At 73.4% G+C, this 57671-nt stretch carries 9 protein-coding genes (2 of these 9 only partly in view); 6 read left to right on the top strand and 3 right to left on the bottom strand.

Features of this window, described 5'->3' with window-relative positions:
* The 3 genes in view from AB0K12_RS27635 to AB0K12_RS27625 are tightly spaced (each overlapping or abutting the next) and all read left to right on the top strand, a layout consistent with a single transcriptional unit that may run on beyond the window.
* Positions 1-15375, top strand: partial view of a non-ribosomal peptide synthase/polyketide synthase gene (locus tag AB0K12_RS27635; RefSeq protein ID WP_364567111.1) — the 3' portion only. The gene continues 6663 nt to the left of window position 1, outside the view; only the last 15375 of its 22038 coding nucleotides appear in the window; the start codon falls outside the window, past its left edge; the stop codon is at positions 15373-15375.
* Positions 15372-37487 carry a non-ribosomal peptide synthase/polyketide synthase gene (locus tag AB0K12_RS27630; RefSeq protein WP_364567108.1) on the top strand — a complete coding sequence of 7372 codons (22116 nt, stop codon included), beginning with the start codon at positions 15372-15374 and terminating at the stop codon, positions 37485-37487. Before AB0K12_RS27635 ends, AB0K12_RS27630 begins: the two co-directional genes overlap by 4 nt.
* Positions 37484-50920, top strand: coding sequence for an amino acid adenylation domain-containing protein (locus AB0K12_RS27625; RefSeq protein ID WP_364567105.1), 13437 nt, complete (start codon positions 37484-37486; stop codon positions 50918-50920). Before AB0K12_RS27630 ends, AB0K12_RS27625 begins: the two co-directional genes overlap by 4 nt.
* Before the next feature lie 107 nt (positions 50921-51027).
* Here the strand turns inward: AB0K12_RS27625 and gntD are convergent, their stop codons facing one another.
* Genes gntD through vioC form a run of 3 tightly spaced genes read right to left on the bottom strand, consistent with a single transcriptional unit; the run spans position 51028 to position 54194 of the window.
* The gene (gntD, locus tag AB0K12_RS27620) at positions 51028-52056 is read right to left on the bottom strand and encodes a guanitoxin biosynthesis L-enduracididine beta-hydroxylase GntD (protein WP_364567102.1); all 1029 of its coding nucleotides are present in this window, start codon (positions 52054-52056) and stop codon (positions 51028-51030) included.
* Positions 52049-53155: a capreomycidine synthase gene (gene vioD, locus AB0K12_RS27615; protein WP_364567099.1), complete on the bottom strand. Its 1107-nt coding sequence runs from the start codon at positions 53153-53155 to the stop codon at positions 52049-52051. Before vioD ends, gntD begins: the two co-directional genes overlap by 8 nt.
* A 19-nt stretch (positions 53156-53174) precedes the next feature.
* Positions 53175-54194, bottom strand: coding sequence for an arginine beta-hydroxylase, Fe(II)/alpha-ketoglutarate-dependent (gene vioC / locus AB0K12_RS27610; protein WP_364567096.1), 1020 nt, complete (start codon positions 54192-54194; stop codon positions 53175-53177).
* A gap of 344 nt (positions 54195-54538) precedes the next feature.
* On the opposite strand from vioC, the gene AB0K12_RS27605 reads away from it, so the two are divergent.
* The 3 genes in view from AB0K12_RS27605 to dpgA are tightly spaced (at most 52 nt apart) and all read left to right on the top strand, a layout consistent with a single transcriptional unit that may run on beyond the window.
* Complete coding sequence (locus AB0K12_RS27605) at positions 54539-56125, top strand: MBL fold metallo-hydrolase (RefSeq protein WP_364567093.1); 1587 nt, start codon at positions 54539-54541, stop codon at positions 56123-56125.
* Complete coding sequence (locus tag AB0K12_RS27600; protein ID WP_364567090.1) at positions 56113-57456, top strand: PLP-dependent aminotransferase family protein; 1344 nt, start codon at positions 56113-56115, stop codon at positions 57454-57456. Before AB0K12_RS27605 ends, AB0K12_RS27600 begins: the two co-directional genes overlap by 13 nt.
* Positions 57457-57508: 52 nt before the next feature.
* Positions 57509-57671, top strand: partial view of a 3,5-dihydroxyphenylacetyl-CoA synthase DpgA gene (gene dpgA, locus AB0K12_RS27595; protein ID WP_364567087.1) — the 5' portion only. Its footprint extends 980 nt past the window's final position; only the first 163 of its 1143 coding nucleotides appear in the window; the start codon lies at positions 57509-57511; its stop codon lies beyond the right edge, outside the window.

Raw genomic sequence — 57671 nt, 5'->3', positions numbered from 1 at the left:
AGCACCGCGCCCGGCAGGCAGGTGCTCGTCGTCGTCGCCCACCACATCGCCGTGGACGGCTGGTCGATGGCGCCGCTGGCCAGGGACCTGTCGGCGGCCTACGAAGCCCGCCAGGCGGGACGGGCCCCGGCCTGGGAGCCGCTGCCGGTCCAGTACGCCGACTATGCCCTGTGGCAGCGCGACCTGCTGGGCGCCGAGGACGACCCGGGCAGCCTGCTGTCCCGCCAGGTCGCCTACTGGCGGGAGACGCTCGCCGGTGCACCGGAGGAGCTGACGCTGCCCTTCGACCGCGCACGCCCCGGCCTGCCCGGCCACCAGGGCCATCTCGCGCCCTTCGAGGTGCCCGCCGACGTGCACGCCCGGCTGGCGCGGGTGGCGCGGGCCGAGGGCGCGACCACCTTCATGGTGTTGCAGGCGGCGCTCGCGGTGCTGCTGGCCAAGCTGGGCGGGGGCCGGGACGTCCCGATCGGCGCGGCGCACGCCGGGCGCACGGACGAGGCGCTGGACGACCTGGTCGGGTTCTTCGTCAACACGCTGGTGCTGCGCGCGGACCTGTCGGGGGATCCGACGTTCCGCGAGGTGCTGGGCCGGGTGCGGGCGGCGAGCGTGGCCGGTCTCGCCCACCAGGACGTGCCGTTCGAACGCCTGGTGGAGGAGCTGGCGCCGTCGCGGTCGCTCTCCCGCCACCCCCTCTTCCAGGTCATGCTCACCCTGCAGAACAACGCCGACGCCGTGCTCGACCTGCCGGGCGTGCGCGCGGCGGGGCTGCCGGCGACCGGCGCGGCGGCCAAGGTCGATCTGGACGTGCTGGTGGCGGAGTCGTTCGACGAGCACGGCGACCCCGCAGGACTGCGCGGCGCCGTGACTGCCGCCGCCGACGTCTTCGAACCCGGCACCACCACGCGGCTCGCCGGGCATTGGGCCCTCGTGCTCGCCGCGCTGGCAGAGGACCCCGACCGGCCGCTGTCGGCGATCGAGGCCATCAGCGCGGACGAGCGCCGCCGCACGCTGACCGACTGGAACGACTCCGCCGTGGACGTGGACCCCGCGCTGGTCGTCGAACGGTTCGAGACCAGGGCCGCGACCCGGCCCGGCGACGTGGCCGTGGTGTGGGACGGGCGCGAGGTGACGTACGGCGACCTGGACGCGCGGGCGAACCGGCTGGCCCGGCTGCTGCTCGCCCGCGGCGTCGGCCCCGAGGCCCTGGTGGCGGTCGTGCTCGGCAGGGGCGTGGACGTGCTGATCGCCGTGCTCGGCGTGCTGAAGGCGAGCGGCGCGTACCTGCTGGTCGACCCCGACCACCCGGCGGCGCGGGTGGAGTGGATGCTGCGCGACGCGGCGCCGGTCGTCACCGTGGTGAACGCCGAGACGGCGGCGCTCGTCGCCGAGGACGTCCCCGTGCTGCGGCTCGACGGTCCCGACGTGGCGGCGCACTCCGGCGCGCCCCTACCCGCGGAAGCGCGCGCCGCCCTGTCGCCGGAGCACCTGGCGTACGTCATCTACACCTCGGGCTCGACCGGCCGCCCGAAGGGCGTGGCCGTCACCCACGGCGGCCTGGCCAACACCGCGACCGCGCTGGCCAGGCGATACCCGGAGCCCATCGGGCCGGGGTCGCGGATCCTGCAGTTCGCGTCGGTGGGCTTCGACCAGTTCGGCCTGGAATGGGTGCTGGCGCTGCTGACCGGCGCGACCCTCGTCGTGGTGCCCGCCGACCGGCGCGCCGGATCCGCGCTGTCGAGCTTCCTGGCGGAGCACGCGGTCACCCACGCCGTGCTGTCGCCCGCGGTGCTGGCCGGCATGGAGGAGGGCTCCGTCGCGCCCGGCGTCGTGCTGGACGTCGGCGGCGAGGCCCTCACCCCCGCCCTGGTGGACCGGTGGAGCCCAGGACGCGCCATGTACAACGGCTACGGGCCGGTGGAGACCACCATCGACGCGGTCGCCTGGCGCTGCCGGCCCGGCGTGACCGAGGTGCCGATCGGCCGCCCCATCGCGAACACGCGGGTCTACGTCCTGGACGAATGGCTGGCCCCGGCCCCGGTGGGCGTGGCGGGCGAGCTGTATCTCGCGGGCGCCGGCCTCGCCCGCGGCTACGCGGGACGTCACGGGCTGACCGCCGAGCGGTTCGTCGCCTGCCCCTTCGGCGGCCCCGGCGAGCGCATGTACCGCACCGGCGACGTGGCCAAGTGGAACGCGGACGGTGAGCTGGTGTTCGTCGGCCGCTCCGACGACCAGGTGAAGATCCGCGGCATGCGCATCGAGCCGGGCGAGATCCAGGCCGTGGTGCTGGAGCATCCTGACGTCGCGCAGGCGGCGGTGGTCGTCCGCGAGGACCGGCCCGGGGACAAGCGGCTGGTCGCGTACGTCGTCCCGGCCGTCGCCCCGGCCGGCCTCGCCGCGTCGGTACGGCGCTTCGTCGCCGTCCGGCTGCCCGCCCACATGGTGCCCGCCGCCGTGGTCCCGCTCGACGCGCTGCCCCTCAACGCCAACGACAAACTGGACCGCAAAGCCCTGCCGGCACCCGAGTACACGGTCGGCAGCCGCGGCCCGGCGAACCCGCGCGAGGAGCTGCTGTGCGAGGGGTTCGCGCACGTGCTCGGCCTCGAGCGGGTCGGGGTCGACGATGACTTCTTCGCTTTGGGGGGCCACTCGCTGCTGGTCGTCTCCCTGGTGGAGTGGCTTCGGGCGCGGGGTGTGGCGGTGTCGGTGCGGGCGCTGTTCCAGACGCCGACGGTGGCGGGGCTCGCCGCGGTGGCCGGGGTCGAGCAGGTCGTGGTGCCGCCGAACGCGATCCCCGACGACGCCACGGGGATCACCCCGGACATGCTGCCGCTGGTGGAGCTGTCCCAGGCGGACATCGACCGGATCGTGGCCGGGGTGCCGGGGGGTGCGGCGAACGTAGCCGACATCTACCCGTTGGCCCCGCTTCAGGAAGGTCTGCTCTTCCACCATCTGCTCGCCGAGGGTGGCGAGGACGCGTATGTGACGCCGACCGTGCTGGCCTTCGAGTCCCGGGCGCGGCTGGACGCTTTCACGGAGGCGTTGCAGCGGGTGATCGACCGGCACGACATCTTCCGTACGGCGGTGATGTGGGAGGGGCTGCCGGAGCCGGTCCAGGTGGTGTGGCGACGTGCGGTGCTGCCCGTGTCCGAGGTGACGGGTGATCTGGTGGCCACGGTGGGTTTGTCGATGGACGTGGGCCGCGCGCCGCTCCTGGATGTGCACGTCAGGCAGGACGATGACCGCTGGTTCGCTCTGGTGCGGGTGCATCACCTGGTGCAGGACCACCTGGGTTTGGAGGTGGTGTTGGGCGAGGTGGCGGCCTTCCTGGACGGGCGCGGTGACGAGCTGCCCGAGCCGCTGCCGTTCCGCGACTTCGTGGCCCAGGCCCGTAACAGCGCGAGCACCGAAGAGCACGAGCGCTTCTTCGCCGGCCTGCTCGGTGACGTCGAGGAGACGACCGCGCCGTTCGGTGTGGTGGACGTGCGGGGAAGCGGGGCCGACGTCAGGGAGGTTCAGGTCCCGATCGCCGGTGAGGTGGCGGCCGGGGTGCGGCGGGTGGCGCGCGGGCTGGGGGTGAGCCCGGCGACGGTGCTGCATGTGGCGTGGGCTCGGGTCCTGGCGGCGGTGTCGGGCCGGGACGACGTGGTGTTCGGGACGGTGTTGTTCGGCCGCATGAACGCGGGCGCCGGCGCGGACCGCGTTCCCGGGCCTTACATCAACACGCTGCCGGTCCGGGTGCGGGTCGGTGAGACCGGGGTCGCGCAGGCGGTCATTGGGATGCGGGGGCAGCTGGCGGAGCTGCTGGCGCACGAGCACGCCTCGCTGGCGGTGGCGCAGCGGGCGAGCGGGGTGCCAGGAGATGCGCCGCTGTTCACCTCGCTGTTCAACTACCGGCACAACGGCGGTGACGACCAGGCCCCGGACGCCTTCGACGGCATCGAGGTCGCCTACTCGCAGGAACACACGAACTACCCCCTGCTGGTCTCCGTGAACGACGACGGCGACCGGCTCCGGGTGGTGGTCGGCGCGGTGGCGCCCATCGACCCCGTGCTGGTCGCCGAGGTGCTGTGCACGACGGTCGGCAACCTGGTGCACGCCTTGGAGGCCGACACGGGGACGCCGCTGGCGGTGGTCGGGGTGCTGGATGAGCGCGAACGGCGCGTGCTGGAGGAGTGGAACGACACCGCCGCGACCGTGCTGGACGCGACTGTGGTGGATTTGTTCGAGGCGCAGGTCGCGCGGACGCCGGATGCGGTGGCCGTGGTGTGTGAGGGCGTCGGGGTGAGCTATGCGGAGCTGGACGCTCGGTCGGATCGGCTCGCGAACGCGCTCGTCGGGCGTGGGGTGGGGCCGGAGTCGATCGTGGGGGTGGCGCTCGAACGCGGCATCGACCTGATCGTGGCCGTGTTCGGCGTGTTGAAGGCGGGCGGCGCCTATCTTCCGATCGACGTCAGTTACCCCGCCGAACGCATCGCCTACCTGGTGGAGGATGCCCGCCCTGTGACGGTGCTCGTCTCTGCGGCGACAGCGGCCGTGGTGCCGGGTCCGGTGCTGGTCGTGGACGACGCGGTTGGCGCCGAGGGGCCGGTCCGCAGGGTGGGGCTGCGGCCGGAGCATCCGGCTTATGTGATCTACACGTCGGGCTCCACCGGGCGTCCGAAGGGCGTGCTGGTCGAGCACCGGTCGCTGGCCAATCTGCTGCACTGGGCCGCGTGCACGTTCAGCGAGTTGTCGCGGGTGCTGGCGGCGACGTCGCTGAGTTTCGATGTGTCGGTCTTCGAGATCTTCGCGCCGCTGGTGTCGGGTGGCTCGATCGAGATCGTCGACGACCTGCTGGCGTTGGCTGATCGTGGCCGGTCGTGGGAGGTGTCGCTGGTCAGCGCGGTGCCCTCGGCGCTGTCGCAGGTCCTGGCCGAGACGACGGCGCGGCCCGGCCGCGTGGTGCTGGCCGGTGAGGCGCTGAGCGCGCCGGTCATGCGCGCGGTGAGGGAGGCGCTGCCGGGTGCGCGGGTGGACAACATCTACGGCCCGACCGAGGCCACGGTGTATGCGGCGGCCTGGCACGGCACCACCTCGGGCGCGCCGCCGATCGGCCGGCCGCTGACCAACACGCGCCTGTATGTCCTCGATCAGGGGTTGCGGCCGGTCCCGGTGGGCGCGGCGGGCGAGCTCTACATCGCCGGTGCCGGGTTGGCGCGGGGGTATGTGAGGCGGCCTGGGTTGACGGCGGAGCGGTTCGTGGCGTGCCCCTATGGCGGTCGCATGTATCGCACCGGTGACTTGGCGCGGTGGAACGCCGACGGTGAGGTGGAGTACCTCGGCCGGGTCGATGAGCAGGTCAAGGTGCGTGGGTTCCGGGTGGAGCCGGGCGAGATCGAAACCGTGCTGGCGGCGCATCCTTCGGTGGCCCAGGCCGTGGTGGTGGCCCGGGAGGACACGCTGGTCGCCTACATCGTCCCGGATGAGCCCGGCGTGGCGGAGGGAGTGCGGCGGTTCACCGCCGACCGCCTGCCCGGCCACATGGTGCCGGCGGCGGTGGTGGAGCTGGAGGCCCTGCCGTTGAACGCCAACGGCAAGCTGGACCGCCGCGCCCTGCCCGCGCCCGAGATCCCTGTGTCGGCGGCCGGTCGGGGGCCCGCCGACGCGCGCGAAGAGATCCTGTGCGGCCTGTTCGCCGACGTCCTCGGCCTGGACCGGGTGGGCGTGGACGACGACTTCTTCGACCTGGGCGGCCACTCGCTGCTGGCCGTACGGCTGATCAGCCGGATCAGGTCCGTGCTCGGCACGGAGGTGGCCGTCCGCACCCTGTTCGAGTGCCCGACGGTCGCCGGCCTCGCCGCCCGCCTCACCGACGGCGACCGGGCCAGGACACCCCTGACCGCGCGGCCACGTCCGGAACGGGTGCCGCTCTCGTACGCACAGCGCCGCCTCTGGTTCATCCAGCAGCTGGAGGGCCCGAGCGCCACGTACAACGTGCCCGTCATGCTGAAGCTGACCGGCCACCTCGACCGCGAGGCCCTGGCCGCCGCCATGCGGGACGTGCTCGACCGGCACGAGTCCCTGCGCACGATCTTCCCCGCCCACGACGGCGAGCCGTACCAGCACGTGCTCGGCATGGACGAGACCGGCTGGACGCTGCACATCATGGACGCGGGCGCCGACCGCGACGCGGCCGTGGACGCCGTCGTCGGCCACGCCTTCGACGTGTCATCGGAGATCCCGGTACGCGCCGCGCTCCTGTCCGCGAGCCCCGACGAGCACGTCCTCGTCATGGCCGTGCACCACATCGCCGGTGACGGCTGGTCGATGGGCCCGCTCGCGCAGGACGTCTCCACCGCGTACGCGGCCCGCAGGGAAGGCCGCGCCCCCGCCTGGCGGGAACTGCCCGTCCAGTACGCCGACTACGCGCTCTGGCAGCGCGACCTGCTCGGCGACGAGGACGACCCCGGCAGCGTCATCTCCCGCCAGGTCGCCTACTGGCGGGACACGCTGGACGGCGCGCCTCAGGAGCTGCCGCTGCCGTTCGACCGTCCACGCCCGGCCGTCGCCAGCCACCGCGGCCACCAGGCGGGCGCGCGGGTGGGCGCCGAGGTGCACGCCCGGCTGAGGGAGGTGGCGCGGGCCGAGGGCGTCACGCCGTTCATGGTGCTGGAGGGCGCGCTCGCCGTCCTGCTGTCCCGCCTCGGCGCCGGTGACGACATCGTGGTCGGGTCGGCCAGCGCGGGACGTACGGACGAGGCGCTGGACGGGCTGGTCGGCTGCTTCGTCAACGCGCTGGTGCTGCGCACGGACCTGTCGGGGAACCCGACGTTCCGCGAGGTGCTGGCCAGGGTGCGGGCGGCGAACCTGGGCGCCTTCGCCCACCAGGACGTGCCGTTCGAACGCCTGGTGGAGGAGCTCGCACCGTCCAGGTCGCTGGCGCGGCACCCGCTCTTCCAGGTCGTCTTCACCAAGCAGGACACCGTCGAAGCGGTGCTCGACCTGCCGGGCGTCGAGGCGAGCGGCATGCCGGCGGGGCTGTCGTCCGCCAAGTTCGACCTCGACGTGCTGGTGGGGGAGTCGTTCTGCGAGGACGGCACCCCGGCCGGCGTGTCCTGCTCGGTGACCGTCGCGGCCGACCTGTTCGAGGCGGGGACGGCGCGGCGCATCGCCGAGCGGTGGGTCCGCGTGCTGGAGGCGCTGACCGCCGACCCGGGGCTGCGGGTGGGCGCGGTGGACGTGGCGGGACCCGCCGAGCGGGAGCTGATGCTGCGGGAGTGGAACGGCCAGGCCGTGGACGTGCCGGCCGCGTCCGTGGCGGAGCTGTTCGCCGCGCAGGCCGCCCGTACGCCGGGCGCGGTGGCCGTGACCTGCGCGGGCACCGACCTCACGTACGCCGATCTGGACGCCGAGGCGAACCGGCTCGCCCGGTACCTCGCGGCCCAGGGCGTCGGCCCCGAGTCGGTGGTCGGGCTGTGCCTGCCGCGCGGCGTGGACGCCGTGGCCGCGATGCTCGCCGTGTGGAAGGCCGGTGGCGCCTACCTGCCCATCGACCCGGGGCAGCCCGTGGAGCGGACCGCGTACATGCTGGCCGACAGCAGGGCGATGCTGCTGCTGACCGTCGAGGAGATCCTGGAGGAGCTGCCCGCGGGACGCCTGCGCATGGTCGCCCTCGACGACCCCATGACCGCCGCCCACCTCGCTGCCGTGCCGGAGAGCGCGCCTGACACGGTGACGAGGGCCGGCGGGACCGCGTACGTGATCTACACCTCGGGCTCGACGGGCCGCCCCAAGGGCGTGGCCGTCACCCACGGCGCGCTGGCCAACTACGTGACCTGCGTGCCGCCGCAGGTCGGGCTCGGCGCGCCGGGCGCCGCCCACGCGCTGCTGCAGGCGCCGACCACCGACCTCGGCAACACCGTGCTGTTCGCCAGCCTGGCCACCGGCGGACGCCTGCACATCCTCGACGCCGACCAGGTCACCGACCCGGCCGCGGTCGCGTCCTACCTGGCCGAGCACCGCATCGACCACCTCAAGGCGGTGCCCTCGCACCTCGCGGCGCTGGGGACGCGGGACCTGGAAGGGGTGCTGCCCGGCCGGTCGCTGGTGCTGGGCGGCGAGGCCGCGCCGCCGGAATGGGTGGCCGACCTGCTCGCCGCCGCCGGCGAGCGCGCGGTGTTCAACCACTACGGGCCCACCGAGACCACGATCGGCGTCGTCACGGGACGCCTCACCCCCGGCCTGGTCGCCGGCGGGGTCGTGCCGCTCGGCCGGCCCATCGGCAACACGCGCGTGCTGGTGCTGGACGGCAACCTCGCGCCGGTGCCCGTGGGCGTCGCGGGCGAGCTGTACGTCGCAGGCCCCGCCCTGGCCCGCGGCTACGTCGGCCGTCCCGGGCTGACCGCAGAACGGTTCGTGGCCTGCCCCTTCGGCGGGCGCATGTACCGGACCGGCGACCTCGCCAAGTGGACCGCCGACGGGCAACTCGTGTTCGCCGGCCGGGTCGACGACCAGGTCAAGGTACGCGGCTTCCGCGTCGAACCCGGCGAGATCCAGGCCGTCATCGCCGCGAGCCCGCTGGTGGCGCAGGCCGCCGTGATCGCCCGCGAGGACACGCCGGGGGAGGTGCGGCTCGTCGCGTACGTCGTCCCGCACGACGACGGCCCCGACCTGCCGGACGAGGTGCGCCGCCACGCCGCCGCCCGCCTGCCCGAGCACATGGTGCCGTCGGCGGTGGTCACGCTGGCGGAGCTGCCGCTGACCTCGAACGGCAAGGTGGACCGCAAGGCCCTGCCCGCGCCCGAGTACTCCGGTGGCGGCGGCCGGCCGCCCGCGAATGCCCGCGAGGAGCTGCTGTGCGCGGCGTTCGCCGAGGTGCTGGGCCTGGAGCGGGTGGGCGTGGAGGACGACTTCTTCGCGCTGGGCGGTCACTCGCTGCTGGTGGTGTCGCTGGTCGAGCGGTTGCGGGCGCGCGGGGTGTCGGTGTCGGTGCGTGCGTTGTTCGAGACGCCGACCGTGGCCGGGCTCGCGGAGGCCGTCGCCGAGGAGGCCCGCGTGGAGGCGCCGCCCAGCGCCGTCCCCGAAGGCGCCCATGAGATCACGCCCGAGATGGTGCCGCTCGTCAGCCTGTCGCAGGCGGAGCTCGACCGGATCGCCTCTGGGGTGCCGGGCGGCGCGGCCAACGTCGCCGACATCTACCCGCTGGCGCCGCTGCAGGAAGGTCTGCTGTTCCACCACCTGCTCGCGGGTGGTGGCGGCGACGTCTACATGCGGCCGGTCGTCCTCGAGTTCGAGTCAAGGGAACGGCTGGACGAGCTGGTGACGGCGTTGCAGCGGGTCATCGACCGGCACGACATCTTCCGGACGTCGCTGGCCTGGGAAGGGCTGCGGGAGCCTGTCCAGGTGGTGTGGCGGCGGGCCGTGCTGCCGGTCGAGACGGTGGAGCTGGACGCCTCCGGCGGCGACCTCGTCGATCAGCTCATCGCCACCGCAGGACTGTCCATGGACCTCGGCCGCGCGCCCCTGCTGGATCTGTGCACCGCCCGCGTGCCCGGCTCCGAGCGGTGGCTGGCCATGGTCCGCATGCACCACATGGTCCAGGACCGCACCGGCACCGACGTGCTGCTCACCGAAGTGGCCGCGTTCCTCGGCGGGCGCGGTGGTGAGCTGGCCGAGCCGGTGCCGTTCCGCAACTTCGTGGCTCAGGCCAGGAGCGGGGTCCGTGAGGAGGAGCACGAGCGCTTCTTCGCAGGGCTCCTGGGTGACGTGGAAGAACCTACGGCGCCGTTCGGGCTCCTGGACGTACGCGGCGACGGCACCGACGTGCGGCGCGCCGTCGCGCAGATCGACGCCGGCCTGACCACCCGCGTACGGGACGTTGCCAGACGCCTGGCCGTCAGCCCTGCCACCGTGATGCACGTGGTGTGGGCCCGGGTGCTGGGGGCGGTGTCGGGGCGTGTGGACGTGGTGTTCGGGACGGTGCTGTTCGGGCGGATGAACGCGGGGGTGGGGGCTGATCGGGTTCCTGGTCCGTTCATCAACACGCTGCCGGTGCGGGTGCGGCTGGGTGCCGGGGTCGGTGAGGTGGTGTCCGGGATGCGCGGGCAGCTGGCGGGGCTGCTGGTGCACGAGCACGCGCCGCTGGCCGTGGCCCAGCGTTCGAGCGGGGTGCCCGCCGACGCGCCGCTGTTCACCTCGATCCTCAACTACCAGCGCAGCACCGCCGACGAGACGGACGAGGCGCCGGAGCTCGACGGCGTCCGGGTGGTGCGGGTGATCGACCGCACCAACTATCCGCTGTCGGTGGCGGTGGATGACCGGGGCGACGCGATGTCGGTCGTGGTGGATGCGGTCGCCGGGGTGGACGCGGAGGTCGTGGCCGGGCTGGTCCGCACGGTCGTGGAGAACGTGGTCGAGGCGTTGGAGTCGGCTCCGGACACCTCATTGGCAGAGGTGGGGGTGCTGGACGCGGCGGATCTTGAGCGGCTGGCTTCCTGGGGGACTGGTCCTGAGGGGTCGTTGGCGGGGACGGTGGCGGAGCTGTTCGAGGCGCAGGTGGATCGGGATCCGGCTGCGGTGGCGGTGGTGAGTGAGCAGGGAGAGGTGTCGTTCGGCGAGCTGGAGGTGCGCGCGAACCGGCTGGCCCGGGCGCTGCTGAGCCGGGGAGTGGGGCCGGAGTCTGTGGTCGCGGTGGCGCTGGAACGTGGCGTGGACCTGATGGTGGCGCTGCTGGGGGTGCTGAAGGCGGGCGCGGCTTATCTGCCGGTGGACGTCACTTACCCGGAAGCGCGCATCGAGTCCATGCTCGCGCAGGCTGGGGTGCGGGTGGCGGTCGCGTCGCCGGGGCTGTTGCCGGACGCTGTGGACATCGATGCTGTGGCGGATCTGGCGGGCGGCCGGTTGTCAGTCGATGAGCGGGGTGTGCTGTGTGTCGATCAGGCGGCGTATGTGATGTTCACGTCCGGTTCGACGGGGGCGCCGAAGGGTGTGGTGGTCTCGCATGCCGGGATCGGCGCGTTGGTCGAGGGGCAGCGACGCTGGCTGGGTATCGGGCAGGGCTCGCGGGTGGCGCAGTTCGCGTCGCCGGGCTTCGACACCTTCGGCTGGGAGTGGCTGGGGCTGCTTTCGGGGGCGTCGCTGGCGATCGTGCCGGAGGGAGCGCGGTTGGGTGAGGCGCTTTTGCGGGCGCTTACCGTCTTCGGGGTGTCGCATGTGACGTTGCCGCCGGCGGTGCTGGCGGGGCTGGACCCGGTGGGGCTGGATGCGAGCGTGACGGTGACGGCGGCGGGTGAGGCGTTGACGGCGGCCGTGCTGGAGGGCTGGAGCACCGGCCGGCGGATGTTCAATTCCTATGGGCCGTGCGAGACGACGGTGGATGCCACCTTGTGGCAGTGCGGCTCGCAGCGGGTGGCGATCGGGCGGCCGGTCATCGATACCCGGGTTTGGGTTCTGGACGAGCGGTTGGTGCCGGTTCCGGTTGGAGTCGCCGGCGAGGTCTATGTGGCGGGGCCGGGGGTGGCGCGCGGGTATGTGGGCCGGCCGGGGTTGACGGCCGAGCGGTTCGTGGCGTGTCCGTTCGGGGGTGGGCGGATGTATCGCACGGGCGATGTGGCGCGCTGGGATGACGGTGAGCTGGTCTACGTCGGGCGGGCGGATGAGCAGGTGAAGATCCGCGGCATGCGGATCGAGCCGGGCGAGGTGCGCGCGGTGCTGGCCGCGCACCCGGACGTGGCGCAGGCCGCGGTGATAGTGCGTGACGACTCGGGGGACAAGCGGCTGGTCGGTTACGTGGTGCCCGCCGCACAGGCCGTCGATGTGGAGGAGGTGCGGCGGTTCGCGGGCGAGCGGTTGCCGGAGTTCATGGTGCCGTCGGGGCTGGTGGTGCTGGATGAGCTGCCGCTGACGGTGAACGGCAAGCTCGACCGCGGCGCGCTGCCGGCGCCGGAGGTGACGCGGGCGAGCAGGGGACCGGCGGATGCGCGGGAGGAACTGCTGTGTGCGGCCTTCGCCGAGGTGCTCGGGCTGCCCGACGTGGGGGTGGACGACGACTTCTTCGCGCTGGGCGGGCATTCGCTGCTGGCGGTGCGGCTGGTGAGCCGGATCCGGGCGCAGGGCATCGAGGTGCCGGTGCAGGCGCTGTTCGAGGCGCCCACGGTGGCCCGGCTGGCCAGGTACTCGGGCCGTGAACGCGTCCCGGTGCCGCCGAACGCGATCCCCGCAGGCGCCCGCGTGATCACCCCGGACATGCTGCCGCTGGTCGAGCTGACCCAGGCGGAGATCGACCGGATCGTGGCCGGGGTGCCGGGCGGCGCGGCCAACGTCGAGGACGTCTACCCGCTGGCCCCCCTCCAGGAAGGCATGCTCTTCCACCACCTGCTCGCCGGCGACGGCGTGGACGCGTACGTGATGCCGACCGTGCTCGAGTTCGACTCGCGGGCCCGGCTGGACGGGTTCGTGGCCGCGCTCCAGGCCGTGGTGGACCGGCACGACGTGTTCCGCGCCTCCGTGGCGTGGGAGGGCCTGGCGGAGCCGGTGCAGGCGATCTGGCGGCAGGCCACCCTGTCCGTGACACCCGTACGGCTGCCCGAAGACGGCTCCGACCCCGCCCAGCAGCTGCTCGCGGCGGCCGGCGCGGCGATGGACATCGGGCGGGCGCCCCTCCTGGACGTGCACATCGCGCAGTCGCCCGGCACCGGCCGCTGGCTGGCGCTGATCAGGATGCACCACATGATCCGCGACCACCTGGGACTCGACGTCGTGCTCGGCGAGGTCGCCGCCTTCGCCGCCGGTCGGGGACACGAGCTGCCCGACCCCGTGCCGTTCCGCTCCTTCGTGGCCCAGGCCCGCGCCCGGGGGGACGCCGAGGAGCACGAGCGCTACTTCGCCGAGCTGCTCGGCGACGTGGACGAGCCCACGGCCCCGTACGGGCTGCTGGACGTGCGCCGGGACGGCGTGCGGACCGCCGCCGCGTGGGCCCCGCTGACGCCGGAGCTGGCCGCCCGCGTGCGCGAGGTCGCCCGGCGGCTCGGCACCAGCCCGGCGACCGTGTTCCACGTGGCGTGGGCCCGCCTGCTCGCCGTGCTCGCCGGCCGCGACGACGTCGTCTTCGGCACCGTCCTGCTCGGCCGGATGAACGCCGCCGACGGCGCCGACCGCGTGGTGGGCCCGCTGCTCAACACCCTCCCGGTACGCGTACCGGTGAACGGCCTCGGCGCCGGAGCGGCCGTGGCCATGATGCGCACCCAGCTGGCCCGGCTGTTCGACCACGAGCACGCGTCGCTGACGACGGCGCAGCGGGCGAGCCGGGTCGGAGCCGACGCCCCGCTGTTCACGTCCCTGTTCAACTACCGCCACGGCGGCGCGCAGGGCGACGGCGGCCCTGCGTTCGAAGGCGTCAGGACGCTTTTCACCCGCGAGCGCACCAACTACCCCCTGACGGTCGCGGTGGACGACGACGGCGACGAGCTGGGCCTGGGCGTCGAGGCCGCCGCGCCCATCGACCCCGGCTCCGTGGTCGCCCTCCTGCGCACCACGGTCGAGCACCTCGTCCGCTCGCTGGAGACGGTGGCCGACGGAGGCCAGGACACGCCGCTGTCGGAGGTGCCGGTGCTCGACGACGGGGAGCGCCGCCAGGCCGTGCGCGACTGGCAGGGCGAGCACGTGGCACGGGACCGGACCTCGGTGGTGGAGCTGTTCGAGGCGCGGGCGGAGGCAGCGCCGGATGCGGTCGCGGTGGTGTGCGGCGGGGTCGAGGTGACGTACGCGGAGCTGGAGGCGCGGGCGAACCGGCTGGCCCGGCTTCTGATGGTGAAGGGTGTGGGCCCGGAGCCGCCGGTGGGGGTCGTGCTGGAGCGCGGGGTCGATGTGGTGGTGGCGATGCTGGCCGTCTGGAAGGCGGGCGGCGTGTACGTGCCGATCGACGTCGAGTACCCCGCCGAGCGGATCGCGTGGATGCTGGCCGACGCCGGTGCGCGGGTCGTGGTGACCGAACGCGCGGTGGCGGGGCTGCCGTCGGCAGAGGTGGTGACGCTGGACGACTCGGCGGGGCTGCCGGACGAGCGGCCGGGTGTCGCGATCGACGGTTCGAGCCTGGCCTATGTCATCTACACGTCCGGTTCGACCGGGGTCCCGAAGGGCGTCGGGGTCGCGCATGCCGGGCTGGTGAACCTGGTCGAGGTGTTCGGCCCGGTCATGGGGGTCGAGCCGGGCGTGGGGGTGCTGCAGTTCGCCTCGTTCGGGTTCGACGCCTCCGTACTGGACGTCGTGGTGACGCTGGCACGCGGCGGACGGCTGGTGGTCGCGCTGCCTCCGGAACGGACCGACGCCGGATTGCTGCGAGACCTGCTCTCCTCCACCGGCGTTCAGGCGGCGAGTGTGGTGCCGTCGCTGCTGGAGGTCGTGGACCCGGCCGACTGGGCCGGGGTGGAGACGGTGCTGGTCGGCGCGGAGCCGATCGCGAGTGGGACGGCACGGGAGTGGGCGCGGGATCGGCGGCTGGTCAACACCTACGGGCCCACGGAGGCGACGGTGATGGTGACCGCCGGCCCGGTGGAACACGTCAACGGCGTCGTCCCCTTCGGCCGGCCCGTCGACAACACCCGCTTGTACGTCCTGGACGACCACCTGGCCCCGGTGCCCGTCGGAGTGCCCGGCGAGGTGTACGTCGCCGGCCCCCAGCTCGCACGCGGCTACGTCGGCCGGCCTGACCTGACCGCCGAGCGCTTCGTGGCGTGCCCGTTCGAGGACGGCCGGATGTACCGGACGGGCGACGTGGCCCGCTGGACCCCTGAGGGCGAACTGGTCTTCGTCGGCCGGGCCGACGACCAGGTCAAGATCCGCGGCATGCGGGTCGAGCCGGGCGAGGTAAGGGCGGTGCTGGCCACGCACCCGGACGTGGCGCAGGCGGCGGTGATCGTACGCGACGACGCGGGCGAGAAACGCCTGGTCGCCTACGTCGTCGGCGGAGAGGCCGACGACGTCAGGCGCTACGCCGCCGACCGGCTGCCCGCCCACCTGGTGCCCTCAGCGGTCGTGGTGCTCGACGAGCTGCCGCTGACCGTGAACGGCAAGCTCGACCGCAACGCGCTGCCCGTCGATACGCCGGCCGTGGCAAGCCGGGCGCCGGCCACGCCGCAGGAAGAGGCCCTGTGCGGGGTGTTCGCGCAGGTGCTCGGCAGACAGCAGGTCGGCGTGGACGACGACTTCTTCGCGCTCGGCGGCCACTCCCTGCTGGCGATCCGGCTCGTCAGCAGGATCCGCACCGTCCTGGGAGCCGACGTGTCCATCAGAACCCTGTTCGAGGCGCCCACCGTGTCCGGGGTGGCGAGTCGTCTCGGAAACCAACGGTCGACACGACCGACGTTGCGACCGATGCGGCGTGACCAGGAGGAGTCATGAGAGTTCCCTTGTCGTTCGCCCAGCGCCGGCTGTGGTTCATCCACCGGCTCGACGGCCCGAGCGCGGCGTACAACATCCCCATCGCGCTCAGGCTCACCGGCGAGGTGGACCGGGCGGCGCTGAACGCGGCGCTGCTCGACGTCATCGGCCGTCATGAGGTGCTGCGGACGGTGTTCCCCGTCGAGGGCGGTGAGCCGTACCAGCGGGTTCTGAGCGTGGCGGAGCTGGACTGGGCGCTGTCGGTCGTCGAGGTGGACGCCGCCGGGCTGGCCGAGGCGGTGGGACGGGCCAGGGAGCACGCGTTCGACCTGGCGTCCGAGGTGCCGATCAGGGCGACGCTGTTCGTGACGGGGCCGGATGACCAGGTCCTGGTGGTGGTGACGCATCACATCGCGGCCGACGGGTGGTCGATGGGGCCGCTGGCACGCGATGTGTCGATCGCCTATGAGGCCCGCTCCCGTGGCGGGGCGCCGGTGTGGGAGGCGTTGCCGGTCCAGTACGCGGACTACACGTTGTGGCAGCGGGAGTTGCTGGGTGAGGAGGACGATCCGGACAGCGTCCTGTCCCGCCAGATCGGGTACTGGCGGGAGGCGCTCGCGGGCATCCCGGAGGAACTGGATCTCCCGTACGACCGCCCACGTCCCGAAATTTCCGGCCATGTCGGGCATGTCGTGCCGCTCGACGTCCCCGCCGACGTGCACGCGCGGCTGCTGGAGGTGGCGCGGGCTGAAGGCGCGACCACCTTCATGGTGGTGCAGGCCGCGCTCGCGGTACTGCTGGCCAAGCTCGGTGCGGGCCGGGACATCCCCATCGGCGCCGCCGTGGCGGGCCGTACCGACGAGGCGCTGGACGATCTGGTCGGCTTCTTCGTCAACACGCTCGTCATCCGTACCGACCTGTCCGGCGACCCGACGTTCCGCGAAGTGCTCGGCCGCGTCAAAGAGAGCAGCCTGGACGCCTACGCCCACCAGGACGTCCCCTTCGAACGCCTGGTGGAGGAGCTGGCCCCGTCCAGGTCGCTGTCCCGCCACCCCCTCTTCCAGGTCGTGCTCACGCTCCAGAACGTGGAGGAAGCGGCCCTGGACCTGGAAGGTCTGCAGGCGGGTGGGGTGGCCGCCGAGTGGGGCGCTTCGGCCAGGTTCGACCTGGAGTTCAGCGTCCACGAGGCGTTCGGTGCGGACGGCGCTCCCGCCGGGCTGCGGGGCTCCCTGACCGCTGCGGCGGACCTGTTCGAGAGGGAGTCCGCCGGTCTGCTGGTGGCGCGGTGGGTCCGGGTCCTCGCGGCGGTGGCGGCCGACCCGCGGACGCGGCTGTCCGCGGTCCCGGCGGCCGACGCCGCGGAGCGGGACCGCGCGCTGGTCGCGTGGCAGGAGCCCCCGGCAGGCGGTGCGGCGGGCGGCGCGGCGGGCAGTGCGGCGCTGTCGCTGGTGGAGCTGTTCGAGACGCAGGCCGCCAGGACGCCCGAGGCGACGGCCGTGGTCTGCGACGGCGCCGAGGTCACCTACGCCGACCTGGACGCCAGGGCCGAGCGCCTGGCCCGGCTGCTGGCCGCGCGCGGCGTCGCCCCGGAGACGGTGGTGCCCGTCGTCCTGGAACGCGGCGTGGACGTGATCGTCGCCATGATCGCCGTGCTGAAGGCGGGCGGCGCCTACCTGCCCGTCGACCCCGGCTACCCGGCGGCGCGGGTGCGGCAGCTCGTGGCGGGCAGCGCTCTGGTCGTGGCCTCGGCGGAGACCGCAGGGCTGCTCCCCGACGGCGCCGGCCTGCTCATGGTGGACGACCCGGCCGAGGCGGAGCCGGCCCGGCGCGCCGTGCCGCACCCCGACCAGCCGGCGTACGTCATCCACACCTCAGGCTCGACCGGGCAGCCCAAGGGCGTCGTGGTGACGCACCGCAACGTCGCCGAGCTGTTCGCCGCGACCCGCGACCACTTCCGCCCGGGGCCGCGGGACGCGTGGAGCTGGTTCCACTCCTTCGCCTTCGACTTCTCGGTGTGGGAGGTGTGGGGCGCGCTGCTGTCCGGGGGCCGCGTGGTGGTCGTGCCGTACGCGGTCTCCCGCTCGCCGGAGGAGTTCCTGTCCCTGGTGGAGGAGAGCGGCGTCAGCATCCTCAGCCAGACGCCGTCCGCGTTCTACCCGCTCATGACGGCGGCGGCCAGACGCCCGCACGCCATGGCGGGCGTGCGGGCGATCGTGTTCGGCGGCGAGGCGCTGGAGGTCGGCAGGCTCGCCGGATGGTGGCCGTACCAGGGCGCCGCGGGACCGCGCCTGATCAACATGTACGGCATCACCGAGACCACCGTCCACGTCACCTTCCACGAGGTGACGCCCGGCACCGTCACCGGCGGCAGCGTGATCGGCCGCGGGCTGCCCGGACTCCGGGTGCTGGTGCTCGACGAATGGCTCGCCCCGGTGCCCCCCGGCGTCGCCGGCGAGGTGTACGTGACGGGCGGCCAGCTCGCCCGCGGCTACCGGCACCGGCCAGGCGCCACCGCGGAACGGTTCGTGGCCTGCCCCTACGGCGCGCCCGGCGAGCGCATGTACCGCTCGGGCGACCGGGCCCGCTGGACGAGCGACGGCCGGCTGGAGTACGTCGGCCGCGCCGACGCCCAGGTCAAGATCCGCGGCTTCCGCATCGAGCCGGGCGAGATCGAGAGCGTGCTGGCCGGGCACCCGGACGTGGCGCAGGCGGCGGTCGTCGTCCGCGAGGACACCCCCGGCGACCGGCGGCTGGTCGCCTACGCCGTCCCGGCCGGCGAGGAGACCGGCCTCGCCGAGCGCATCCGCCGTGAGGAGACCGGCTCCGCCGGGCCCCTTCGCGGCGGCGAGATCGGCCTCGCCGACCGGATCCGCGGCCACGCCGCCGAACGCCTGCCCGCCCACATGGTGCCGTCGGCCGTCATGCTGCTCGACGCCCTGCCGCTCACGGTCAACGGCAAGCTCGACCGCAAGGCGCTGCCCGCCCCCGAGTACGCCGTGGGCGGCCGCGCCCCGCTCGGCCCGCGCGAGGAACTGCTGTGCGAGGGCTTCGCGCACGTACTCGGGCTGGAGCGGGTCGGCGTGGACGACGACTTCTTCGCGCTGGGCGGCCACTCGCTGCTGGTGGTCTCGCTGGTGGAGTGGCTGCGCGAGCGCGGCGTCACCGTCTCCGTACGGGCGTTCTTCCAGACCCCCACCGTCGAGGGACTGGCGGCCACGGCCGGCGACCACCAGGTGACCGTGCCGCCCAACGCGATCCCCGACCACCCCGCCGCGATCACCCCGGACATGCTGCCGCTCGTCGAGCTGACCCAGGCCGAGATCGACCAGGTCGTGGCCGGCGTGCCCGGCGGCGCGGCCAACGTCGCCGACGTCTACCCGCTCGCGCCCCTGCAGGAGGGCATGCTCTTCCACCACCTGCTCGCGGGCGGCGGCGTGGACGCGTACGTGCTGGTGACCGTCCTGGAGTTCGGCTCCCGCGCCCGCCTGGACGCCTTCACCGACGCGTTGCAGCAGGTCATCGACCGGCACGACATCTTCCGCACCAGCATGGCGTGGGAGGGGCTGCCGTCGCCCGTGCAGGTGGTCTGGCGCACGGCGACGCTCCCCGTCGAGACCGTCGTGCTCGGCGGTGACCCAGACGACCCAGACGACCCGGTGAACCGGCTGGTGACGACCGTCGGGCTGTCCATGGACGTCGGCCGGGCACCCCTGCTCGACCTGCACGTCACCCAGACGGGCGACCGGTGGCTCGGCATGGTGCGCGTGCACCACATGGTGCAGGACCACCTCGGCCTGGACGTGCTGCTCGGCGAGGTCGAGGCGTTCCTGGCCGGACGCGGCGACGAGCTGCCCGAGCCGATGCCGTTCCGCGCCTTCGTCGCCCAGGCCAGGACCGGCGGCAGCGAGAGCGAGCACGAGCGCTTCTTCGCCGCGCTGCTCGGCGACGTGGATGAGCCGACCGCGCCGTTCGGCCTGCTCGACGCCCGTGGCGACGGCGTCGACATGGTCAGGACGTCCGTGGACGTGGACCCCGCACTCGAACGGCGGCTGCGCGAACGCTCCAGGCAGCTCGGCGTCAGCCCCGCCACGGTGCTGCACGTCGCCTGGGCCCGCGTGGTGGCCGCGGTGTCCGGGCGCGACGACGTGGTGTTCGGGACAGTGCTGTTCGGCCGCATGAACGCGGGCGCCGGCTCGGACCGCGTGCCCGGCCCCTTCATCAACACCCTCCCCGTACGCCTCCAGGTGAACGGCATCGGCGCGGCCGAGGCCGTCACGGTCATGCGCCGCCACCTCGCCGACCTGCTCGCCCACGAGCACGCCCCCCTGGCGCTGGCCCAGCGCGCCAGCGGCGTCACCCCCGACACGCCCCTGTTCACCTCGATACTCAACTACCGGCACAACGTCGGCGGCGGCCGCGACCGCGCCGCGCAGGACCCGTTCGAGGGCATCAGGACCGTCTTCACCAGGGAGCGCAACAGCTACCCGCTGTCGGTGTCGGTCGACGACGACGGCGCCTCACTGCGGCTCGTGGTGGACGCCGTGGCGCCGATCGACCCGCGGACGGTGTGCGGGTTGTTCGCCACGGCGGTGGAGGGTCTGGTGGCGGCGCTGGAATCGGAGGCGCCGCTGGCGGCGGTGCGAGTGCTCGACGCCGAGGCGCGGCGGCAGGTCGTGGAGGAGTGGAGCGGCACCGAGGCCGCTTCGGTGGAGGGGTCGGTGGTGGGGTGGTTCGGGGCGCGGGCTGGTGAGATGCCGGATGCGGTGGCGGTGGTGTGTGGGGGCGAGGTGTTGTCGTTCGGTGAGGTGGAGTCGCGGGCGAATCGGTTGGGGCGCTTTTTGGTGGCGCAGGGTGTTGGGCGTGAGTCGGTGGTGGGGTTGTGTCTGCCGCGCGGGGTGGATGCCGTGGTGGCGATGCTGGCGGTGTGGAAGGCGGGGGGTGCTTTTCTGCCGGTTGATCCGGCTCAGCCTGCTGAGCGGATCGGGTTCATGCTGGGCGACAGTCGTGCGGTGCTGGTGCTGGGTCTGAGCGAGGTGCTGGATGAGCTGCCCGCCGGTCGGGTGCGGATGGTCGCGCTGGACGATCCGCTGGTGCAGGTGCAACTGTCGATGCTGGAGGAGTCTGCTCCCGCTCTGAGCCTGTCGGTGCAGGGCCTGGCGTATGTGATGTACACGTCCGGCTCGTCGGGCAAGCCGAAGGGTGTGGCGGTCACGCATGGGGGGCTGGCCACTTATGTGGGCTGGGCGGTGCGGGCGTATCAGACGGATGGCGGGGCTCCGGTGCATTCGTCGTTGGGGTTCGACTTGACGGTGACCAGTGTGTGGGTGCCGCTGGTGGCTGGGGCGCCGGTGCGGATGAGCGTCGAGGGCGGCGCGGAAGGCTTGGCGGCCCTGCTGAGCGAGAACTCCTTCGGCCTGGTCAAGGTGGTGCCCGGGCATCTGGCGCTGCTGAGCGAGCTTGTGCCGGCGGAGGTTCTCGCCGGTGCCGCCAGGACCTGGGTCGTGGGTGGCGAGGCGCTGAGCGGGGCGGATGTCCGTCACGTCGGCCCCGTCGTGGTGAACGAATACGGCCCGACGGAGACGGTGGTGGGCTGCTGCACCTTTGAGGTGCGGGCGGGCGACGAGGTCGAGGATCGGGTGCCGGTGGGGCGTCCGACGCCGGGGACGCGGCTGTTCGTGCTGGATGGCAGGTTGGAGCCGGTGCCGGCGGGCGTGGCGGGGGAGCTTTATGTCGCCGGTGATCAGGTGGCGCGCGGCTATGTGGGCCGTCCTGGGTTGACGGCGGAGCGGTTCGTGGCGTGTCCGTTCGGAGGCGGGCGGATGTATCGCACGGGGGACGTCGCCCGGTGGCGTGCCGGCGGGGTGCTGGAGTTCCTTGGGCGGGCCGATGAGCAGGTGAAGATCCTCGGCTACCGCATCGAACCCGGTGAGGTTCAGGCGGTCGTGGCCGTACATCCGTGGGTGGCACAGGCTGCGGTGATCGCGCGGGACTCCCGCCTGGTCGCTTACGTGGTCGCCGAGGAGGAGACGGACGATCTACCAGAATCGGTGCGGGCCTTCGTGGCCGCCAGGCTGCCGGAGTACATGGTGCCCTCGGCCGTCGTGGTGCTGCCCGCGCTGCCGCTGACCGCCAACGGGAAGCTGGACCGGCGGGCGTTGCCCGCCCCCGAGCATGTGGCCGTCGCCGGTCGTGAGCCCGCCACCGAGCAGGAGGCGGTGTTGTGCGGGTTGTTCGCCGAGGTGCTGGGCGTGTCCGGCGTCGGGGTGGATGACGACTTCTTCGCGCTGGGCGGGCACTCGCTGCTGGCCGTGCGGCTGGTCAGCAGGATCAGAGCGGTCCTGGACGTAGAAGTGGAGATTCGCGTCCTGTTCGACGCGCCGACGGTCAGAGGTCTGGCCGAGCGGTTGGCGGAGGCGGACGTGGCGCGGCCTGCGTTGACGGCGTGGGAGCGGCCTGAGCGGGTGCCGTTGTCGTTCGCGCAGCGCCGGTTGTGGTTCATCCAGCAGTTGGAGGGGCCGAGTGCGACGTACAACATTCCGACGTCGCTGCGTCTGAGCGGTGAGGTGGATCGTGCGGCGCTGGGTGCGGCGTTGCGGGATGTGATCGGTCGTCATGAGGCGCTGCGCACGGTGTTCCCGACCGCGAACGGTGAGCCGTACCAGCGCGTTCTGAGCATGGGCGAGCTGGAGTGGGAGCTGCAGGTCGTCGAGGTCGCGCCGGAGGAGGTTCAGGGTGAGGTGGCGCGGGTGTTCGCGCACACCTTCGACCTGGCGTCCGAGGTGCCGATCGCGGCGTGGCTGTTCGTCACCGGCCCGGACGAGCACGTGCTGGCGGTCGTCATGCACCACATCGCCGGCGACGGCTGGTCCCTGGCGCCGCTGGCGCGGGACGTGTCGATCGCCTACGAGGCCCGCTCCCATGGCCGCGCACCTCGATGGGACTCGCTGCCGGTCCAGTACGCCGACTACGCCTTGTGGCAGCGGGAACTGCTGGGAGCCGAGGACGACCCGGGCAGTGTGCTGTCGCGGCAGATCGGGTTCTGGCGGGAGGCGCTTGAGGGCGTCCCGGAGGAGCTGGCGTTGCCGGTGGACCGGCCGCGTCCGGCGGTCCCGGGTTACCGGGGGCATGGGGTGCCGGTCGAGGTGCCGGCCGAGGTGCACGCGCGGCTGGTCGAGGTGGCCAGGGCCGAGGGCGCGACCACGTTCATGGTTTTGCAGGCCGCGCTCGCGGTGCTGCTGGCCAAGCTCGGTGCGGGCCGGGACATCCCGATCGGGGCCGCGGTGGCGGGCCGTACCGATCAGGCGCTGGACGATCTGGTCGGGTTCTTCGTCAACACGCTGGTCATCCGGACCGACCTCGCGGGCGACCCGACGTTCCGCGAGGTGCTGGGGCGCGTCAAGGACGCGAGCCTGGACGCCTACGCCCACCAGGACGTGCCCTTCGAGCGCCTGGTGGAGGAGCTGGCCCCGTCCAGGTCGCTGTCCCGCCACCCCCTCTTCCAGGTGGCGCTCACGCTGCAGAACACCATCGACGCCGAGCTGGACCTGCCCGGCATGCGGTCGTCCGGCCCGACCCCCGGAGAGGTGGCCGCGAAGTTCGACCTCGACCTGACCATGACGGAGCTCCTGGATCAGGACGGCGCACCGGCCGCCCTGCACGGCACGATCGTCGCCGCCGCGGACCTGTTCGAGAGGGGGTCGGCCGAGCAGCTCGGGGAGCGGTGGGTACGGGTGCTGGCGGCGGTGGCGGCGGATCCGCTCACCCGGCTGTCGGCCGTGGACGTCCTCGGCTCCGGCGAGCGGGACCGGGTGCTGGCCGAATGGAGCGAGCCCGGCACGCGGGCCAGGCCGCGGCCGGTGACCGAGCTGTTCGAGGCGCACGCCGCGCGGGATCCAGAAGCGACGGCGGTCGTGTGCGGCACCCAGCAGCTCGGCTTCGGCGAGCTGGACGCGCGGGCGAACCGGCTCGCCAGGCGGCTCGCCGACCAGGGCGTGGGGCCGGAAATCCCGGTCGGCGTCCTGCTGGAACGCGGAGTGGAGCTGGCCGTCGCCTTCCTGGCCGTGCTCAAGACCGGCGGCGTCTACGTGCCGCTGAACACCGGCTACCCGTCTGCCCGGCTGGCCCACATGCTGCGCGACAGCGGCGCGGCCGTGCTGGTCACCGACGCCGGTCTCGAGGACACGGCGGCGGAGCTCATAAACCACGGGTGCCGGCTCGTCGTGGTCGACGACGGGCAGGAGGAGACGTACCGGTGTCCGGTGGAGGCGGGGAACGCGGCCTACGTGGCGTACACGTCCGGCTCGACCGGCGTCCCCAAGGGCGTCGCGGTGCCGTACGGCGCGCTCGCCGCGTACGTGGCGGCCTGGGAGCACGCGCTGGCCGGCGTCGGCGGCCCGGGACCCGTGCTGTCGATGGCCGCCGCCGGGTTCGACGTCTCCATCGGCGACATGGCGCGCAGCCTCTTCCTGGGCCGGCCCGTGGTCTTCCTGCCGCCCGGCGACCTGTCGGCCGAGCTGCTGCACCACGCACTCGCGGCGGGCGGCGTGGAGATCGCCGAGATCGTGCCGGGCAGCCTGCTGCGCGAGCTGGCCGTCCACTGCCGCACGGCCGGCCGGCTCGACCGGCTCCGGCTGCTCATCTCCGGCACCGACCTGTGGACGTACGAGGCGCTGACCGGCACGGTGGCCCAGGTGAGCGCGACCGCCGCGCCCGCGAACGTCTTCGGCGTCACCGAGGCCGCGATCGACTCCCTGCTCATGACGCTGCCTCCCGGCTCCGCCCCGGCCGGTGACGACCTGGTGCCGGTCGGCCGCCCGCTCGCCGACGTCGGCGTGCTGGTGCTGGACGAGTGGCTCGCCCCCGTCCCGGCCGGCGTCCCAGGCGACCTGTACGTCCGAGGCGCGGGCCTGGCCCGCGGCTACGTCGGCCGTCCCGGGCTGACCGCAGAACGGTTCGTGGCCTGCCCCTTCGGCGGGCGCATGTACCGGACCGGCGACCTGGCCAAGTGGACCGAGGACGGGCTGCTGGTGTTCCTCGGCCGTACCGACGACCAGGTGAAGATCCGCGGGTTCCGCATCGAGCCCGGCGAGATCGAGAACGTCATCGCCGGCCACCCGGGCGTCCGCCACGTTGTTGTCACCGCCCGCGAGGACGTCCCCGGCGACGCCCGCCTCGTCGCCTACGTCGTGCCGGACGGTGAAGGCGTCGAAGCCGGCGCCATACGCGCCTTCGTCGCCGAGCGGCTGCCCGGCCACATGGTGCCGTCGGCGGTGGTCGTCCTCGACGCGCTGCCGCTGACCGTCCACGGCAAGGTGGACCGCAAGGCCCTGCCCGCGCCCGAGTACGCCGGCGGCTCCGGCCGCCCGCCGGCCAACGCTCGCGAGGAACTGCTGTGCGCGGCGTTCGCCGAGGTGCTGGGGCTCGACCAGGTGGGCGTGGACGACGACTTCTTCGCCTTGGGCGGTCACTCCCTGCTCGCGGTGTCACTGGTCGAGCGGCTGCGGACGCGGGGCGTGTCGGTGTCGGTACGCGCGCTGTTCGAGACGCCGACGGTGGCCGGGCTGGCCACCGCCGCCGAGACGGAGCAGGCGCCCGTCCCGCCGAACCTGATCCCGGCCAGGGCGGAGACCATCACGCCGGAGATGCTGCCGCTTGTCAGCCTGTCGCAGGCGGAGATCGACCAGGTCGTGGCGGGGGTCGAGGGCGGGGCGGCGAACGTCGCGGACGTCTATCCCCTCGCGCCGCTGCAGGAAGGGCTGCTGTTCCACCACCTGCTCGCGGGTGGTGGCGGGGACGTCTACATGCGGCCGGTCGTCCTGGAGTTCCCGTCGCGGGAGCGGCTGGACGAGCTGGTCGGTGCCTTGCAGCGGGTGATCGACCGGCATGACGTCTTCCGTACGTCGCTGGCCTGGGAGGGGGTGCGGGAGCCGGTCCAGGTGGTGTGGCGGCGGGCCGCGCTACCGGTGGTGCCGGTGGAGCTGGACGGCTCGGACGATCCCGTCGCGGAGCTGGTGGCGGCGGTGGGGATGTCGATGGACCTCGGGCGGGCGCCGTTGCTCGACGTGCACGTGGCGCAGGCCGGGGATCGGTGGCTGGCGCTGGTACGGGTGCATCACCTCGTGCAGGACCACCTGGGCCTGGAGATCCTGCTGGACGAGGTGGGGGCGTTCCTGGCGGGGCGTGGTGGTGAGCTGGGCGAGCCGGTGCCGTTCCGCAACTTCGTCGCGCAGGCGCGGGGCGGGGTGAGCGAGGAGGAGCACGAGCGCTTCTTCACGGGGCTCCTGGGTGACGTGGAAGAACCTACGGCGCCCTTCGGGGTGCTGGACGTACGCGGCGACGGGGCCGACGTGCGGCGCGCGGCGGCGGACCTCCCGGGCGAGACGATCGGACGGCTGCGCGAGGTGTCGCGGCGGCTCGGGGTGAGCCCGGCGACCGTGATGCACGTGGTGTGGGCCCGGGTGCTGGGGGCGGTGTCGGGGCGTGTGGACGTGGTGTTCGGGACGGTGCTGTTCGGGCGGATGAACGCGGGGGTGGGGGCTGATCGGGTTCCTGGTCCTTTCATCAACACGCTGCCGGTGCGGGTGCGGCTGGGTGCCGGGGTCGGTGAGGTGGTGTCCGGGATGCGCGGGCAGCTGGCCGGGCTGCTGGTGCACGAGCACGCGCCGCTGGCTGTCGCGCAGCGTTCGAGCGGGGTGCCCGCCGACGCGCCGCTGTTCACCTCGATCCTCAACTACCAGGGGAACGTGAGCGACGGCAGCCCGCCGGCCGCCTCCCCGCTCGACGACATCAAGATCGTTTATTCGCGGGACCTCACCAACTATCCGCTGTCGGTGGCGGTGGACGACCGGGGCGACGCGATGTCGGTGGTGGTGGATGCGGTCGCCGGGGTGGACGCGGAGGTCGTGGCCGGGCTGGTGTGCACGGTCGTGGAGAACGTGGTCGAGGCGTTGGAGTCGGCTCCGGACACCTCATTGGCAGAGGTGGGGGTGCTGGACGCGGCGGATCTTGAGCGTTTGGCTTCCTGGGGCACGGGTCCTGAGGGTTCGCTTGCGGGGACGGTGGCGGAGCTGTTCGAGGCGCAGGTGGATCGGGATCCGGCTGCGGTGGCGGTGGTGAGCGACGGCGTGGAGGTGTCGTTCGCCGAGGTGGAGGTCCGCGCGAACCGGCTGGCTCGCGCGCTGCTGGGCCGCGGGGCAGGCGCGGAGTCGGTCGTGGCGGTGGCGCTGGAACGCGGGGTCGATCTGATCGTCTCGCTGCTGGGGGTGCTGAAGGCGGGCGCGGCTTATCTGCCGGTGGATGTCACTTACCCGGAAGCGCGTATCGAGTCGGTGATCAGCCAGGCTGGGGTGCGGGTGGCGGTCGCGTCGCCGGGGACGATGGACTGCCTGCCCGACGGCGTCGACGTGGTGCTTTCTGATGACCCTGAGCTCGCGCAGCTGGCGGGCGGCCGGTTGTCAGCGGACGAGCGGGGTGTGCTGCGTGTCGATCAGGCGGCGTATGTGATGTTCACGTCCGGTTCGACGGGGGCGCCGAAGGGTGTGGTCGTATCCCACGCCGGGATCGGTGCGCTGATCGAGGGGCAGCAACGCTGGCTGGGTATCGGGCAGGGCTCGCGGGTGGCGCAGTTCGCGTCGCCGGGCTTCGACACCTTCGGCTGGGAGTGGCTGGGGTTGTTGTCGGGGGCGTCGTTGGTGATCGTGCCGGAGGGGGCGCGGTTGGGTGAGGCGCTTTTGCGGGCGCTTACCGTCTTCGGGGTGTCGCATGTGACGTTGCCGCCGGCGGTGCTGGCGGGGCTGGACCCGGTGGGGCTGGATGCGAGCGTGACGGTGACGGCGGCGGGTGAGGCGTTGACGGCGGCTGTGCTGGAGGGTTGGGGTGCGGGCCGGCGGATGTTCAATTCCTATGGGCCGTGCGAGACGACGGTGGATGCCACCTTGTGGCAGTGCGGCTCGCAGCGGGTGGCGATCGGGCGGCCGGTCATCGACACCCGGGTTTGGGTTCTGGACGAGCGGTTGGTGCCGGTTCCGGTTGGAGTCGCCGGCGAGGTCTATGTGGCGGGGCCGGGGGTGGCGCGCGGGTATGTGGGCCGGCCGGGGTTGACGGCCGAGCGGTTCGTGGCGTGTCCGTTCGGGGGTGGGCGTATGTATCGCACGGGCGATGTGGCGCGCTGGGATGACGGTGAGCTGGTCTACGTCGGGCGGGCGGATGAGCAGGTGAAGATCCGCGGGATGCGGATCGAGCCCGGTGAGGTCCAGGCGGTGATCGCTGCCTGCGAGCTGGTCACCGAGGCGGCGGTGGTGGCGCGTGAGGACAGCCCAGGGGACAAGCGGCTGGTCGCTTACCTGGTGCCCGCCACACGACCCATCGACGTGGAGGAGGTGCGGCGGTTCGCGGGCGAGCGGTTGCCGGAGTTCATGGTGCCGTCGGCGCTGGTGGTGCTGGATGAGCTGCCGCTGACGGTGAACGGCAAGCTCGACCGAGGCGCGCTGCCCGCCCCCGAGTACGCCGCCGGCCAGGGCCGCAAGCCGGCCACCCCGCAGGAAGAGGTCCTGTGCTCGGTGTTCGCCCAGGTCCTCGGCCTGGAGCGCGTCGGCGTGGACGACGACTTCTTCGCGCTGGGCGGGCACTCGCTGCTGGCGGTGCGGCTGGTCAGCAGGATCAGGGCGGTCCTGGGGGTGGAGGTGGAGATCCGGGTCCTGTTCGAGGCGCCGACGGTCAGGGGGCTGGCGGAGCGGTTGGCGGAGGCGGATGAGGCTCGGCCTGCGCTGACGGCGCGGGTGCGGCCTGAACGGGTGCCGTTGTCGTTCGCGCAGCGCCGCCTGTGGTTCATCCAGCAGTTGGAGGGGCCGACCGCGACGTACAACATTCCCGTGACGCTCCGTCTCGCCGGTGAGGTGGATCGCGACGCACTCGGCACGGCGCTGCGCGACGTCATCGACCGGCACGAGGTGCTGCGGACGGTGTTCCCGGCCGCCGACGGCGAGCCGTACCAGCGGATCCTCAGCATGGACGAGCTGGACTGGGAGCTCTCCGTCGTCGAGGTGGCCCCCGACGAGCTGCAGGAGGCGGTCCGGCGCGTGGAGACGTACGCGTTCGACCTCGCCTGTGAGGTGCCGATCCGGGCGTGGTTGTTTGTGGCCGGTTCGGAGCAGGCATTGGTGGTGGTGACGCATCACATCGCGGCGGACGGGTGGTCGATGGGGCCGCTGGCGCGGGACGTGTCGGTGGCGTACGAGGCACGCCGCGCGGGACGGGCCCCGGCCTGGCAGCCGTTGCCGGTCCAGTACGCCGATTACGCCTTGTGGCAGCGGGAGTTGCTGGGGGAGCGGGACGATCCGGGCGGTGTGCTGGCGAAGCAGGTCGGCTTCTGGCGGGAGGCGCTGGACGGGATCCCGGAGGAGCTGGCGTTGCCGGTGGATCGGTCGCGTCCGGCTGTCGCGTCGCATCGAGGCGTGGAGGTTCCGCTGTGGGTGCCGGCGGAGGTGCACGCGCGGCTGGGTGAGGTGGCGCGGGCTGAGGGCGTGACGATGTTCATGCTGTTGCAGGCGGTGCTGGCGGTGATGCTGGCGAAGCTGGGGGCGGGGCGGGACGTGCCGATCGGGTCGGCGCATGCGGGCCGGTTGGATGAGGCGCTGGATGATCTGGCGGGCTTCTTCGTCAACACGCTGGTGATCCGGGCGGATGTGTCAGGTGACCCGTCGCTTCGGGAAGTGCTGGGGCGGGTGCGGGAGGCGGCGCTGGGGGCGCTGGCGCATCAGGACGTGCCGTTCGAGCGGTTGGTGGAGGAGCTGGCCCCGTCCCGGTCGCTGGCCCGGCATCCGCTGTTCCAGGTGATGCTCACCGTCCAGAACAACACCGACGCCACCCTGGACCTGTCCGAGGTGGCGGCGTCCGGCATGGTCGCCGGAGAGGTGTCCGCCCGCTTCGACCTCGACTTCAACGTCGGTGAGGTCTTCGACGAGCAAGGAGCCCCGGCCGGACTCAGGGGGTCGCTGATCGCGGCGACCGACCTGTTCGACGAGAGCACCGCCCACGGGTTGGTGCGGCGATGGGTGCGGCTGCTTGAAAGGTTCGCGGAGGACGCCTCCGTCCGGCTGTCCGAGATCGACGTGCTCGACGCGACCGAGCGCCGGCAGGTCGTACGCGACTGGCAGGGCGAGCTCACCCCGCGCACGCCCACGTCCGTGGTGGAGCTGTTCGAGGCGCGGGCGGAGGCAGCGCCGGATGCGGTCGCGGTGGTGTGCGGCGGGGTCGAGGTGACGTACGCGGAGCTGGAGGCGCGGGCGAACCGGCTGGCCCGGCTTCTGATGGTGAAGGGTGTGGGCCCGGAGTCGCCGGTGGGGGTCGTGCTGGAGCGCGGGGTCGATGTGGTGGTGGCGATGCTGGCCGTCTGGAAGGCGGGCGGCGTGTACGTGCCGATCGACGTCGAATACCCGGCCGACCGCAGGGCCTGGATGCTGGCCGACGCCGCACCGGTCGTGGTGCTCACCGACGGAAGGCTGGAGACGCCGCCCGAGGTCGGGCGGGTGACGCTGGACGACTCGGCGGGGCTGCCGGACGAGCGGCCGGGTGTCGCGATCGACGGTTCGAGCCTGGCCTATGTCATCTACACGTCCGGTTCGACCGGGGTCCCGAAGGGCGTCGGGGTCGCGCATGCCGGGCTGGTGAACCTGATCGAGGTGTTCGGCCCGGTCATGGGGGTCGAGCCGGGCGTGGGGGTGCTGCAGTTCGCCTCGTTCGGCTTCGACGCCTCCGTACTGGACGTCGCCGTGACCCTGAGCCGGGGCGGCCGGCTGGCGATCGCCGGGAGGAGCGAGCGCATGGACACGGCACTCCTCAAGGACCTGCTGACCTCCGCCGACGTCCGTGCGGCGAGTGTGGTGCCGTCGTTGCTGGAGGTCGTGGACCCCGCCGATTGGACGGGGGTGGAAACAGTCTTGGTCGGTGCCGAGCCGATCGCGAGCGGGACGGCGCGGGCCTGGGCTCAGGACCGGAAGCTCGTCAACACCTACGGGCCCACGGAGGCGACGGTGATGGTGACCGCCGGCCCGGTGGAACACGTCAACGGCGTCGTCCCCTTCGGCCGCCCGATCGACAACACCCGGCTGTACGTCCTGGACGACAACCTGGCCCCGGTGGCCCCGGGCGTCGCCGGCGAGGTCTACATCGCGGGCGTCCAGGTGGCGCGCGGCTACGTCGGCCGGCCTGACCTGACCGCCGAGCGCTTCGTGGCGTGCCCGTTCGAGGACGGCCGGATGTACCGGACGGGCGACGTGGCCCGCTGGACCCCTGAGGGCGAACTGGTCTTCGTCGGCCGGGCCGACGACCAGGTCAAGATCCGCGGCATGCGGGTCGAGCCGGGCGAGGTAAGGGCGGTGCTGGCCACGCACCCGGACGTGGCGCAGGCGGCGGTGATCGTACGCGACGACGCGGGCGAGAAACGCCTGGTCGCCTACGTCGTCGGCGGAGAGGCCGAGGACGTCAGGCGCTACGCCGCCGACCGGCTGCCCGCCCACCTGGTCCCCTCAGCGGTGGTCGTGCTGGACGAGCTGCCGCTGACCGTCAACGGCAAGCTCGACCGCAACGCGCTCCCCGCCCCGCAACAGGAGACCACCACGGCCGCCGGCCCAGTGGGGCTGCACGAGGAGCTGTTGTGCGCCGCCTTCGCCGACGTGCTCGGCAAGGAGCGGGTCGGCGTCCACGACGACTTCTTCGCGCTGGGCGGGCATTCGCTGCTGGCGGTGCGGCTGGTGAGCAGGATCCGCGCCATCCTCGGCGTCGAGGTGCCGATCAGGACGCTGTTCGAGCACCCGACCGTGTCGGGGCTGGCCGCCGGGATCGCCGGAGCCGGCGCGGCCAGGCCGCCGCTGGCCGTCCGCGGCCGCCCGGAGCGGGTGCCGTTGTCGTTCGCGCAGCGCCGCCTGTGGTTCATCCACCGGCTGGAGGGCCCGAGCGCCACCTACAACCTGCCCACGTCGCTGCGCCTGACCGGCGAGATCGACACGGAGGCGCTCGACGCGGCCCTGCGCGACGTCATCGCCCGGCACGAGGTGCTGCGGACGGTGTTCCCGGTCGAGGGCGGCGAGCCGTACCAGCGGATCCTCGGCATGGACGAGCTGGACTGGGAGCTGCCGGTGGTCGGCGTGGCGCCCGATGAGCTGCATCAAGCGGTGACGCGAGCCGAGCAGCACGCCTTCGACCTGGCCTCCGAGGTGCCGATCAGGGCGTGGCTGTTCGACGCCGGGCCGCAGGAGCAGGTGCTGGTGGTCGTCGTGCACCACATCGCCGGCGACGGCTGGTCGATGACCCCGCTCGGACGTGACCTCTCCCTGGCCTACGCCGCCCGCCGCGCCGGGCAGGCCCCGCGGTGGGAGCCGCTGCCGGTCCAGTACGCCGACTATGCCCTGTGGCAGCGCGACCTGCTGGGCGACGAGGACGACCCGGACAGCCTGCTGTCCCGCCAGGTCGCCTACTGGCGGGAGACGCTCGCCGGTGCACCGGAGGAGCTGACGCTGCCCAGCGACCGCCCGCGCCCGCCGGTGGCCGGCCACCTGGGTCACGTGGTGCCGCTGCACGTCCCCGCCGAGGTGCACGCGCGGCTGCTGGAGGTGGCGCGGGCCGAGGGCGTGACGCCGTTCATGGTGCTCCAGGCCGCGCTGGCCGTCCTGCTGTCCAGGCTGGGCGCGGGCCGCGACATCCCGATCGGCACCGCCAACGCGGGACGCACCGACGAGGCGCTGGACGACCTGGTCGGGTTCTTCGTCAACACGCTGGTCCTGCGTACGGACCTGTCCGGCGACCCCACCTTCCGCGAGGTGCTGGCCCGGGTCCGTACGGCGAGCCTGGGAGCGCTGGCCCACCAGGACGTGCCATTCGAACGCCTGGTGGAAGAGCTGGCACCGGCCCGGTCGCTGGCGCGGCACCCGCTGTTCCAGGTGATGCTGACCCTGCAGAACGTCGCCGACGCCGACGTCGACCTCCCCGTGACCGGCGCGACCCCGGGCGGGGACGCCCGGCTCCAGCCGGCCGCCAAGTTCGACCTGGAGCTGAACCTCAGGGAGACGGCGGACGGGCTGCGCGGCGCGGCGATCCTGGCCGCCGACCTGTTCGAGGCGGGGACGGCGGAGCGGTTCGCGCAGTGGTGGGCCAGGGCGCTGGCCGCGGTGGTGGCCGCGCCCGGCACCCGCCTGTCGCAGGTGGACGTGCTGGACACGCGCGAGCGTGACCTGGTGCTGCACCGCTGGAACGACACCGGAGCCCCGCAGCCAGGCGGCTCGCTGGTCGAGCTGATCGAGGCGCAGGCGGTCCGGACGCCCGGCGCGACGGCGGTGGTCTTCGACGGGGCCGAGCTGTCGTACAGGGAGATCGACACCCGCGCCAACCAGCTCGCCCGCCGCCTCATCGAGCGCGGGGCGGGCCCCGAGTCGGTCGTCGGCGTCGCGCTCGAACGCGGCCCCGACCTGGTCGTGGCGCTGCTCGGCGTGCTCAAGGCCGGGGCGGCGTACCTGCCGCTGGAGCCCGAGCACCCGGCCTCGCGCATCGCCCTCATGGCGGCGGACGCGCGCGCCGGGATCGTCGTGGCCGCGGCGAGCACCGCGCACCTGGTGCCGGACGACGCCGCCTGCCTGCGGGTGGACGAGGCGGCGGACGTGCCGGGCGAGCCGCTGACCGAGGCGGAACGGGGACTCCTCAGCCCCGACCTGCCCGCGTACGTCATCTACACCTCCGGCTCGACCGGCCGCCCCAAGGGCGTGGTCGTCCCGCACGCGGGCATCGTGAACCGGCTGGCCTGGATGCAGCGGCGGCTCCCGCTGACCGGCGGCGACCGCGTGCTGCAGAAGACGCCGTTCGGGTTCGACGTGTCGGTGTGGGAGTTCTTCTGGCCGCTGACCGTCGGAGCCGCCCTGGTGGTGGCCCGCCCCGGCGGGCACCGCGACCCCGCCTACCTCGCCGAGCTCATGCGGCGGGCCGAGGTGAGCGTGGCCCACTTCGTGCCGTCGATGCTGGAGGTGTTCCTGCACGAGCCGGGCAGCGCCGGCGTCCCGCTGCGGCAGGTCGTCTGCTCGGGCGAGGCGCTCCCGCAGGATCTGCAGGAACGGTTCTTCGCCCGGCTGGCCGGCACCGAGCTGCACAACATGTACGGCCCCACCGAGGCGTCCGTCGACGTGACCGCGTCGCGCTGCCTGCCGGGGCACCCGGTGACGATCGGCGCGCCGGTGGCGGCCACGCGGGCGTACGTGCTGGACGAGGGCCTGCGGCCGGTCCCCGTGGGCGTGCCGGGCGAGCTCTACCTCGCCGGGGTGCAGCTCGCCCGCGGCTACGCCGGGCGTCCCGCCCTGACCGCCGAGCGGTTCGTGGCCTGCCCCTACGGCGGGCGCATGTACCGTACCGGGGACCTGGCCAAGTGGAACGCGGACGGCGAGCTGCTGTTCGGGGGCCGGGCCGACGACCAGGTGAAGATCCGCGGCATGCGGGTCGAGCCCGGTGAGATCCAGGCGGTGCTCCAGCGGCACGACCAGGTCGCGCAGGCGGCGGTGGTGATCCGCGAGGACATTCCGGGCGACCCGCGGCTGGTCGCCTACGTCGTCCCGGCCGGCGCGGCCACGGACCTGCCCGGCCACGTGCGGCGGCACGCCCGGCAGTGGCTGCCCGACCACATGGTGCCGTCGGCGGTGGTCGTGCTGGACGCGCTGCCCGTCACGGTCAACGGCAAGCTGGATCGCAGGGCGCTGCCCGCCCCGCAGTACGCCGCCGGCAAGGGCCGTGGCCCCGCCGACGCCCGCGAGGAGCTGCTGTGCGAGGGGTTCGCGCACGTGCTCGGCCTCGAGCGGGTCGGCGTGGACGACGACTTCTTCGCACTGGGCGGACATTCGCTGCTGGTGGTCACCCTGGTGGAGTGGCTGCGCGAGCGCGGCGTCAGCGTGTCCGTACGGGCCCTGTTCCAGACGCCGACCGTCGCCGGCCTGGCCGCCGCGTCCGGACCCGAGCAGGTGACCGTCCCACCCAACGCGATCCCCGACGACGCCACCGCGATCACCCCCGACATGCTCCCGCTGGTGGACCTGGCACAACAGGACATCGACCGGATCACGGCGGCAGTGCCGGGCGGCGCGGCGAACGTGGCCGACATCTACCCCTTGGCCCCGCTTCAGGAAGGTCTGCTCTTCCACCATCTGCTCGCCGAAGGCGGCGACGACGCCTACGTGACGCCGACCGTGCTGGAGTTCGACACGCGGACCCGGCTGGACGCCTTCACGGAGGCGCTGCAGCGGGTGATCGACCGGCACGACATCTTCCGCACGGCGGTGATGTGGGAGGGGCTCCCGGAGCCGGTCCAGGTCGTGTGGCGAAAAGCGGAGCTGCCGGTGACCGAGATCGCGGGCGACCTGCTGGCCACGGTCGGTCTGTCGATGGACGTGGGCCGCGCGCCGCTGCTCGACGTGCACCTGACGCAGGACGGCGGCCGCTGGTTCGCTCTGGTGCGGGTGCACCACCTGGTGCAGGACCACCTCGGCCTCGACCTGCTGCTCGGCGAGGTCCAGGCGTTCCTGGCCGGACGGGGTCACGAGCTGCCCGAGCCGCTGCCGTTCCGCACCTTCGTCGCTCAGGCCAAGGGCGCCGTGAGCGCAGAAGAGCACGAGCGCTTCTTCGCCGGCCTGCTCGGTGACGTCGAGGAGACGACCGCGCCGTTCGGTGTGGTGGACGTGCGGGGAAGCGGGGCAGACGTCAGGGAGGTTCAGGCCGCGATTCCCGGTGAGGTGGCGGCCGGGGTGCGGCGGGTGGCGCGCGGGCTGGGGGTGAGCCCGGCGACGGTGCTGCACGTGGCGTGGGCCCGGGTTCTGGCAGCAGTGGCCGGGCGGGACGACGTGGTGTTCGGGACAGTGTTGTTCGGCCGCATGAACGCGGGCGCCGGCGCCGACCGGGTCCCCGGCCCTTACATCAACACGCTGCCGGTCCGGGTCCAGATCGGTGAGACCGGGGTCGCGCAGGCGATCACCGCGATGCGGGGACAGCTCGCCGAACTCCTGGCCCACGAGCACGCCTCCCTGGCGGTCGCGCAGCGGGCGAGCGGGGTGCCAGGAGATGCGCCGCTGTTCACCTCGCTGTTCAACTACCGGCACAACAGCGCCGACGACCAGGCAACCGGCACCTTCGACGGCATCACCATCGCCTTCTCCCAGCAGCGCGACAACTTCCCCCTCTCCGTGGCCGTGGACGACGACGGCCGCACCCTCGGCCTGGTGATCGGCGCGGTGGCGCCCATCGACCCCGTGCTGGTCGCCGAGCTGCTGTGCACGACGGTCGGCAACCTGGTCCACGTCCTCGAGACGGACGCGGGAACGCCGCTGTCGGCGGTGGGAGTGCTGGACGAGGGCGAACGGCGCGTGCTGGAGGAGTGGAACGACACCGCCGCGACCGTGCCGGACGCGTCCGTGGTGGATTTGTTCGAGGCGCAGGTCGCGCGGACGCCGGATGCGGTGGCCGTGGTGTGTGAGGGCGTCGGGGTGAGCTATGCGGAGCTGGACGCTCGGTCGGATCGGCTCGCGAACGCGCTCGTCGGGCGTGGGGTGGGGCCGGAGTCGATCGTGGGGGTGGCGCTCGAACGCGGCATCGACCTGATCGTGGCCGTGTTCGGCGTGTTGAAGGCGGGCGGCGCCTATCTTCCGATCGACGTCAGTCACCCCGCCGAACGCATCGCCTACCTCATCGACGACGCGCGGCCGGTGACGGTGCTCGCGTCGGCGAGGACGGCGGCCTTGCTGCCTGTCCCGGCGCTGACCCTGAATGATTTGCGCGGTGCCGAGGGGCCGGTCCGCAGGGTGGGGCTGCGGCCGGAGCATCCGGCTTATGTGATCTACACGTCGGGCTCCACCGGGCGTCCGAAGGGCGTGCTGGTCGAGCACCGGTCGCTGGCCAATCTGCTGCACTGGGCCGCGTGCACGTTCAGCGAGGTGTCGCGGGTGCTGGCGGCGACGTCGCTGAGTTTCGATGTGTCGGTCTTCGAGATCTTCGCGCCGCTGGTGTCGGGCGGCTCGATCGAGATCGTCGACGACCTGCTGGCGTTGGCTGATCGTGGCCGGTCGTGGGAGGTGTCGCTGGTCAGCGCGGTGCCCTCGGCGCTGTCGCAGGTCCTGGCCGAGACGACGGCGCGGCCCGGCCGCGTGGTCCTGGCCGGTGAGGCGCTCAGCGCGCCGGTCATGCGCGCGGTGAGGGAAGCGCTGCCGGGCGCGCGGGTGGACAACATCTACGGCCTCACCGAAGCCACGGTGTATGCGGCCGCCTGGCACGGCACCACCTCGGGCGCCCCGCCGATCGGCCGGCCGCTGACCAACACGCGCCTGTATGTCCTCGATCAGGGGTTGCGGCCGGTTCCGGTGGGCGCGGCGGGTGAGCTGTACATCGCCGGTGCGGGGCTGGCACGGGGCTATGTCGGCCGCCCCGGCCTGACCGCGGAGCGGTTCGTGGCATGCCCCTACGGCGGTCGCATGTATCGCACCGGCGACCTCGCCCGGTGGAACGCCGACGGTGAGGTGGAGTACCTCGGCCGGGTGGATGAGCAGGTCAAGGTGCGTGGGTTCCGGGTGGAGCCGGGCGAGATCGAAACCGTGCTGGCGGCGCATCCTTCGGTGGCCCAGGCCGTGGTGGTGGCCCGGGAGGACACGCTGGTCGCCTACATCGTCCCGGATGAGCCCGGCGTGGCGGAGGGAGTGCGGCGGTTCACCGCCGACCGCCTGCCCGGCCACATGGTGCCGGCGGCGGTGGTGGAGCTGGAGGCCCTGCCGCTGAACGCCAACGGCAAGCTGGACCGCCGCGCCCTGCCCGCGCCCGAGATCCCTGTGACGGCCGCCCGCGAGCCCGCCGACGCGCGCGAAGAGATCCTGTGCGGCCTGTTCGCCGACGTCCTCGGCCTGGACCGGGTGGGCGTGGACGACGACTTCTTCGCCCTCGGCGGCCACTCCCTCCTGGCCGTACGGCTGATCAGCCGGATCCGTGCCGACCTCGGCATCGAACTGCCGCTGCCCGTGCTGCTGGAGTCGCCGACCGTGGCGGGCGTCGCGCAGCGGCTGGGCGAACAGCGGCCCACTTCGAGACCCCCTTTGCAGCCGATGCGTGACCAGGAGGAACGTTCATGATCCCGTTGTCGTACGCGCAGCGTCGGCTATGGTTCATCCAGCAGCTCGAAGGGCCGAGCGCGACCTACAACATCCCGATCGCCCTCCGCCTGGCCGACGACGTGGACCCGGGAGCACTCCACGCTGCCTTCCTGGACGTCATGGCCAGGCACGAGGCGCTGCGCACGGTGTTCCCCGTGGCGGGCGGCGAGCCGTACCAGCACGTCCTGCCCGTGGACGAGCTGGAGTGGGAGCTGACCGTCCGGGAGGTGGCGCACGGCGCGCTCGGCGGCGCCGTGGACGAGGCGTGCCGGCACGCGTTCGATCTGGCGGGGGAGCCGCCGATCAGGGCGTGGTTGTTCGTGACGGACACCGGCGAGAACACGCTCGTCGTGGTGATCCACCACATCGCCGGCGACGGCTGGTCGCTGAAGCCGCTCACCCGTGACGTGTCGGCCGCGTACGAGGCCCGCTCCTCCGGCAGGGCCCCGGACTGGGAGCCGCTGCCGGTCCAGTACGCCGACTACACGCTGTGGCAGCGCCGGCTGCTCGGCGACGACCAGGACCCGGACAGCCTGATCTCCCGCCAGATCGGCTACTGGCGGGGCGTGCTCGACGGCCTGCCGGAGGAGCTGCCGCTGCCGTACGACCACCCGCGCCCCGACGTGCCCGGCTACCGCGGCCACGTGGCGACCGTGGACATCCCGGCCGACCTGCACGCGCGGCTGGTGGAGATCGCCAGGGCCGAGGGCGCCACCACGTTCATGGTCCTGCAGGCCGGGCTGGCGGTGCTGCTGTCGAGGCTGGGCGCGGGCATCGACATCCCGATCGGCACGCCCGTCGCGGGCCGGCTGGACGCGGCCCTGGAGAACCTCGTCGGCTTCTTCGTCAACACGCTCGTGCTGCGCACCGACCTGTCCGGCGACCCGAGCTTCGGCGAGCTGCTCGGCCGCGTCAGCAAGGCGGGATGGGAGGCGCTCTCCCACCAGGACGTGCCGTTCGAGCGCCTGGTGGAGGAGCTGGCCCCGAACAGGTCGCTCTCCCGCCACCCCCTGTTCCAGGTCATGCTCACCCTCGACACCGCCACGGAGGGCCCGGACGACGGCGACGGCGTGCCGACGGCCGCGCCGGCGGCGAAGTTCGACCTCGAGATCAGCGTCACCGAGACCGTGGACGCCGCAGGACGCCCCGCGGGCATCCGCGGCTCCCTGCTGGCCTCGGCGGACCTGTTCGACGCGCCCACCGCCGCCGCCCTGGCCGCCCGCTGGACGCGGGTGCTGCGGCAGGTGGCCGCCGACCCGCGGACCCGTACGGGTGCGGTGGACCTGCTGGACGACGACGAGCGCCGGCTGCTCGCCACCTGGAACGACACCTCGCTGCCCGTGCCGCGGACGACGGTGCCCGAGCTGTTCGCGGCGCAGGCGGCCCGCACCCCCGACGCCGTGGCCGTGGTGTGCGGCGGCGCGCAGGTGTCGTACGCCGAACTCGACGCCAGGGCCAACCGGCTGGCGCACTTCCTCGCCGAGCGCGGCGTGGGCCCCGAGACGCTGGTCGCGGTCGCCCTGGAACGCGGGATCGAGCTGATCGTGGCGCTGCTCGCGGTGTCCAAGGCGGGCGGCGCCTACCTGCCGATCGACGCCTCCTACCCGGCCGAGCGCGTCGCGTTCATGCTCCAGGACGCCGCGCCGGTGCTGGTGCTGACCACGGCGAAGGAGGAGCGGACCGGCGCCACTCCGCGCGTGCTGCTCGACGACCCCGCCACCGCCGCCGCCGTCGCGGCCATGCCGGCGCAGCCGCCCGCCTGCGCGCCGACCCCCGCGCACCCCGCCTACGTGATCTACACCTCGGGCTCCACCGGGCGGCCGAAGGGCGTGGTGGTCGAGCACCGGTCGGTCGGCAACCTGCTGTCGTGGGCGGCCGCCGAGTTCGGGGGCGAGCAGTTCTCCCGGGTGCTGGCCTCGACCTCGCTCAACTTCGACGTGTCCGTCTTCGAGATCTTCGGCCCGCTGATGTCGGGCGGCTCCATCGAGATCGTGGACGACCTGCTGTCGCTCGCCGACCGTGACCGCTGGGACCTGAGCCTGATCAGCGCGGTGCCGTCGGCGTTCTCGCGGCTGCTCGACGTCGACGGACTCGACGTGCGGGCGCGTACGGTCGTCATGGCCGGCGAGGCGCTCACCCCGAACGCCGTCGCCGCCGTCCGGGAGGCACTCCCGGACGTGCGGCTGGCCAACATCTACGGCCCCACCGAGGCCACCGTCTACGCCACCGCCTGGTACGGCGAGACCTCCACCGGCACCCCGCCCATCGGGCGGCCCATCACCAACGTCCGCGCCCACGTGCTGGACGCCGCCCTGCGCCCGGTACCGCCCGGCGTCCCAGGCGAGCTGTACGTGGGCGGCGCCGGCCTCGCCAGGGGCTACCTCGGCCGGCCTGGGCTGACCGCGGAACGGTTCGTGGCCGACCCGTTCGGCGGCCCTGGCGCGCGGCTCTACCGTACGGGCGACCTGGTGCGCTGGAACGCCGAAGGCGACCTCGACTACCTGGGCCGCGCCGACGACCAGGTGAAGGTGCGCGGCTTCCGCGTCGAGCCGGGCGAGATCGAGAGCGTGCTCACCGGCCACCCCGCAGTGCGCCACGCGGCGGTGATCGCCCGGCAGGACCTGCCAGGGGACAAGCGCCTGGTGGCCTACGTGACGGGCGCCGGCGTCGTCCCCGAGGAGGTGCGCGAGCACGCGGCCCGCAGCCTGCCCGGCTACATGGTCCCGTCGGCCGTCGTCGTCCTCGACGCGCTGCCGCTCAACGCGCACGGCAAGCTGGACCGCAAGGCGCTGCCCGCGCCCGCGTTCGCCACCGGCGCCGGCAGGGGCCCGGCGAACGCGCGCGAGGAGCTGCTGTGCGCCGGGTTCGCCGCGATACTCGGGCTCGACGGCGTCGGCGTGGACGACGACTTCTTCGCGCTCGGCGGCCACTCGCTGCTGGTGGTGTCGCTGGTCGAGTGGCTGCGGGCGCGCGGCGTCACGATCTCCGTACGCGCGCTCTTCCAGACGCCGACCGTCGCGGGGCTCGCCGCGGCGGCCGAGGACGAGCAGGTCACCGCACCCCCCAACGGCATCCCCGGCGACGCCCGGCACATCACCCCCGCCATGCTCCCCATGGTGCGGCTGACCCAGGACGAGGTGGACCGGGTCGTCGCCGCCGTGGACGGCGGCGCGGCCAACGTCGCCGACGTCTACCCGCTGGCGCCGCTGCAGAGCGGCATCCTCTTCCACCACCTGCTCGCCGACGGCGGCGAGGACGCCTACGTGACGCCGACCGTCGTGGAGTTCGACTCCCAGGCCAGGATGGAGGCGTTCCTGGCGGCCCTGCGGCGCGTGATCGACCGGCATGACATCTTCCGCACCGCGGTGCTGTGGGAGGGGCTCGCCGAGCCCGTCCAGGTGGTGTGGCGGACGGCGACGCTGCCGGTCACGGAGGTCGCCCCGGCGGCGCCCGAGGAGCTGGTGTCCGCCGTCGGCCTGGCCATGGACCTCAGGCGGGCGCCGCTGCTCGACGTGCACACCGCCCGGCACGGCGAGCGCCGCCTGGCCCTGGTGCGGGTGCACCACCTCGTCCAGGACCACCTCGGCCTGGAGATCCTGATGAACGAGGTGGCGGCGTTCATGAAGGGCGAGGAGCCGCCGGAGCCGCTGCCGTTCCGCACCTTCGTCGCCCAGGCCAGGGGCGGGCTCACCGAGGAGGAGCACGAGCGGTTCTTCGCCGGGCTGCTCGGCGACGTGGACGGCCCGACCGCGCCGTTCGGCGTCCTGGACGTGCACGGCGACGGCAAGGACGTCGTCCGCGCCGAGCTGGATCTGCCGCAGGGCCTGCCGGACCGGGTCCGCGAGACCGCGCGCCGGCTCAGCGTCAGCCCGGCGACGCTCCTGCACGTGGCGTTCGCCCGCGTGGTGGCCGCCGTGTCCGGCCGCGACGACGTCGTGTTCGGCACGGTGCTGTTCGGCCGGATGAACGCCGGCGCGGGCGCCGACCGCGTGCCGGGCCCGTTCATCAACACGCTTCCGGTCAGGACGCGGATCGGCGGCGCCACGGTCGCGGACGCCGTCGCCGCGATGCGCGGGCAGCTGGCCGAGCTGCTCGCACACGAGCACGCGCCGCTGGCGGTGGCGCAGCGGGCCGGTGGCGTGCCCGCCGGGACGCCGCTGTTCACCTCGCTACTCAATTACCGGCACAACCCCGGACAGGACGGTCAGTCCTCGGACGCCTTCGAAGGCATCAAGGTCGCCTACTCGCGCGAGAGCAACAACTACCCGCTCACCGTCTCCGTGGACGACGACGGGCAGGGCCTGTCGCTGGCCGTGGACGCCGTCGCGCCCATCGACCCCGGCCTGGTGGCCCGGCTGCTGAGCACCGCGCTGGACGGCCTCGTCACGGCCCTCCGCGACGACCGGGAGGCGGCGCTGTCCGGCGTGCCGGTGCTGGACCAGGCCGCCAGGCGGCAGGTGCTGGAGGAGTGGAACGGGACGCCCGCCCCGGCGCGGGCCGTGCCGGTGGTGGAGCGGTTCGAGCAGTGGGCCGCGGCCACGCCGGACGCGGTCGCGGTGACCTGCGACGGCGTGGAGGTGACGTACGGGGAGCTGGACGCGCGGGCGAACCTGCTGGCCGCCCGGCTGACGGACCTGGGCGTGGGCCGCGAGTCGGTCGTGGGGCTCTGCCTGCCGCGCGGCATCGGGGCGCTGACCGCCATGCTCGCGACCTGGAAGGCGGGCGGCGCCTACCTGCCGATCGACCCGGCGCATCCCGCCGAGCGCATCCGGTTCGTCCTGGCCGACGCGCGGGCCGTGGCCGTGCTCGCCGACGCCGGCACCGCCGACGCCCTCTCCGGCGTGCCGGGTGTGGTGGTCCTCGACGATCGGCCGGTGGACGGCGTGCCCGCGCCGGTGCGCACCCGGGCCGAGCCGGGCGGGCTGGCGTACGTGATGTACACCTCCGGCTCGTCCGGGCTGCCCAAGGGGGTGGCGGTCACCCACGGCGGCCTGGCCTCTTACGTGGCCTGGTCGGCCGAGGCGTACGAGGTGGCGGGCGGCGCGCCCGTGCACTCGTCGCTGGCGTTCGACCTGACGGTGACCAGCGTGTGGGTGCCGCTGGCGGCCGGCGCGGGCGTGCGCGTCAGCGTGGCCGGCGGGGCCGAGGGGCTGGCCGCGCTCGTGCGCGAGCAGGGCGGCGGGTTCGGGCTCGCCAAGGTCGTGCCGGGACACCTGCCGCTGCTGCGCCAGGAGCCGGGGAACGTCGCGGCGGGCGCGCGCCACTGGGTCGTCGGCGGGGAACCGCTCGCCGGCGCCGAGGTGCGCGCCTGGCTGGCGCGGGCGCCCGAGTCGGCAGTCGTCAACGAGTACGGGCCCACCGAGGCGGTGGTCGGCTGCTGCACCTTCGAGGTGCGCGCCGGGCAGGAGGTGGGCGCATGGGCGCCGATCGGCCGGCCCGCTCCCGGCACCCGCCTGTACGTGCTGGACGGCGGCCTGGAGCCGGTCCCCGTGGGGGTGCCGGGCGAGCTCTACATCGCCGGCGCGCAGGTCGCCCGCGGCTACGCCGGACGCCCCGGGCTGACCGCCGAGCGCTTCGTGGCCTGCCCGTACGGCGGGCGCATGTACCGTACCGGCGACCTCGTGCGCTGGAACGCCGGCGGGCAGCTGGAGTTCCTCGGCCGCACGGACGACCAGGTCAAGATCCGCGGCTACCGCATCGAGCCAGGCGAGGTCCAGGCCGCCGTCGCCGCCCACCCCCGGGTCTCCCAGGCGGCGGTGATCGCCCGCGAGGACAGACCAGGCGACCTCCGCCTGGTCGCCTACGTGGTCCCGGCAGACACCGATGCCGATGTCGCGGCCGGTGTCACGCCGGACGAGGTGCTCGCCTTCGCGGCCGGGCGGCTGCCCGAGCACATGGTGCCCGCCGCCGTCGTGGTGCTGGACGCGCTGCCGCTCACCGTCAACGGCAAGCTCAGGCGGGACGCTCTGCCCGCCCCCGAGTACGCGGTGACCGAGGGCCGCGGCCCCGCCACCGTACGGGAGGAGATCCTCTGCGAGGAGTTCGCCCGCGTGCTCGGCCTGGACCGGGTCGGTGTGCACGACAACTTCTTCCGCCTCGGCGGCCACTCGCTCCTGGCCGTGTCGCTGGTCGAACGCCTGCGGGCGCGCGGCGTCGCGGTGTCGGTGCGCGCCCTGTTCGACCGGCCCACGGTGGCCGGCCTGGCCGCCGCGGCGGCGGTGCCCTGGGTGGAGGTGCCGCCCGGCCGCATCCCCGAGGACGCGCGGGAGATCACTCCCGACATGCTCCCGCTGGTGGACCTGACCCTCCACGAGATCGAGCGGATCGTGGCGAGCGTGACGGGCGGCGCCGCCAACGTCGCCGACGTGTACCCGCTGGCGCCGCTCCAGGAGGGCCTGCTCTTCCACCACCTCATGGCGGGCGGGGGACGCGACACCTACGCCGCGCCCACCGTCGTGGAGTGCGACTCCAGGCAGGGCTTCGACGCCTTCGTCGAGGCGCTGAGGCAGGTGGTGGACCGCCACGACATCCACCGGACGGCGGTCGTGTGGGAGGGCCTGCGCGAGCCGGTGCAGGTCGTGTGGCGGCACGCCGAGCTTCCCGTACGCGAGGTGAGCCTGGGGGACGGCGACGCGCTCGACGACCTGCTCGCCCTCGCCGCCGAGCCGATGGACCTCGCCCGCGCCCCGCTGATGGACGTCACCGCGGCCCAGGACCCCGCCACAGGAAGGTGGCTGGCGATGGTCCGCATGCACCACATCGTCCGCGACCACATGGCGCTAGAAGCCGTGTACGAGGAGGTCTCGGCCATCCTCGCGGGCCGCGGCGGCGAGCTGCCCGAGCCGGTGCCGTTCCGCGACTTCGTGGCCCAGGCGCGCGGCGGCGTCACCCGGGAGGAGCACGAGCGCTACTTCACGGGGCTGCTCGGCGACGTGACCGAGCCGACCGCCCCGTTCGGGCTGGTGGACGTGCACGCCGACGGCACCGCGACCGAGCAGGCGCTGATGCGCGTCGATCCCGGGCTGGAGGCGAGCCTGCGCGCGGTGGCACGCCGCCTCGGCGCCAGCCCCGCAACGATCGCGCACGTCGCCTGGGCCCGCGTGCTGGCCGCCGTGTCGGGCCGCGACGACGTCGTCTTCGGCACCGTGCTGTTCGGCCGCATGAACGCCGGCACCGGCGCCGACCGCGCGCTCGGCCTGTTCATGAACACCCTGCCGGTACGGGTCAGCCTCGGCGACGGCGGGACGAGCGTGACCGGCGCCGTCACCGCCATGCGGGACCAGCTCGCCGCGCTGCTGGAGCACGAGCACGCCCCCCTGGCCGTGGCGCAGCGCGCGAGCGGCGTGCCGGCCGACGCCCCGCTGTTCACCTCGCTGCTGAACTACCGCCACAACACCGCCGCCCCCGACCGTCAGCCGGACGAGGACGCCGGCGGCGTCCGCGTCGCCTACACCAGGCCGGTCAACAACTATCCGCTCACCGTCGCCGTGGACGACGACGGCGACGGCATGGGCCTGGCCGTGGACGCCGTGGCGCCCATCGACCCCCACGCCGTCGGCGGGCTCGTCATGACCGCGCTGAAGAACCTGGTGGCGGCCCTGGAGACCGAGCGGGACGTGCCGCTGCGCGCCGTCGAGGTGCTCGGCGAGGACGAGCTGCGCCGCCTGGTGGAGGAGTGGAACGACACCGCGGCGGAGATCCCGGACCGCACGGTCGTCCGCATGTTCGAGGAGCAGGCCGCCCGCACGCCGGACGAGGTGGCGGTCGTGGGCGGCGCGACCCGGCTCACGTACGCCGAACTGGACGAGCAAGCCGCCCGGCTGGCCGCCTACCTGACCGCCCAGGGCGTCGGCGCCGAGTCGGTCGTGGGCCTGTGCCTGCCCCGGGGCGTGGAGGTGGTGACGGCGATCCTCGCGGTGTGGAAGGCGGGCGCCGCGTACCTGCCGATCGACCCCGAGCAGCCCGCCGACCGGATCGTGTACATGCTGTCCGACAGCCGCGCCGCGCTGCTGCTCGGCACCGCGGACATACTCGACGAGCTGCCGGTCGCCAGGATCCGCACGCTCGCGCTCGACGATCCGCTGGTCGCGGCCCAGATCGCCGCAGCGCCGCGCGGCTCGGCCGCGGTCGCCGTCCCCCCGCAGGCCGTCGCGTACGTGATCTACACCTCGGGCTCGACCGGCCGGCCGAAGGGCGTGGCCGTCACCCACGGCGGGCTCGCCAACTACGTCACGCACGTGCCCGGCGCGGTCGGCCTCGGCGAGCCAGGCGCCCGCTACGCCGTCCTCCAGGGCCAGGCCACCGACCTGGGCAACACGATCATGTTCGCCAGCCTCGCCCACGGCGGGCAGCTGCACGTCCTCGACGCCGGCACCGCCGTGGCGCCCTACCTGAGCGAGCACCGCATCGACTACCTCAAGGCGGTGCCCTCCCACCTGGCCGCGCTCGGCGCCGACGGCCGTCTCGGCGACGTGCTGCCCGCCAGGTCGCTGGTGCTGGGCGGCGAGGCCGCCCCCGAGCCGTGGGTCGGCGAGCTGCTCGCGGCGGCCGGCGAGCGCCGGGTGTTCAACCACTACGGCCCCACCGAGACCACGATCGGCGTGGCCACCACCCGGCTCACGCCGGGCGGCCCGGTGCCCATCGGCCGGCCCGTCGCCAACACCCGCCTGTACGTGCTGGACCGCTGGCTGCGACCGGTCCCCGCCGGCTCGCTCGGCGAGGTGTACGCCGCCGGCGAGGGGCTGGCCCGTGGCTACGTCGGCCGGCCGGGGCTGACCGCGGAGCGGTTCGTGGCCTGCCCGTACGGCGGGCGCATGTACCGTACCGGCGACCTGGCCGGCTGGACCCCCGACGGGCAGCTGCTCTTCGCCGGCCGCGCCGACGACCAGGTCAAGATCCGCGGCTTCCGGGTCGAGCCCAGCGAGGTCCAGGCGGTCGTGGCCGCGCACCCGCGCGTCACCGGCGCCGCCGTCGTGGCGCGCGAGGACGTCCCCGGCGACCGGCGCCTGGTCGCGTACGTGACCGGCGACGGCGTCGAGCCCGAGGACGTGCGCACGTTCGCGGCCGCCCGGCTGCCCGGCCATATGGTCCCCGCGGCGGTGGTCGTGCTCGGCGAGCTGCCGCTCATGTCCAACGGCAAGCTCGACCGCAAGGCCCTGCCCGCCCCCGGCCGCGCCACGGCGGCGGGCGACGGCCGAGGCCCCGCCGACCTGCGCGAGGAGCTGCTGTGCGCGGCCTTCGCCGACGTGCTCGGCCTGGAGCGGGTCGGCGTGGACGACGACTTCTTCCAGCTCGGCGGCCACTCGCTGCTGGCCGTCCGGCTCGTCAGCCGCATCCGCGCCGTGCTCGGCGTGGACATCGAGATCCGCGAGCTGTTCGAGGCGCCGACGGTGGCCGGGCTCGCGGTCCGGCTGGCGAGCGCGGGCAGGAGCCGCCCGCCGCTCGCCGCCAGGGAACGCCCCGAGCTGGTGCCGCTGTCGTACGGGCAGCGCAGGTTGTGGTTCATCGCCCAGCTCGAAGGCCCCAGCGACGCCTACAACATCCCGGCCGCCGTGCGCATGGACGGCGAGGTGGACCGCGACGCGCTCCGTGCCGCCCTGGGCGACGTGCTCCAACGCCACGAGACCCTGCGCACGGTCTTCCACGTGGTGGGCGGCGAGCCGTACCAGGTGGTCCTCGACCTCGACGACCTCGACTGGGAGCCGGAGTTCCGCGACGTCGCGCCCGAGGACCTCGCGGCGGCCACCGCCGAGGCCGAGCGCCACGCCTTCGACCTGGCCCGCGAGGCGCCGATCCGCATGTCGCTGTTCAGCACAGGGCCGGCCGAGCACGTGCTGGTCGTGGTCATGCACCACATCGCCGGCGACGGCTGGTCGTGGTCGGCGCTGGCCAGGGACTTCTCCACCGCGTACGCGGCCAGGCGCGAGGGCAGGCCGCCCGGCTGGACGCCGCTGCCCGTCCAGTACGCCGACTACACGCTCTGGCAGCGCGACCTGCTCGGCGACACCGGCGACCCGGACAGCGTCATCGCCCGCCAGATCGCCTACTGGCGCACCGCGCTGGCCGGCGCGCCCGAGGAGCTGCCGCTGCCCGCCGACAGGACGCGCCCCGCCGTCGCCGGGCACCGCGGTGTCCGCGTCCCCCTGGACATCCCGGCCGCCACCCACGCGCGGCTCCTGGAGCTGGCCCGCGCCGAGGGCGTGACGATGTTCATGGTGCTGCACGGCGCGCTCGCGGTCCTGCTGTCGCGGCTGGGCGCCGGCACCGACATCCCCGTCGGGTCGGCCGCGGCGGGGCGCGGCGACGAGGCGCTCGACGACCTGGTCGGCTACTTCGTCAACACGTTCGTGCTGCGCACCGACCTGTCCGGCGACCCGGCCTTCCGCGAGGTGCTGAGCCGGGTGCGGGAGACGGGTCTCGAGGCGTTCGCCCACCAGGACGTGCCCTTCGAACGGCTCGTGGAGGAGCTGTCACCGGCCCGGTCCCTGGCCCGCCACCCCCTGTTCCAGGTGGTGCTGCTGCTGGAGAACACCGCCGCGCCGGTCCTCGACCTGCCCGGCGTGCGGCAGGACGGCGGCGGCCTGGGCACCGGCGACGCGGTCGTCAAGTTCGACCTCGACGTCAGCGTGGTCGAGGTGCTCGACGCGAGCGGCGCGCCGGCCGGGCTGCGCGGCTCGGTGACGGCGGCGGCCGACCTGTTCGACGCGGAGACGGCCGAGATGATCGCCGAGCGGCTGGCCCGCGTGCTGGACACGCTCGCCGCCGACCCCGGCCTGCGGCTGAGCCAGGTGGACGTCCTGGACGGCGGCGAACGCCGCCGCCTGCTGCAGGAGTGGAACGACACGGGGCTCGACGTGCCCCGCGCGACCGTCGCCGACCTGCTGGAGGAGCAGGCAGGCCGGACCCCGGACGCCGTCGCCCTGACCTTCGGCGCGGACCGGCTGACCTACGCCGAGCTGCACGAGCGGGCGAACCGGCTGGCCCGCCACCTCGCCGGCAGGGGAGTGGGCCCAGAGACGGTCGTCGCCGTCGTGCTGGAGCGCGGCGTGGACCTGCTCGTGGCGCTCCTGGCCGTGGTCAAGGCCGGCGGCGCGTACCTGCCGATCGACCCGGCCTACCCGTCGGAGCGGACCGCGTACGTGATCGCCGACGCGGGCGTGGTGTGCCTGCTGACCAGCGACGACCTGCGCGAGCGGCTGCCCGAGTTCGGGATCTCACCGGACGGCCGGGACGGCGTGCCCGTGCTCGTCCTCGACGATCCCGCGCTGGACGCGGAGGTGGCCGCGCTGGACGGCGCGCCCCTGGCCCAGGGCGAGCGCACCGCGCCGCTGCTGCCCGAGCACCCCATGTGGGTCATCTACACCTCCGGCTCGACGGGCCGGCCGAAGGGCGTGCTCGTCGAGCACCGGGCCGTGGTGAACTTCCTGACCTCCATGCGGGGCCTGGTGCCGCTCGGCCCCGGCGACCACCTGGCGGCGGTCAGCACCGTGGGCTGCGACATGGGCGGGCTGGAGCTCTACCTGCCGCTGCTCACCGGCGCGCGGCTGGTCATGGCGGCGCAGGAGCAGGTGCTCGACCCCTGGAAGCTGCGCGCGCTCGTCCGTGAGTCCATCGACGCGGGCGGCGGCGTGACCGTGCACGCCACGCCCAGCCTGTGGCGCGGGCTGCTGGCCGACGACGGCGACCCGGTGGACTGGACGCGCGTCCGCGTCCTCGTCGGCGCCGAGGCGCTGCCCGACGACCTCGCGCGCGCCCTCCTGGACCGGGCCGGCGCCCTCACCAACCTGTACGGGCCCACCGAGACCACGGTCTGGTCGACCGCCGGAGCGCTCACCCAGGACCGGCCGGACGCCACGTCGATCGGCGTCCCCGTCGGCAACACCCAGGTGTACGTCCTGGACGACAGGCTCGCGCCGGTGGCGCCCGGCGTGGCCGGCGAGCTGTACATCGCCGGCGCCGGCCTGGCCCGCGGCTACCTCGGGCGGCCCGGCCTGACCGCCGAGCGCTTCGTGCCCTGCCCGTACGGCGGGCCCGGCGCGCGCATGTACCGCACGGGCGACCTGGTGCGGTGGAGCAGGGACGGCGACCTGCGCTTCCTCGGCCGCACCGACGACCAGGTCAAGATCCGCGGCTTCCGCGTCGAGCTCGGCGAGATCGAGGCCCTCCTGGCCGCGCACCCCTCGGTCGCCCAGGCCGTGGTGGTCGTCAGGGAGGACACCCCGGGAGACCGCCGCCTGATCGCCTACGTGGTCCCCTCCGAAAGCGCCGATGAGCGGACCGGGGATGAGCTGCGCGAGACGTTGCGCGGGCTCGCGAGGGACCGGCTGCCCGGCTACATGGTGCCGGCCGCGGTCGTGCCGCTCGACCGGATGCCGCTGATGCCCAACGGCAAGCTCGACCGCAAGGCGCTGCCCGCCCCCGAGTACACGGCGGGGGAGCGCAGCTCGGCCGGCCTCATGCTGGAGGAGATCCTGTGCGACGCCTTCGCCGAGGTGCTGGGCGTGCCCGAGGTGGGCGTGCACGACGACTTCTTCGCCCTCGGCGGGCACTCGCTGCTCGCGGTGGCGTGGGTCGAGCGGCTGCGCGAGCGCGGGGTGAAGGTCGAGGTGCGCGACCTGTTCGCCGCCCCGAGCGCCGCCGACCTGATGAAACGGCTGAGCATGTCAGCGGTGAGCGACTCCTTCGACGTCCTGCTGCCGCTGCGGGTCAAGGGCGACGGCCCGCCGCTGTTCTGCCTGCCGCCCGCCGCCGGGCTGTGCTGGGGATACGGGCCGCTGGGCCGCGTCCTGCCGGCCGGCATGCCGCTCTACGGCCTGCAGTCGCGCGGCCTGGACGGGCTGAGCGAGCTGTCGCGCTCGGTCCGCGAGGCGGCGCGGACGTCGATCCAGCGCCTGCGCGCCGCCCAGCCGAGCGGCCCGTACCACCTGCTGGGCTGGTCGTACGGCGCGATCGTCGCGCACGAGATGGCCGTCCAGCTGCGCGCGGAAGGGGAGGAGATCGCGGCGCTGATCGTCCTGGACCAGTTCCCCGCGGGCCACGACCCGGACGCCGATCTGGAGGACGCGGACGCCGAGCTGGAGCGGCTCACCGAGGTCGTACGCCGCCACGCCGGCGACGTCCTCGGCGCGGTCACCGAGGAGGAGCTGGTGCGCTTCGCCCGCGTCTTCCACAACAACCTGACCATCGGCAGGACCCACGACTACGGCACCTTCGACGGCGACCTGCTGCTGGTCGTCGCCGAGCACGGCCGCCCGCAGGACGAGCCCACCACCGAGCGCTGGCGGCCCTACGTCTCCGGGAAGATCACGGAGGTCAGGCTGCCGTGCGAGCACAACGACATGAACCAGCCCGGCGTGCTGGCCCAGGTGTGGCAGGCCGCGTCCGCCTGGCTGGGGCTGGACGGCACGCGATGAGCACGCGATGAGAACGCGATGAGCACGTGATGAGCACGCGATGAGCACGCGATGAGAAGGAGCCGGCCGGGGCGGCGTGCCCCGGCCGGCTCCTTGGGAGAGATCGGTCAGTAGATGACGCGTGAGTCGGCGCTGAGCCTGCTGCCCCTGGACTTGCGCAGGTCGCGGGAGATGTTCAGCCGCCTGAGCCAGCGGTCGGTGCCGTCGAACCTGGCGGTGAACGGCTTGCGGCCGTGCACGGCGCGGTAGTTGTCCAGGAAGATGATCTCGCCGGGCCGCAGCGCGTACCCGCCGATGGCCGCGTCGATCGCGGCGACCGTCGCCTCCAGCGCCGCCGCCTCCTCCGCGTCGCCGGGCGGGTCCATGAAGTACGGGTCGAGCCGCAGGTACGGCTGATCCGGATGCCCGAACAGCACGGCGATGGGCGCGGGATCCGCCTCCAGATCGGCGATCCAGTCGTAGCTGCGCTCCAGCAGCCGCCGCGTCTCGTCGTCGTCCGCGTCCCGCCGCCCGCTCACGCCGGGGCGGTGCGAGAGGTCGGGCCTGATCGGGAAGTGCTCGCGCCGCATGAGCTCGGCGACCTCAGGGGGCAGCTCGACGTCGTCCACCGACGCGTACGTCGTCTCGACCCCGTCCGGGTTGCGCAGGCACATCAGGCCCACGTAGTCCGTCCGCAGCGGATGGAAGGCGTCCTCGGTGTGCCACGTGAGCAGCTCTTCGCTGCCCGAGCCCAGCTGCTCGCGCACGTGCTCCTTGATCGGGAACACGTCGTGCATCAGCCGGCCCTCCTGCTGGGTGGCCCAGCCGATCGGGTCGCCGAGCAGGGACGCGCACAGGAAGAAGTAGAAGTCCTCCTCCGGGGTGGTGGTGCGGCCGACGCAGTCCTTCCAGTGGGCCGGGGTCGGGCCGATGCGCTCGTCGTCGATCGGGTAGCCGCCGATCACGCACACCGCGTCGGGCTCGCGCAGCCGGAACTCGTTCAGCCCGTGCCGCAGGCCGCGCGGCAGCTCCTGGGCGTGGGTCGTGGCGGTGGCGAGGAAGCGCGGGTCCTCGACCGAGGCGTACGAGCGGCGCAGCTCGCCGACGAGCTCGCCGATCGCCTCCAGGTCGGCGGCGCCCAGCCGGATCCTAAACATGCAGCACCTTGCCCAGCAGGTCGAGCCCGCGTGCGAACGGCTCGGCCGGGCCGCCGAAGCCGAGCCGCACCCTGGCCGGATCGCCGAAGCAGGCCCCCGGCACCAGCAGCACCTGGTGCTCGCGCGCCAGGCGGTGGCACAGCTCCGTGGTGTCGTCGTGGCCGCGCAGCCGGGGGAAGGCGCACACGCCGCCGCGCGGCTCGACCATGTCGGCCACGTCGGCGTTGTCGCGCATCCACTGCCGCAGCACCTCCAGGTTGCGCCGCGCCTGCGCCAGCCGGCCGGCCAGCAGCCGGTCCGCGCCCCGCGCCACCCGGGCGGCCAGGAACTCCACCAGCGGCGACAGGTGCAGCGTCATCCGGTCGCGCAGGTGCAGGGTGCGGCCCAGCAGGTCAGGGTCGGCGAGGCACCAGCCCACCCGCAGGCCGGGCAGCCCGTACCCCTTGGACAGGGTGCCGATCGAGATCGCCCGCGGATGGTCGTGCCCGGGGTCGCGCAGCGGCTCGCCGTCGTGGGTCAGCTCGCGGAACGCCTGATCCCACACCAGGTGCACGCCCGCGTCCGCGGTGACGGCGACCAGCTCGTCGCGCTGCGCAGGGGTCAGCGTGGCGCCGGTCGGGTTGTGCGGGAAGTTCACGACGACGGCCTTGGTGCGGTCGTTGATCAGCTGCCTGAGCAGCCCCAGGTCCGGCACGTACCCGTCCTCCGCGCGCAGCGGCCAGCCGCGCACCGCGCAGCCCAGGGTCTGCGCCACGGAGGTGAGCGAGTGGTAGGACGGCTCCAGCGCGACGATCTCGTCCCCGGGGTCGAGCAGCGTGCTCAGCACGAGGTAGATGGCCTCGCTGGCGCCGTGGGTGACCATCACGCGCTCCGGATCGCCGGTGCCCCAGCGGTCGGCGACGGCGGCGCGCACCTCCGCGCCGCCCAGCGAAGTGCTGTCACGCAGCGTGATCGCGTCGAGCTCCTCCGGCTCGACGCCGAGCAGCCTGCGCAGGTCGGCGAGCGAGTAGTCCTCGACCCCGCTACTGCCGATGTCGATCTCGGCCGAGAAGTAGTAGAGCCGCATCCACTCTTCCAGCGCAGCGGACTCGTATCTCATCGGGCGCCTCTCCTCACGACTAGATGAATCGGGCCGTCGCGGTGCCACGCCGTTCGCGTGACTTGCGGAAGTCGGTCGTCACGCTCACGCGCTTGAGCCAGCGGTCCGTGCCGTCGTAGGAGGCGGTGAACGGCCGCCTGCCGTGCGCGAGCCGGTGGTTGTTGATGAACAGGACGTCGCCGGGGCGCAGCACGACGTCCTCGGTCCTGCGCTCCAGCAGGCCGCCGACGGCGGCGAGCGCGGCGGCGGCCTCGTCGTCGCCGTCCGGGACCTCCATGAAGTACGGGTCGATGCGCAGGTAGGGGGCGGCCGGGTCGCCCCACAGGACCGCCACCCTGTTGTCGTCCCGCTTCATCTCCGCGATCTCCGCGAACTGCTCACGGTAGGCGTCCGACGGCGCGTTGTGCTCGGCGAGATGGGAGTCGTCGGGCCTGATCAGGAAGCGCGGCTGGAACAGCGTGCGCACGTGCGCCGGGTCCAGCAGGAGGGCGTCGAGCTCGGCGACGGTGGTGGCCACCCTGCGCGGGTTGCGCAGGCAGCCCAGCAGCAGGAAGTCGGCCCGCCACGGGTGGAAGGCGTCCTCGGTGTGCAGGGTGAGCAGGTCGGTGCTGCCGACGCCGAGCTGCTCGGTCTCATACCCCCTGATCGGGAAGACGTCGTGGACCAGCCGGCCGTCCTGCTGGGTCTTCCACGCGAACGGCTCGCCCAGCAGGGACGCGTACAGCAGGAGCAGGATCTCCTCGGCGACCTCCGGGCCGGGCCGCGGCCGGCCGCGCCAGTGGCGTGGCGTGGGCCCGATCCTGGTCTGGTCGATGGTGTGGCCGCCGACGACGCAGTAGCCGAGGGCGTCGTCGAGCGCGAAACCGCGCAGGAACCTGCGCTGCGCCGCGGGCAGCTCGGCGGCGACGACGGGCAATTCACGGAGCAGTTCCTCGTCCTCCGGGCCGTCGTATCTTTTGGCGAGCCGGAGAGTGAGTTCTTCGATCTCCTGAGCCACATCCGGGGAAACAGCCGACAATCGATCGGTCGCAGACGCCATGCGCTCACCTTGCCCCCGCCGGTGACCACAAGGGAAGTCGTATCACGACGCGGCCGGCGATTATTCTGCGCACCGGTGACGCGGGTCGCACAGTACACGAGGGCAGGCATTCATCGCGCCGGAGAACGGGCGTCCGGCTCGGTGTTCAACTGCGGTGCGACGACGGTTGAACACTTTTCCGCGGCGCTATTGCTGGCGTCCGCGACACCATTCTTGTTTCACTGTCCCGGTGCCGCGTCATGCCGTGGACCCGGACGCGGCGCGCTTCGCGGTGCGTGCCTTTATCGGCGCCCCTGCCACCCCTCCGGGATTCGCTGAATTCTCCCGCGGAAAGGAGAGCCCAGATGTCCGACGCGCCGATGTTCCTGCGGTCGAAGGCCATTGTCGAACCGCTGGTCGACCGTTTTTTCGGATGGATGCACACGGTGGCGCCGGTGCAGGCGTCCATGAACCTGGCATTCCTCCAGGTGCCCATGCTGGAGTCGTACCTGCAGTCGCCGCAAGTGCACATCGCGGCGAGCAACAACCCGGAGCTGCGCGGCGGGTTCTTCGTGAACATCGCCGAGGAGCGCAGCGACGAGGTGCGGGACCTGCTCGACTCCATCAAGCGCGACCGCGCCGCCATGATCCGCTTCGCGAACGCGATCGCCGAGGGCCAGGAGCTGCTGCGGGTCAACGCCACCGGCTTCGACCTCACCCCGCTCTACCCCAAGCTCCCGCCGGAGCTCAACGGCCTGGTGGAGCTGGCCTATGACACCGACAACCAGGCCGCCGTGCGCTTCATCGAACCGCTGGTCTACAAGAGCCCGGTCTACATGGAGTCGCGGCAGTCGGTGCAGCTGTCGCTGGAGCCGGGCTACGAGCGGCCCTTCATCCTGAGCACGCCCCGGCTGCCCTCGCCCGACGTGCTGGAGCTGCCGCTGCCGTTCCGCCACGACGGCCTGAAAGAGCTGTTCATGGCCCGCGTACGCCCCACGTCGCTGAACGCGCTGCGCGAGGCGCTGGAGATCGGCGACGACGCCCAGGCCGCGCTGCTGGCCGGCCTGCTCAGCGAGCAGCCCAGCGGCGCGCCCGACCGGCACATCGAGGCCGGCGGCCGGGTCCGCTACTTCGGCCACGCCTGCCTGGTCATGCAGTCGCCGCAGGCGGCGGTGGTGACCGACCCGTTCATCAGCGCCGACAGCACGGCCGGTGACCGCTACACGCTGGACGACCTGCCCGACTTCATCGACCTGGTCCTCATCACCCACGGGCACCAGGACCACATCGTGCTGGAGACGCTGCTGCAGCTGCGCGGCCGCATCGGAGCGGTGGTCGCGCCGCGCTCCTCGCGGGGCAACCTCGAGGACCCGTCCATCGCGCTGTACCTGAAGAACCTGGGTTTCCCCGTCGTCGAGGTGGACGACTTCGACGAGGTGGAGATCCCCGGCGGCAAGGTCGTCGCGACGCCGTTCCTCGGCGAGCACTGCGACCTGGACATCCGCGGCAAGTCCACCTACTGGGTGGAGATGGCCGGCAAGGCGATGTTCGTCGGCGCCGACTCCTCCGGCATCGACCCGGTGCTCTACCGCTACATCCGCGAGCACCTCGGGCAGGTCGACCTGGCCTTCCTCGGCATGGAGTGCGACGGCGCCTCACTCACCTGGCTCTACCAGGCGCTGCTGACCAAGCCGGTGACCAAGAAGATGAGCGACTCGCGCAAGCTGTCGGGCTCCAACGCCGAGCAGGCCGCCGCCATCATGACGGAGCTGGGCGCCAGCGAGGCCTACGTGTACGCCATGGGCGAGGAGGACTGGCTGGGCCACGTCATGGCGACCACGTACAACGACGACACGTACCAGATCAAGCAGATCAACGAGTTCCTCACGTGGTGCTCCGACCGCGGCATCCACGCCGAGCACCTGTTCCGCCAGCGGGAATGGCGCTGGTAGCGGGCCAGGCCCGGGCTCCGAGCCGCGCCCTCGGCAGGGCGGACCTGCACGCCAGCGTCTCGGACCCGGTGCTGGACACCATGAACTTCCTCAACGAGATCACCCACCGCTACCCCGAGGCGATCTCGTTCGCCCCGGGACGCCCCTACGACGGGTTCTTCGACACCGAGCAGGTCTTCACCCACCTGCGCCGCTACCTGGAGCACCTCGCCGGCAGCGGGCACACCGACGCCGGGATTCGCGACGCGATCTTCCAGTACGGGCCCACCGGCGGACGCATCCGCGACCTCGTGGCGGACTCGCTGGCCAAGGACGAGGGCATCGACGTGCCGCCCGAGTCGATCGTGATCACCGTGGGCGCCCAGGAGGCGATGCTGCTGGCCCTGCGCGCCCTCATCGCGGGCCCGCAGGACGTGCTGCTGGTGTCCAGCCCCTGCTACGTGGGCATCACCGGAGCCGCCCGCCTGCTCGACGTCGAGGTGGGCGCGGTCGACGAGGAGGAGGACGGCTTCGCGTGCGCCGCGCTCGAAGCCGCGCTGGCCAGGGAGCGGGCCCGTGGCCGCCGTCCCCGGGCCTTCTACGTGATCCCCGACCACGCGAACCCGTCGGGCACCACGATGTCGCTGGAGCAGCGGCACGCGCTGCTCGACCTCGCGGACAGGGAGGGGTTCCTCGTCCTGGAGGACAGCCCGTACCGGCTGGTCAGCCCCGGCCGGCAGCTGCCCACGCTCAAGGCGCTCGACCGCGCCGGCCGCGTCGTCCACCTCGGCTCCTTCTCCAAGACGCTGTTTCCCGGCGCGCGCGTCGGGTTCGTCGTGGCCGACCAGCCCGTCGCGGACGGCCGGGGCGGCGAGGGGTTGCTCGCGGACGAGCTCACCAAGATCAAGAGCATGGTGACCGTGAACACCTCGCCGCTCAGCCAGGCGGTGGTGGGCGGCATGCTCCTGGCGGCCGGCGGGCGTACCCGCGAGCTGAACGCCGCCGCCGCCGCGTACTACGAGCAGGCCATGCGCGGCACGCTGCGCGCCCTCGACGGCTGTTTCACCGAGGCGGAACGCGCCGCGCTCGGCGTGCGCTGGAACCGGCCGAGCGGCGGCTTCTTCCTCGCGATGCGGGTGCCGTTCCACGCCGGCAACGCGGCGCTGGCCCGCTCCGCCGAACACTTCGGCGTCATCTGGACGCCGATGTCCTACTTCTACCCGCTGGGCGGCGGCGACCGGGCGCTCCGGCTGTCCATCAGCTACCTCAGCGACACCGAGATCACCGAAGGCGCCGCCAGGCTGGCGCGCTTCATCAGGGCCGAGGCGAAGGAAGGGAGAGCGGCATGTTGACCGTCGTGCGACGGATCAGAAGCAAGACCCGCATGTGGGGGTGGACCTACCGATGACCATGACGCTGTCCGAGGCCGTCCTCGCCCCGCCGCGAACGTGGCAGCCGGCGGCCCCCGCCAGGATCGCCGGCGTCGGCACCGCGGTGCCCGCGACGTCGTACACGCAGCGGGAGCTGCTCGACCTGCTCCACGTCACCTCGCCGAAGGTGCGCTCGC

The organism is Nonomuraea sp. NPDC049419, from assembly GCF_040676995.1.
In the GTDB taxonomy this organism is placed as follows: Bacteria; Actinomycetota; Actinomycetes; order Streptosporangiales; family Streptosporangiaceae; genus Nonomuraea; species Nonomuraea salmonea.
This window is presented reverse-complemented; position numbering and strand designations above follow the sequence as displayed.

What these genes read in the sequence shown, in the direction of transcription:
- AB0K12_RS27630 (WP_364567108.1), top strand. Translation starts at nt 15,372, where the DNA reads ATGAGAGTTCCCTTGTCGTTCGCCCAGCGCCGGCTGTGGTTCATCCAC.
- AB0K12_RS27625 (WP_364567105.1), top strand. Translation starts at nt 37,484, where the DNA reads ATGATCCCGTTGTCGTACGCGCAGCGTCGGCTATGGTTCATCCAGCAG.
- gntD (WP_364567102.1), bottom strand. Translation starts at nt 52,056, where the DNA reads ATGTTTAGGATCCGGCTGGGCGCCGCCGACCTGGAGGCGATCGGCGAG.
- vioD (WP_364567099.1), bottom strand. Translation starts at nt 53,155, where the DNA reads ATGAGATACGAGTCCGCTGCGCTGGAAGAGTGGATGCGGCTCTACTAC.
- vioC (WP_364567096.1), bottom strand. Translation starts at nt 54,194, where the DNA reads ATGGCGTCTGCGACCGATCGATTGTCGGCTGTTTCCCCGGATGTGGCT.
- AB0K12_RS27605 (WP_364567093.1), top strand. Translation starts at nt 54,539, where the DNA reads ATGTCCGACGCGCCGATGTTCCTGCGGTCGAAGGCCATTGTCGAACCG.
- AB0K12_RS27600 (WP_364567090.1), top strand. Translation starts at nt 56,113, where the DNA reads ATGGCGCTGGTAGCGGGCCAGGCCCGGGCTCCGAGCCGCGCCCTCGGC.